The 56393-nt window shown below is 67.4% G+C and carries 53 protein-coding genes and 2 riboswitches (2 of these 55 running past the window's edge); of the genes, 34 read left to right on the forward strand and 19 right to left on the reverse strand.

What is annotated here, in order from left to right; translation table 11 throughout:
* Both RCH15_RS03465 and RCH15_RS03470 read right to left on the reverse strand, forming a co-directional pair.
* A protein-coding gene (locus tag RCH15_RS03465; RefSeq protein ID WP_326958063.1) for a TetR/AcrR family transcriptional regulator crosses the window boundary here: on the reverse strand, nt 1-169 show its start. It extends 569 nt beyond the left edge of the window; only the first 169 of its 738 coding nucleotides appear in the window; the start codon lies at nt 167-169; its stop codon lies beyond the left edge, outside the window.
* Nucleotides 170-196: 27 nt separating this feature from the next.
* On the reverse strand, nt 197-589 hold the full coding sequence (locus RCH15_RS03470) for a YbjQ family protein (RefSeq protein ID WP_326958066.1): 393 nt from the start codon (nt 587-589) through the stop codon (nt 197-199).
* Nucleotides 590-757: 168 nt separating this feature from the next.
* Between RCH15_RS03470 and RCH15_RS03475 the strand changes: the two genes are divergently transcribed.
* Complete coding sequence (locus tag RCH15_RS03475; protein ID WP_326958068.1) at nt 758-1330, forward strand: hypothetical protein; 573 nt, start codon at nt 758-760, stop codon at nt 1328-1330.
* Between the two features lie 107 nt (nt 1331-1437).
* On the opposite strand, the gene RCH15_RS03480 is transcribed toward RCH15_RS03475, so the two are convergent.
* From RCH15_RS03480 to RCH15_RS03495, 4 genes are all read right to left on the reverse strand, one after another.
* Complete coding sequence (locus RCH15_RS03480; protein WP_326958070.1) at nt 1438-2892, reverse strand: dicarboxylate/amino acid:cation symporter; 1455 nt, start codon at nt 2890-2892, stop codon at nt 1438-1440.
* Nucleotides 2893-3060: 168 nt separating this feature from the next.
* Nucleotides 3061-4764 carry a DUF885 domain-containing protein gene (locus tag RCH15_RS03485; protein WP_326958072.1) on the reverse strand — a complete coding sequence of 568 codons (1704 nt, stop codon included), beginning with the start codon at nt 4762-4764 and terminating at the stop codon, nt 3061-3063.
* An 89-nt stretch (nt 4765-4853) separates the two neighbouring features.
* A complete protein-coding gene (locus RCH15_RS03490) occupies nt 4854-5180 on the reverse strand; it encodes an acyl-CoA carboxylase subunit epsilon (protein ID WP_409017539.1) in 327 nt (108 codons plus the stop codon).
* A complete protein-coding gene (locus RCH15_RS03495) occupies nt 5177-6760 on the reverse strand; it encodes an acyl-CoA carboxylase subunit beta (RefSeq protein WP_326958074.1) in 1584 nt (527 codons plus the stop codon). The genes RCH15_RS03490 and RCH15_RS03495 overlap by 4 nt, the downstream gene beginning before the upstream one ends.
* 247 nt (nt 6761-7007) lie before the next feature.
* On the opposite strand from RCH15_RS03495, the gene RCH15_RS03500 reads away from it, so the two are divergent.
* The 9 genes from RCH15_RS03500 to RCH15_RS03540 all read left to right on the forward strand — a co-directional run bounded on the left by RCH15_RS03500 (nt 7008) and on the right by RCH15_RS03540 (nt 16343).
* A complete protein-coding gene (locus tag RCH15_RS03500) occupies nt 7008-7913 on the forward strand; it encodes an SDR family oxidoreductase (RefSeq protein ID WP_326958075.1) in 906 nt (301 codons plus the stop codon).
* A 185-nt stretch (nt 7914-8098) separates the two neighbouring features.
* Complete coding sequence (locus tag RCH15_RS03505; RefSeq protein ID WP_326958077.1) at nt 8099-9022, forward strand: biotin--[acetyl-CoA-carboxylase] ligase; 924 nt, start codon at nt 8099-8101, stop codon at nt 9020-9022.
* Complete coding sequence (locus tag RCH15_RS03510; RefSeq protein WP_326958079.1) at nt 9015-9620, forward strand: PH domain-containing protein; 606 nt, start codon at nt 9015-9017, stop codon at nt 9618-9620. The genes RCH15_RS03505 and RCH15_RS03510 overlap by 8 nt, the downstream gene beginning before the upstream one ends.
* Nucleotides 9610-10920, forward strand: coding sequence for an adenylate/guanylate cyclase domain-containing protein (locus RCH15_RS03515; protein WP_326958081.1), 1311 nt, complete (start codon nt 9610-9612; stop codon nt 10918-10920). Before RCH15_RS03510 ends, RCH15_RS03515 begins: the two co-directional genes overlap by 11 nt.
* A gap of 246 nt (nt 10921-11166) precedes the next feature.
* Complete coding sequence (locus tag RCH15_RS03520) at nt 11167-11979, forward strand: PP2C family protein-serine/threonine phosphatase (RefSeq protein ID WP_326958083.1); 813 nt, start codon at nt 11167-11169, stop codon at nt 11977-11979.
* A 19-nt stretch (nt 11980-11998) separates the two neighbouring features.
* Nucleotides 11999-14299, forward strand: a complete 2301-nt coding sequence (gene ligA / locus RCH15_RS03525) for an NAD-dependent DNA ligase LigA (RefSeq protein ID WP_326958085.1) — start codon at nt 11999-12001, stop codon at nt 14297-14299.
* Nucleotides 14296-15132 carry an inositol monophosphatase family protein gene (locus RCH15_RS03530; RefSeq protein ID WP_326958087.1) on the forward strand — a complete coding sequence of 279 codons (837 nt, stop codon included), beginning with the start codon at nt 14296-14298 and terminating at the stop codon, nt 15130-15132. Before ligA ends, RCH15_RS03530 begins: the two co-directional genes overlap by 4 nt.
* 90 nt (nt 15133-15222) lie before the next feature.
* Nucleotides 15223-15759, forward strand: coding sequence for a GNAT family N-acetyltransferase (locus RCH15_RS03535; protein ID WP_326958089.1), 537 nt, complete (start codon nt 15223-15225; stop codon nt 15757-15759).
* 62 nt (nt 15760-15821) lie between these two features.
* Nucleotides 15822-16343 carry a hypothetical protein gene (locus RCH15_RS03540; protein WP_326958091.1) on the forward strand — a complete coding sequence of 174 codons (522 nt, stop codon included), beginning with the start codon at nt 15822-15824 and terminating at the stop codon, nt 16341-16343.
* 18 nt (nt 16344-16361) lie between these two features.
* Here RCH15_RS03540 and RCH15_RS03545 read toward each other — a convergent pair whose 3' ends face one another.
* A complete protein-coding gene (locus tag RCH15_RS03545) occupies nt 16362-17033 on the reverse strand; it encodes a response regulator (RefSeq protein WP_326958486.1) in 672 nt (223 codons plus the stop codon).
* Entirely contained in the window at nt 17026-18765 is a 1740-nt protein-coding gene (locus RCH15_RS03550) for a sensor histidine kinase (protein ID WP_326958093.1), read from the reverse strand. Before RCH15_RS03550 ends, RCH15_RS03545 begins: the two co-directional genes overlap by 8 nt.
* 158 nt (nt 18766-18923) lie before the next feature.
* Between RCH15_RS03550 and RCH15_RS03555 the strand changes: the two genes are divergently transcribed.
* The 4 genes from RCH15_RS03555 to gatB all read left to right on the forward strand — a co-directional run bounded on the left by RCH15_RS03555 (nt 18924) and on the right by gatB (nt 23958).
* A complete protein-coding gene (locus RCH15_RS03555) occupies nt 18924-20384 on the forward strand; it encodes a CitMHS family transporter (protein WP_326958095.1) in 1461 nt (486 codons plus the stop codon).
* A gap of 163 nt (nt 20385-20547) precedes the next feature.
* A complete protein-coding gene (gene gatC, locus RCH15_RS03560; protein WP_326958097.1) occupies nt 20548-20844 on the forward strand; it encodes an Asp-tRNA(Asn)/Glu-tRNA(Gln) amidotransferase subunit GatC in 297 nt (98 codons plus the stop codon).
* Between the two features lie 4 nt (nt 20845-20848).
* The gene (gene gatA / locus RCH15_RS03565) at nt 20849-22453 is read left to right on the forward strand and encodes an Asp-tRNA(Asn)/Glu-tRNA(Gln) amidotransferase subunit GatA (protein ID WP_326958099.1); all 1605 of its coding nucleotides are present in this window, start codon (nt 20849-20851) and stop codon (nt 22451-22453) included.
* Nucleotides 22453-23958 (forward strand): Asp-tRNA(Asn)/Glu-tRNA(Gln) amidotransferase subunit GatB, encoded by a 1506-nt coding sequence (gene gatB, locus RCH15_RS03570; RefSeq protein WP_326958101.1) that lies wholly within the window; start codon nt 22453-22455, stop codon nt 23956-23958. Before gatA ends, gatB begins: the two co-directional genes overlap by 1 nt.
* A 16-nt stretch (nt 23959-23974) precedes the next feature.
* Here gatB and RCH15_RS03575 read toward each other — a convergent pair whose 3' ends face one another.
* Nucleotides 23975-24883: a LysR family transcriptional regulator gene (locus tag RCH15_RS03575; RefSeq protein WP_326958102.1), complete on the reverse strand. Its 909-nt coding sequence runs from the start codon at nt 24881-24883 to the stop codon at nt 23975-23977.
* A 157-nt stretch (nt 24884-25040) separates the two neighbouring features.
* On the opposite strand from RCH15_RS03575, the gene tdh reads away from it, so the two are divergent.
* The 4 genes from tdh (at nt 25041) to hutI (ending at nt 29788) form a co-directional block, all read left to right on the forward strand.
* Nucleotides 25041-26087, forward strand: coding sequence for an L-threonine 3-dehydrogenase (gene tdh / locus RCH15_RS03580; RefSeq protein ID WP_326958104.1), 1047 nt, complete (start codon nt 25041-25043; stop codon nt 26085-26087).
* Between the two features lie 51 nt (nt 26088-26138).
* Nucleotides 26139-27353 (forward strand): glycine C-acetyltransferase, encoded by a 1215-nt coding sequence (locus RCH15_RS03585; RefSeq protein ID WP_326958107.1) that lies wholly within the window; start codon nt 26139-26141, stop codon nt 27351-27353.
* A gap of 102 nt (nt 27354-27455) precedes the next feature.
* Complete coding sequence (locus tag RCH15_RS03590) at nt 27456-28568, forward strand: NAD(P)/FAD-dependent oxidoreductase (protein WP_326958109.1); 1113 nt, start codon at nt 27456-27458, stop codon at nt 28566-28568.
* A gap of 11 nt (nt 28569-28579) precedes the next feature.
* Entirely contained in the window at nt 28580-29788 is a 1209-nt protein-coding gene (gene hutI / locus RCH15_RS03595) for an imidazolonepropionase (protein WP_326958112.1), read from the forward strand.
* A 31-nt stretch (nt 29789-29819) separates the two neighbouring features.
* Here hutI and RCH15_RS03600 read toward each other — a convergent pair whose 3' ends face one another.
* Nucleotides 29820-30500, reverse strand: a complete 681-nt coding sequence (locus RCH15_RS03600) for a histidine phosphatase family protein (RefSeq protein ID WP_326958114.1) — start codon at nt 30498-30500, stop codon at nt 29820-29822.
* A gap of 88 nt (nt 30501-30588) precedes the next feature.
* On the opposite strand from RCH15_RS03600, the gene RCH15_RS03605 reads away from it, so the two are divergent.
* On the forward strand, nt 30589-31344 hold the full coding sequence (locus tag RCH15_RS03605) for a CPBP family intramembrane glutamic endopeptidase (RefSeq protein WP_326958116.1): 756 nt from the start codon (nt 30589-30591) through the stop codon (nt 31342-31344).
* Nucleotides 31345-31464: 120 nt separating this feature from the next.
* Here the strand turns inward: RCH15_RS03605 and RCH15_RS03610 are convergent, their stop codons facing one another.
* Nucleotides 31465-32103 (reverse strand): VOC family protein, encoded by a 639-nt coding sequence (locus RCH15_RS03610; RefSeq protein ID WP_326958118.1) that lies wholly within the window; start codon nt 32101-32103, stop codon nt 31465-31467.
* A 199-nt stretch (nt 32104-32302) separates the two neighbouring features.
* Nucleotides 32303-32418, forward strand: a riboswitch (SAM riboswitch).
* 62 nt (nt 32419-32480) lie between these two features.
* On the opposite strand from RCH15_RS03610, the gene RCH15_RS03615 reads away from it, so the two are divergent.
* The 3 genes from RCH15_RS03615 (at nt 32481) to RCH15_RS03625 (ending at nt 36723) form a co-directional block, all read left to right on the forward strand.
* Complete coding sequence (locus RCH15_RS03615) at nt 32481-33797, forward strand: bifunctional o-acetylhomoserine/o-acetylserine sulfhydrylase (RefSeq protein ID WP_326958120.1); 1317 nt, start codon at nt 32481-32483, stop codon at nt 33795-33797.
* Between the two features lie 84 nt (nt 33798-33881).
* Nucleotides 33882-33997: riboswitch (SAM riboswitch) on the forward strand.
* A gap of 11 nt (nt 33998-34008) precedes the next feature.
* Nucleotides 34009-35160: a homoserine O-acetyltransferase MetX gene (gene metX / locus RCH15_RS03620; RefSeq protein ID WP_326958122.1), complete on the forward strand. Its 1152-nt coding sequence runs from the start codon at nt 34009-34011 to the stop codon at nt 35158-35160.
* Between the two features lie 180 nt (nt 35161-35340).
* Entirely contained in the window at nt 35341-36723 is a 1383-nt protein-coding gene (locus RCH15_RS03625) for an MFS transporter (RefSeq protein WP_326958124.1), read from the forward strand.
* 121 nt (nt 36724-36844) lie between these two features.
* Here the strand turns inward: RCH15_RS03625 and RCH15_RS03630 are convergent, their stop codons facing one another.
* Nucleotides 36845-37744, reverse strand: coding sequence for a LysR family transcriptional regulator (locus RCH15_RS03630; protein ID WP_326958488.1), 900 nt, complete (start codon nt 37742-37744; stop codon nt 36845-36847).
* A gap of 130 nt (nt 37745-37874) precedes the next feature.
* On the opposite strand from RCH15_RS03630, the gene mmsB reads away from it, so the two are divergent.
* A complete protein-coding gene (mmsB, locus tag RCH15_RS03635; RefSeq protein WP_326958126.1) occupies nt 37875-38777 on the forward strand; it encodes a 3-hydroxyisobutyrate dehydrogenase in 903 nt (300 codons plus the stop codon).
* A gap of 32 nt (nt 38778-38809) precedes the next feature.
* Nucleotides 38810-40294 (forward strand): CoA-acylating methylmalonate-semialdehyde dehydrogenase, encoded by a 1485-nt coding sequence (locus RCH15_RS03640; RefSeq protein ID WP_326958128.1) that lies wholly within the window; start codon nt 38810-38812, stop codon nt 40292-40294.
* A 144-nt stretch (nt 40295-40438) separates the two neighbouring features.
* Here the strand turns inward: RCH15_RS03640 and RCH15_RS03645 are convergent, their stop codons facing one another.
* A complete protein-coding gene (locus RCH15_RS03645) occupies nt 40439-40936 on the reverse strand; it encodes a hypothetical protein (RefSeq protein WP_326958490.1) in 498 nt (165 codons plus the stop codon).
* Between the two features lie 228 nt (nt 40937-41164).
* On the opposite strand from RCH15_RS03645, the gene arsD reads away from it, so the two are divergent.
* Nucleotides 41165-41569 carry an arsenite efflux transporter metallochaperone ArsD gene (gene arsD / locus RCH15_RS03650; RefSeq protein WP_326958130.1) on the forward strand — a complete coding sequence of 135 codons (405 nt, stop codon included), beginning with the start codon at nt 41165-41167 and terminating at the stop codon, nt 41567-41569.
* Nucleotides 41566-43329 carry an arsenical pump-driving ATPase gene (gene arsA / locus RCH15_RS03655; RefSeq protein ID WP_326958132.1) on the forward strand — a complete coding sequence of 588 codons (1764 nt, stop codon included), beginning with the start codon at nt 41566-41568 and terminating at the stop codon, nt 43327-43329. The genes arsD and arsA overlap by 4 nt, the downstream gene beginning before the upstream one ends.
* A gap of 89 nt (nt 43330-43418) precedes the next feature.
* On the opposite strand, the gene RCH15_RS03660 is transcribed toward arsA, so the two are convergent.
* Nucleotides 43419-43769: an ArsR/SmtB family transcription factor gene (locus RCH15_RS03660; protein WP_326958134.1), complete on the reverse strand. Its 351-nt coding sequence runs from the start codon at nt 43767-43769 to the stop codon at nt 43419-43421.
* Between the two features lie 113 nt (nt 43770-43882).
* On the opposite strand from RCH15_RS03660, the gene arsB reads away from it, so the two are divergent.
* The 4 genes from arsB to RCH15_RS03680 are packed head-to-tail and all read left to right on the forward strand — an operon-like array spanning nt 43883 to nt 47884.
* On the forward strand, nt 43883-44980 hold the full coding sequence (gene arsB / locus RCH15_RS03665) for an ACR3 family arsenite efflux transporter (RefSeq protein WP_326958136.1): 1098 nt from the start codon (nt 43883-43885) through the stop codon (nt 44978-44980).
* 25 nt (nt 44981-45005) lie between these two features.
* Nucleotides 45006-45428 carry an arsenate reductase ArsC gene (locus tag RCH15_RS03670; RefSeq protein WP_326958138.1) on the forward strand — a complete coding sequence of 141 codons (423 nt, stop codon included), beginning with the start codon at nt 45006-45008 and terminating at the stop codon, nt 45426-45428.
* Nucleotides 45429-45455: 27 nt separating this feature from the next.
* Nucleotides 45456-46433: a thioredoxin-disulfide reductase gene (gene trxB, locus RCH15_RS03675; RefSeq protein ID WP_326958139.1), complete on the forward strand. Its 978-nt coding sequence runs from the start codon at nt 45456-45458 to the stop codon at nt 46431-46433.
* 29 nt (nt 46434-46462) lie between these two features.
* The gene (locus RCH15_RS03680; protein ID WP_326958141.1) at nt 46463-47884 is read left to right on the forward strand and encodes an FAD-dependent oxidoreductase; all 1422 of its coding nucleotides are present in this window, start codon (nt 46463-46465) and stop codon (nt 47882-47884) included.
* Here the strand turns inward: RCH15_RS03680 and RCH15_RS03685 are convergent.
* On the reverse strand, nt 47881-48678 hold the full coding sequence (locus tag RCH15_RS03685) for an SGNH/GDSL hydrolase family protein (protein WP_409017213.1): 798 nt from the start codon (nt 48676-48678) through the stop codon (nt 47881-47883). The two genes, RCH15_RS03680 and RCH15_RS03685, sit on opposite strands and share 4 nt — an antisense overlap.
* A gap of 148 nt (nt 48679-48826) precedes the next feature.
* On the opposite strand from RCH15_RS03685, the gene RCH15_RS03690 reads away from it, so the two are divergent.
* A complete protein-coding gene (locus tag RCH15_RS03690; RefSeq protein ID WP_326958145.1) occupies nt 48827-49477 on the forward strand; it encodes an alpha/beta hydrolase in 651 nt (216 codons plus the stop codon).
* Nucleotides 49478-49567: 90 nt separating this feature from the next.
* On the opposite strand, the gene RCH15_RS03695 is transcribed toward RCH15_RS03690, so the two are convergent.
* Nucleotides 49568-49804 (reverse strand): RNA-binding S4 domain-containing protein, encoded by a 237-nt coding sequence (locus RCH15_RS03695; protein WP_326958147.1) that lies wholly within the window; start codon nt 49802-49804, stop codon nt 49568-49570.
* 33 nt (nt 49805-49837) lie between these two features.
* Here RCH15_RS03695 and RCH15_RS03700 point away from each other — a divergent pair, with 33 nt between their 5' ends.
* The 3 genes from RCH15_RS03700 to RCH15_RS03710 all read left to right on the forward strand — a co-directional run bounded on the left by RCH15_RS03700 (nt 49838) and on the right by RCH15_RS03710 (nt 53341).
* Nucleotides 49838-50827 (forward strand): DMT family transporter, encoded by a 990-nt coding sequence (locus RCH15_RS03700; protein ID WP_326958148.1) that lies wholly within the window; start codon nt 49838-49840, stop codon nt 50825-50827.
* 121 nt (nt 50828-50948) lie between these two features.
* Nucleotides 50949-52334 (forward strand): glycine--tRNA ligase, encoded by a 1386-nt coding sequence (locus RCH15_RS03705; protein WP_326958150.1) that lies wholly within the window; start codon nt 50949-50951, stop codon nt 52332-52334.
* Nucleotides 52335-52336: 2 nt separating this feature from the next.
* Complete coding sequence (locus RCH15_RS03710; protein WP_326958152.1) at nt 52337-53341, forward strand: GNAT family N-acetyltransferase; 1005 nt, start codon at nt 52337-52339, stop codon at nt 53339-53341.
* A 69-nt stretch (nt 53342-53410) separates the two neighbouring features.
* On the opposite strand, the gene RCH15_RS03715 is transcribed toward RCH15_RS03710, so the two are convergent.
* From RCH15_RS03715 to RCH15_RS03725, 3 genes are all read right to left on the reverse strand, one after another.
* Nucleotides 53411-54859 (reverse strand): short-chain fatty acid transporter, encoded by a 1449-nt coding sequence (locus tag RCH15_RS03715; RefSeq protein WP_326958154.1) that lies wholly within the window; start codon nt 54857-54859, stop codon nt 53411-53413.
* A gap of 73 nt (nt 54860-54932) precedes the next feature.
* A complete protein-coding gene (locus tag RCH15_RS03720; protein WP_326958156.1) occupies nt 54933-55733 on the reverse strand; it encodes a lysophospholipid acyltransferase family protein in 801 nt (266 codons plus the stop codon).
* Between the two features lies 1 nt (nt 55734).
* Nucleotides 55735-56393: the 3' portion of a DUF1295 domain-containing protein gene (locus tag RCH15_RS03725; protein ID WP_326958158.1), read on the reverse strand. Its footprint extends 187 nt past the window's final position; only the last 659 of its 846 coding nucleotides appear in the window; the start codon falls outside the window, past its right edge; it ends in the stop codon at nt 55735-55737.

A 56393-nucleotide genomic window follows, 5' to 3' on the forward strand; every position in this document is an offset into this window, starting at 1 on the left:
CCTCGACCGTGAAGTTCCCGGGGCCGTTGGACCGGAGCAGCGCCAATGCGGCGTCGATGATTGCCTGGCGCGTGGCGGCTTTATTCAGTTCGCGGCGCGACGGGACCGGCGCCGGCCCGGAAGCCGTCGCCGAAGACGCTGTTAAACGGAGGGATGCAGAAGCGGGCACGCAATTACACTACGTGCATGTTTGCACTCAGGGCAACTTTTGGCCGGGCCCGGTCTTGGCCAGGTACGCGGATTGGCCGGTGGCGCCTGGTTCGCCCAGGGGGATGGGGATGGCGAAGACGGCCGTGCCGTAGGCGCAGACCTCGGTCCAGGTCGTTCCCAGCTGCGAGTTATCAAAGCGCATGGCGACTATGGCATTGGCTCCGCGCTGCTCTGCCTCGGCCACCATCCGGGCCATGACCTGCTGCCGGCTTTCGGTGAGCATGCGTGTCATTTCGGGCAGTTCCCCGCCGCCGATGGACCGGAATCCGGCCATTACCTGGTTGCCGATGTCGCGGGCACGGACCGTCAGCCCCATGACCTCGCCAAAAACGGCGTCGATCCGGTGTCCGGGAATGTCATTGGAGGTCACGATCAGCATGCCCTGAGCCTAGCGGTCCGAAAGCCCGCCCGCCGCCACCGGCCTTCACAGCAAGATGAAAGGTTCCGAACAGCTCCTGCTGAAGCGCCCGGCGGAGACTTGAACCACGTCTTGAAAGAGACAACCACTACTCGCAGCTCCACCATGCTGCAGACCAGGAGAGCGCACATGTCACGCACTAAGAGAATGACCCTCGCCATTTCGGCCGGGGCCCTGGCCCTGGGCGCTGGACTCGGCGTCACCGGGATGGCCTCAGCAGCCACGACTCCGGCCCCCACCCCCAGCTCCAGTGCCGCGGCGGACACGGCGCCCGGAACCGGCGACAGCCAGGGAATGCGCGGCGGCCACGGTCCCCGCGGCGGAGACCGCGCTGGAGAGCGCGGTGCCCAGGCGGCCGAACTTGCCGCCAAGCTCGGCGTCGATGAGGCGAAAGTGACGGAGGCCTTCCAGGCCTTCCGCCAAGCCAACAAGCCGGCCACCCCGCCGGCCGAAGGCAGCAGGCCTGACCGCTCCGCCATGCAGGCGGAGTTGGCCAAGTCCCTCGCCGCGTCGCTGGGAATCGACGAAGCCAAGGTCACGGCAGCCCTTGAGGAGCTCCGCACGGCCGAGCAGGCTGAGCACTCCGCAGCACTGAAGACCAGGCTGGACAAGGCTGTCACTGACGGCACGCTGACCCAGGCGGAGGCCGACGCGGTGGCCAAAGCGGTCGAAAAGGGCGTCATCGGCGGTGGCGGACACTAGGTCCGTCACGCACTAGGCCACCAAAACAGTAGTCCCCGGAAAAAGCTCCGGGGACTACTGTTCGGACCGGTGCGCGAGGCACCTGCGCCGGCTAAGCAGTGTGGCCTTTAGACCCTGGAGCCCGCCAGCCTGCCGCCTTCGAAGGCGTCCGATCCGGCGCCGCGGTCATCGACGGCGGCAGAGGGATCCCCGCCGCCGTCCACAACATCGTCACTGAACGGGTCACCGGTGCGGGGTGCGTTGTACAGGGATTCATCCAAAATGCCCTGGCGCTTGGCCACGATCGTCGGCACCAGGGCCTGGCCGGCCACGTTGACCGCGGTGCGGCCCATGTCCAGAATCGGGTCGATGGCGAGCAGGAGCCCGACGCCGGCCAGCGGCAGTCCCAGTGTGGAGAGGGTGAGGGTCAGCATCACGACGGCGCCTGTGGTGCCGGCAGTCGCGGCGGAGCCCAGCACGGACACCAGGGCGATGAGGAGGTACTGCGTGAAGTCCAGTTGGATGCCGAAGAACTGGGCCACGAAGATCGCCGAGATGGCCGGGTAGATCGCAGCGCAGCCATCCATCTTGGTCGTGGCGCCCAGCGGCACGGCGAAGGAGGCGTAGGCGCGGGGGACACCCAGACTGCGTTCGGTGACGCGCTGGGTCAGCGGCAGGGTGCCCACCGACGAGCGGGAGACGAAGGCGAGCTGCACGGCGGGCCAGACGCCGGTGTAGTACTGCTTGACGGACAGGCCGTGGGTGCGGATCAGGACCGGGTAAACGACGAACAGCACGAGTGCGAGGCCGGCGTAGATGGCCACGGTGAACTTGCCCAGGGAACCGATGGTGTCCCAGCCGTAGATCGCCACGGCGTTGCCAATCAAGCCGACGGTACCGAGCGGGGCGATCCGGATGATCCACCAAAGCACCTTCTGGATCACGGCGAGGGCGGAGGCGTTCAGGTTCAGGAACGGCTCGGCCGCCTTGCCCACCTTCAATGCCGCAATGCCGACGGCGATCGCGATCACCAGGATCTGCAGGACGTTGAAGCTCACCGCGGTGGTGGCGACGCCGTCGGTGACGGTGGTGCTGGCGCCCAGACCCAGGAAGTTCTTCGGAAAGAGTCCGGTCAGGAAGGCCCACCAGTCACCGGACTTGCCGGCGTACTTGGCTTCCTGGGTGATGCCGGTGTTGGCGCCCGGCTGCAGCAGCACACCGAGGCCCATGCCGATCAGAACCGCGATCAGCGAGGTGATGGCGAACCAGAGCAGCGTGTTCCAGGCCAGCCGGGCGGCGTTGGACACGGCCCGCAGGTTGGAGATGGAGCTGACGACGGCGGTGAAGATGAGGGGCACGACGGCGGTCTGCAGCAGCGAGACGTAGCTCGAGCCGATGGTCTGCAGGGTGGCGCCGAGGGCGTTGGGCTCTGCCTTCGTGCTGCCGGTGTATTTCGCGAGCAGGCCAAGGCCCAGGCCCACGATCAGGGCGGCGATGATCTGGAAACCGAAAGAGCCGGCCCACTTGGGCAGCTGGAGGCCGGTCTTTCCGGCGGGTGCGGGGGTGGTTGTTTGAGTGCTCACCCGACAACGCTAGGGCGCATGCCATTATCACGGCGAACGAATGTTGAGAAATGTTACGCATCCACATTTTGCCCACACCCGCCAACTTCCAGCAACCACGCCGAAGACCTGCCCGTTTGTGAAGTTATTCCAGCTCCCGGTGTGGCGATTGTCTCCCTCCGTGCCCGTCTAACCCAACAGCGCCCGCTTCAGGGTGTCCAGGCCCACGGAGCCCATAGTGAGCGCCTTCGTGTGGAAGGCCTTGAGTTCGAACCCGGGACGGGATTCGAGTTCGGCGCGGATCTGTTCCCAGAGCCGCTGGCCCACCTTGTACGAGGGTGCCTGGCCCGGCCAGCCCAGGTACCGGGTGAATTCAAACTTCAGCTGGCCCTCGCTGATCGCCAGGTGCTGGGTGAGGAAGTCGTACCCCTTGTCCGGAGTCCAGGTGCCCGACCCCCAACGTTCGGGCACCTCCAACTCCAGATGCACGCCGATGTCGAACACCACGCGGGCGGCCCGCATCCGCTGCATGTCCAGCATGCCCATGTGGTCCCCCGGGTCCCGGAGGTAGCCCAGTTCCTGCATGAGCTTCTCGGCGTAGAGCGCCCAGCCTTCGCCGTGCCCGGAGGTCCAGCAGACGTTCCGGCGCCATTTGTTCAGCACCTCGCGGTGGTAGGTGGTGGTGGCGATCTGCAGGTGGTGGCCTGGAACGCCCTCGTGGAAGACGGTGGTGGTCTCGGCCCAGGTGGTGAAGGTGTCCTCGCCCGGCGGTACGGACCACCACATGCGGCCCGGCCGGCTGAAGTCATCCGAGGGGCCGGTGTAATAGATGCCGCCCTCGTCGGTCGGGGCAATTTTGCACTCCAGCGTCTTCATGATGTCCGGGATGTCGAAGTGCACGCCCGCAAGGCCGGCCACGGCCCTGTCCGAGAGCTTCTGCATCCAGGCGCGGAGGGCGTCCGTGCCTTTCAACTGCCGGGCGGGGTCGTTGTTCAGGATTTCCTTGGCTTCCTCGATTGTGGCGCCGGGGCGGATCAGCCCGGCCACCCGCTCCTGCTCGGCGACCAGGCGGTCCAGCTCCTGCACACCCCAGGCGTACGTTTCCTCCAGGTCCACCGCGGCGCCCAGAAAGGAGCGGGAGGCCAACGCGTAGCGTTCCCGGCCCACGGCGTCCTTCTCCGGTGCGACGGGGAGCAGTTCGGATTCCAGGAAACCGGCCAGCCGGGAGTAGGCCACGCGTGCGGCGGCAGCACCGGCGTCGAGCCTGGACTGCACGTCGCCGGGCAGCGGACCGTCCGCGGTTGTCGCGTCGGCGGCGAGCTTTGCGAAGAATCCGTCGTCCGCGGCGTACTTGGTGGTCTGTTCGACGACGATCGCGACCTGGCGCGCGGCGGCAACCTTGCCGGCATCCTTAGCGGCACGCAGCGACACGATGTACCCGTCCAGGGCGGCGGGGACGTTATGCGCCCGGCCGGCGATGTGGTCCCACTGCGCGGCGGTGTCCGTGGGCATGAGGTCGAAGATCGCGCGGATGTCCTGTGCCGGGGAGGCGATGTTGTTCAGGTCGGCGAGATCCCAGCCGGAGTGGTGGATTTCCAGCTCCAGGCCCAGGCGCTCGCGCATGGCATCCAGGGTGACGGCGTCGACGTCGTCCGCCGGTTCCAGCCCGTCGAGCGCGGCGAGGGTTTCCCGGGCAGCCGCCGCGAATTCCTCGACCCCGGCGGGGGAGAAATCCTGGTATTCCCTCTCATGCCCGGGAAGGCCGAGTTCGGTGGCGAAGCCGGGGTTGAGCCGGATCAGGGTGTCCGTATAGTCATCGGCGATGGCGTCGATGGCTGTGTGCGGGCGCGCGGGTCCGGTGGCGGCTGTGGCGTCAGTGGGTTCAGTAGTCACCCGGGAAACACTAGCCGGGCGGGGCCTCTTATGAAAGGGTTGCTGCACTTTTTCGGCGGCCCGTCCGCGGCACCGTCACGGCAGAGCGGTCAGCCGCGGCTGCGCTTCCAGGAGCCGGGACCGGGCCTCGGAGCCAGCTGCAGTTGCTGCCGGCGGATCCAGTGCCGGGTGCTTGGCTTGTCCGGTGCAGCCGGGCCGCCGCTGGCCAGGGACAGCACGACGGCGGTCAGTGCCGCGAGCTCCTCCGGCGTCGGCTCGCCCCTGACCACGGCGAACAGCGGCTGCCCGTCCGCCGTCGCCCCGGTCTCAACCGTGGGTAGGGTGGATGGGCCCACGCCGGCGAGGGACCCGGCCTGAGGTGGCGAAGGCTGGGAGCCGGTGGGGACTGGCGAAGGCCGGGAGCCGGTGGGGATCACAGCGGAATGTTCCCGTGCTTCTTGGCAGGCAGGCTGGCCCGCTTGTCCCGCAGTGCGCGCAGCCCCTTGATGATCTGCAGCCGGGTCTCGGACGGGGCGATGACTGCGTCCACGTAGCCAAGCTGCGCGGCCTGGTAGGGGTTGAGCAGCTCTTCCTCGTACTGCCGGATGACCTCGGCGCGCTTGGCCTCGACGTCGCCGCCGTCCGCCGCGACGGCGGCAAGCTCGCGGCGGTAGAGGATGTTGACCGCGCCCTGGGCGCCCATGACGCCGATTTGCGCGGTCGGCCAGGCCAGGTTGAGGTCGGCGCCGAGTTTCTTGGAGCCCATCACGATGTACGCTCCGCCGTACGCCTTGCGGGTGATGACGGTCAGCTTCGGCACGGTGGCCTCGGCGTACGCGTACAGCAGTTTCGCGCCGCGGCGGATGATGCCCTGGAACTCCTGGTCCTTGCCCGGCAGGAAGCCCGGGACGTCCACAAGCGTGATGATGGGAACGTTGAAGGCGTCGCAGTTTCGGACAAAGCGTGCGGCCTTCTCGGAGGCGGCGATGTCCAGCGTCCCGGCGAACTGCATCGGCTGGTTGGCCACGATGCCCACGGTGTGGCCCTCCACCCGGCCATAGCCAATCATGACGTTGGGCGCATAAAGGGACTGCATCTCCAGGAAGTGCCCGTCGTCGACAATCTGCTCGACGACCTTGCGCATGTCGTACGGCTGGTTGGCCGAATCCGGAATCAGTGCGTCCAGGGCGAGGTCGTCGTCGTCGAGTTCCAGTCCCTGGGTGTGCTCCAGCACGGGGGCCTCGGCGAGGTTGTTGGAGGGCAGGAAGTCCAGGAGCTCGCGGACGAACTCGACGGCGTCGGTCTCGTCGGAGGCGAGGTAGGTGGAGGTTCCGGTGTTGGCGTTGTGCTGCCGGGCGCCGCCGAGTGTCTCCATGTCCACGTCTTCACCCGTGACGGTCTTGATGACGTCCGGGCCGGTGATGAACATGTGCGAGGTCTTGTCTACCATGACCACGTAGTCGGTCAGGGCGGGGGAGTAGGCCGCGCCGCCGGCGGAGGGGCCCATGATGAGGGAGATCTGCGGGACGACGCCGGAGGCGTGGACGTTGTTGCGGAAGATGTCCGCGAACATCGCCAGGGACGCGACGCCTTCCTGGATGCGGGCGCCGCCGCCGTCGAGGATGCCCACGACCGGGCAGCCGTTGCGCAGGGCGAACTCCTGGACCTTGACGATCTTCTCGCCGTTGACCTGGCTCAGCGACCCGCCGTACACGGAGAAGTCCTGGCTGTACACGGCCACGGGCCGGCCGTCCACCGTGCCGTAGCCGGAGACCAGGCCGTCGCCCAGCGGCTTCTTCTTCTCCATGCCGAAGGCGGAGGAGCGGTGCACGGCGAGGGCGTCGAACTCGACGAACGAACCGGCGTCCAGCAGCAGGTCGATGCGCTCGCGGGCGGTGTTCTTGCCGCGGGCATGCTGCTTCTCGATCGCTTCCGGGCCGGAGGGCTGCTCAGCACGGGCCTGGCGGTCGCGGAAATCGGCAATCTTTCCCGCGGTCGTGGTCAGATCGTGGCTCATCAATGTCTCCGGCTCTGTAGTTCATTACGGCTGTGTGCGGTGTCGCTGGCCTGTGCGGTGGCGCTTAAGTGGATTCCACACAAAAACATGGCCGTGCTGGCAAGTCTAGTGACGGTATTCGCCCGCACCGCTGTAGAAATCCTACAATTTTCGCCCCGACTCTCCCGGGCAGCCCACCCCGGAACGGCCCTGGACCGCGGCGTGTCGATGTTACTCGCCGGTAACATGCGTCGGCTAGAGTGTCCTCATGACTTTGAGCAATGATGCTTCCGGCACCGCCCCGCACTCCCCGCAGGCAGGGCCGTACCGGTCCGCCGGCACCCTCTCCGGCCGCACCATCCTTATGTCCGGGGGAAGCCGCGGCATTGGCCTCGCCATCGCCGTCCGCGCCGCGCGCGACGGCGCCAACATTGTCCTGATGGCCAAGACCGGCCAGCCGCACGCCAAGCTCGAAGGCACCGTCTACTCGGCCGCCGAACAGATCGAGGCTGCCGGCGGGCAGGCGCTGCCGCTGGTGGGCGATGTCCGCAACGACGCCGACGTCGCCGGCGCCGTGGATGCCGCCGTCGAACGGTTCGGCGGCATTGACATCATTATCAACAATGCCTCCGCCATCGATTTGTCCAAGACCGATGCTGTGGACATGAAGCGTTACGACCTGATGCAGGACATCAACGTCCGCGGCACCTTCATGCTCTCCAAGCTGGCCCTGCCCGCACTCCGCGCCTCCGAGGCCGGCCAGATCCTCACGCTGTCCCCGCCGCTGAACCTGGACCCCAAGTGGGCCGGGATGCACCTGGCCTACACCATGGCGAAATACGGCATGAGCCTGACCACCCTGGGCCTCGCCGAGGAGCTTAAGATTGACGGCATCAACGTAAACTCCCTGTGGCCGTGCACCCTGATCAACACGGCAGCCATCCGCAACATGCCCGGCGGCGACAAGATTGTCCAGGGCGCCCGCGGCCCCGGGATCATGGCCGACGCGGCGCACGCCGTCCTCACCAGCAGCAACGCGATCCCGGAATCCGGCAGCTGGAGCGGCAACTTCTACACCGACGAACAGGTGCTTGCCGCGGCCGGGGTCACGGACTTCACCGCGTACAGCCTGGGCGCTCCGGAAGACCGGCTGATCCCTGACATCTTCCTCTGAGTTCCCTGCGGCCTTCTTTGGCCCGGCCGGCAGCCGGGACCGCCGAAACTCCCGCTATTGCCGGTTCGGCGCCGGGAATCTGCGGCGTGTGCGGCCAACCCGCCGGTGGCGGCGTTCAGAAGCGGGGACCTTCCTTCGGGCCGGCGCCGAAGCCGGCCGCCCGGTAACTCGGTAGGATTCTAAGCATGGAAGCCGCGCAGGAAGCCCCGGACCGTCCGCCCCTGGATGTGAGCGCCCTCAGCGATGAGGCGTTCCTTTCCGCCAACGGCATTCCGCAGGTGACGGTGGTGGACACCACCGGATCCACCAACGCGGACCTGCTGCGGGGCGCCACAGAGGATCCCACGGCGTTTCCGGACCTCACCGTGCTGACCGCTGAACACCAGAGCGCCGCCCGCGGCCGCCTGGACCGCCGGTGGGAGGCGCCGGCCGGCAGCTCCATCTCCGTCTCGCTGGTGCTGCGCCCGGTCAACGCCGACGGACGCCCGTTGCCCACCCAGACCTACTCCTGGCTCTCGCTGCTGTCCGCGCTGGCCCTGCGCGAGGCCCTGCTGGACACGGCCGGGCTGCCGGCAGAGCTCAAATGGCCCAACGACGTCCTGGTCCGGGGCAAGAAGATCGCCGGCATCCTCGCCCAGCTTGGTCCCATGTCCGGCGGCGCCGTGCCGCCCGTGGTGCTCGGCACCGGTCTGAATGTCACCCTCACCGAAGCGGAACTTCCGGTGCCCACGGCCACCTCCGTCCTGCTGGAACACCCGGTCACGGTGGACCGCACCGAGCTGCTCAAGAGCTACCTGTCCCGGTTCGCCACGCTGTACCGCAGCTTCTGCAACGCCGACGGCGATCCCACGGCCGGGCTGGCCGGCGGCGCCTCACTGCACAACCGGGCCGAACACCTGATGACCACACTGGGCAAACAAGTCCGCGCCCAGCTCCCCGGCGATTCGGAAATCATCGGCCACGCCACCCGCCTGGATGATTACGGCTCCCTGCTGGTGGTGGACTCCGGGGGCCACGAGCACGTGGTGACCGCCGGCGACGTCGTGCACCTGCGGCCCTGGACACCGCCGGGCGAGGGAAGCGCCGGCGCCGAAAGCGGCTATGCGTAAGGAGCTCCTTCCGGGCGAACAAGTGATCGTGGTGACCCGGCCGCAGCCAAAAACCCTGATTTTTCCGGCACTGCTGTTCATCCTTGTTCCTGCCCTCGCCGCCTTTTGTTGCGCCTGGATCGTCAAAGGCGGAGCGGCCAGGCTCGCCCCGATGATCGTCAAGGAAACGAAGGAATCGACGCCGTGGCTGATCGGGGTGTGCGTGGCGTTCGCTGCCTGGGTGCTGCTGGGGTACTGCCTGCCGCGGGCCATGACCTGGCACGCCACCAGATACACGCTCACCAGCCGGCGGCTTGTCGCCCGCTACGGCATGCTTAGGCGACGGGACCAGCAGGTATTCCTGGCCACGGTTCGTAATGTGGTCATCCACCAGTCCTTGCTCCAACGCGTATTGCGTTCCGGGAATATATCCTTGGAAACCGGGTATCCCGCCAGCATGGTGGTTCCCGACGTCCCGGAGGTCGCGATGTTCCGGAGTTTTGTCCTCGACGCCATCAGCGATCTCCCGCAGGAGGTCCCGGGGCCCGTGGGCATGATGGACGATCCTGAAGCGGCGTGGCCGTGGGAGACGAGAGAAGGTGGAAGAGATGGGCGCTGAAAACGTCAACCGGGAAACGGGACTGCTGGCCGAAGAGCCGTCGCACATTTCCGATGCCCTGGTCGAGTCGGCGAGCCTTGAGGCCGCCGTCCTCGATTCCGTAACAGGGAGCCTCAGCGACGGCGCCGCCGAGTCCGCCGGGGACGCGGGCGCACCGCCGTCCCTGTCCGGACCCGGGGAACCCGGGGACCGCGGTGAACCCCGCGAACCCCGCGGCCCGGCAGCACCCGACGCCGTTTCGCCGCCCACCGGCACCATGTCGGCCGAACGCATCGCGCTGAAAGCCCTGGAACAACGGCTGCTCGGTGGCGAACGCAAACTGCGGCGCCGTGAAGTCGCCTCCGGCGCCGGGCTGTCCCTGCTCTCCGCCCGGAAACTCTGGCGCGCCCTCGGCTTTCCGAACATCGGGGACGAGGATGTTGCCTTCACCGAACGCGACCAGTCGGCGCTGAACACCATCGTGGACCTGGTCCGCGCCGGCAAACTCACCGAGGAAGCCGCCATTTCCGTCACCCGCGCGATCGGGCAGATGACCGACCGCATGGTGGTCTGGCAGGTCGAGGCCCTCGTGGAGGACATGGTCCACCAGCAGGGCGTCTCGGATGCGGTTGCCCGCAAGCGCCTGGTCAACGAGTTGCCCTCCCTCGTGGATGCGCTCGAGGACATGCTGGTCTACTCCTGGCGCCGCCAGCTTAACGCCGGAGTCCAGCGCCTGGCCGTCCGGGCCGAGGCCGGACTGGCGTCCAGCGAGGAGGGACGCGAGGGCGACGAGGACGATGCACCGCTGCCGCTGGCCCGCGCGGTGGGCTTCGCAGACCTGGTTTCCTACACCAGCCTGTCCCGCCGAATGAACGAAAAGACGCTCGCCCAACTGGTGCAGCGCTTCGAGAACAAATGCGCCGAAATCATCTCGGTGGGCGGGGGGCGCCTCGTCAAGACGGTGGGCGATGAAGTGCTCTACATCGCGGAAACCCCTGCGGCCGGGGCCGAAATTTCCCTTGCCCTCTGCCATGCCTTCACCGAGGATGAAATCCTGCCCGAGGCACGCGTCGCCATGGTCTGGGGCCGCATCCTCTCCCGGCTCGGCGACATCTACGGACCTACCGTCAACCTGGCCGCCCGGCTCACCGCCCTCGCGGATCCCGGGACCGTCCTGGTGGACTCCATGACCGCTGCCGCTTTGGAAGACGACGAACGGTTTGTCTTCCGGCCGCGGCCGGCCGAGGACGTCCGCGGGTTCGGCGAAATCCACCCGGTCCAACTCCTGCGCGGCAGCGGCCACGGCCTCGTCCTGGATTAGGGGGTCCGCTGGCCCGCGCATCCCGCGGACCGCCGTTAAGCAGCTGCGCAGGCGGGAACGAAAATACCGCCCGGTCCTTTCCCCTGCCGCGCCGATCCCCGGTAGTATCCCGGTAATGACGAGCCCGGCCCGGGCAGCGTACAAGGGGGAGATTCCAATGCCGGACACGCTTGACCTGGCGCCCGCCCACGTCCGACCAGATTCCACCGTCCACTTCGGTGAACATCCCTTCTACCTAGGACAGGCATGAACTCCCAGCCGGCCGCCGTTCCGCCCCCCGCCTCCTCCACCCCTTCCCCCGGCGTTCGGCTCAACGTCGGCTACGGCACCGACCGTGGCCTGCGCCGGGAAACAAACGAGGATTCCTTCATAGCCTCCGACCCTGTCTTTGCCGTCGCTGACGGCATGGGCGGCCACGAGGCCGGCGAGGTCGCCAGCGGTATCTGCGTCCGCACTCTTGCCCGGATCCCGCAGCTGGCGGCCGGTGCGCGGAACACCACCGCCGCCGACGTGCAGGAACTCCTGCAAATGGCCGATGAGAGCATCCGGGAGGCCACCGGGGCCAGGGCCGGCACCACACTCTCCGGCGTCGTGGTGGCGGAGCAGGCGGGTTCCCCCTGCTGGCTGGTCCTGAACCTGGGCGATTCCCGGACGTACCGCCTCAGGCACGGGGAGCTTCGGCAGGTCAGCGTCGACCACTCCGAGGTCCAGGAACTCGTGGACGCGGGCCAGATCACTGCGGCCCAGGCGGCTGTGCACCCCCGCCGTCACGTCGTCACGCGCGCACTGGGCACCGGGGATGCGGTCGAGGCCGACTACTGGCTGTTGCCCATGGCCGAAGGCGACAGGATCTTGGTGTGCTCCGACGGGCTCAACGGCGAACTCGACGACGAACACATCGCCGGGATCCTCCGCTCCCGCCCCGACCCCCAGGCGGCCGTGGATGAACTCATCCAGGCGGCCCTGCGCAGCGGCGCCCGGGACAACGTCACCTGCATTGTCCTTGACGCGACCGGCGTCGGCGATACGGCGGCGCCGGTCACCGGACAATGTCAGTGATCTAGGGCAGGATAGGTCTGTGAGCACAGGGAACACTGCAGCAGAAGCCCAGACCCAACCCCCCTCGGACGCCGTGCGCGACGAATACCAGGTCCTCGTCGAGGAGGTGCGCAAGCACCGCACCGCGTACTACCAGGAGGACGCGCCCGTCATTTCGGACGCCGAATTCGACGACCTCTACCGCCGGCTGGAAATCATCGAGGCCATGCACCCGGAACTCGTGGCCAACGATTCCCCCACCCAGGAGGTGGGCGGCGAAGTGTCCGCCGCCTTCGCCGCCGTCGAACACCTGCAACGCATGTACAGCCTCGAGGACGTCTTTTCCCTGGCGGAGCTGGAGGCCTGGATCGCCAAGGCCGAGGCCAACATCGCCAAGCAGGGCAACGGGGCGCCGGCCTGGCTCACCGAGCTCAAAATTGACGGCCTCGCCGTGAACCTGCTGTACCGCGACGGCGTGCTGGTCCGGGCCGCCACCCGCGGCGACGGCACCACGGGTGAGGACATCACCCACAACGTCCTCACCATCAAGGAAATCCCGCAGCAGCTCCATGGCACCGTCTTTCCGGCCGAGCTGGAGGTCCGGGGCGAGGTCTTTATTCCGTCCAGGGCCTTTGCCGATTTCAACGAGGCCTTGATCGAAGCCGGGAAGGCACCCCTGGCCAACCCCCGCAACGCCGCCGCCGGTTCGTTGCGCCAAAAGGACCCGGCCGAGACCGCCAAGCGTCCGCTGCGGATGTACGTGCACGGCATCGGCGCCCGCGACGGCCTCGAAACGGCCAGCCAGTCGGACACGTACCGGCAGCTCGCCGAATGGGGACTGCCCACCAGCCCGTACACCGAGGTCCTGCCAGGGCTGCGGGAGGTGCTGGAATTCATCACCCGCTACGGCGACAAACGCCACAGCCTGGCCCACGAGATCGACGGCATCGTGGTCAAGGTCGATGACTTCGCCACCCAGCGTGCCCTCGGCTATACCTCCCGGGTTCCACGCTGGGCCGTCGCCTACAAATATCCGCCCGAGGAAGTCCACACCAAACTGTTGGACATTGCGGTCAACGTGGGCCGCACCGGCCGGGTTACCCCGTTTGGCCTGATGGAACCGGTCAAGGTGGCCGGTTCCACCGTGGAGATGGCCACCCTGCACAACCAGGAGGTGGTCAAGGCCAAGGGCGTCATGATCGGTGACATCGTGGTGCTGCGCAAAGCCGGGGACGTCATTCCGGAGATCGTGGGCCCCGTCCTGGCCCTGCGCGGGGAGCAGGATCCGCCGGTCCGCGAATTTGTCATGCCGACCGAATGCCCCGCCTGCGGCACGCCGCTGGCGCCGGCCAAAGAAGGGGACGTGGACATCCGCTGCCCCAACGCCCGGTCCTGCCCGTCGCAGTTGCGCGAACGGGTGTTCCACCTCGCCGGCCGCGGTGCCTTCGACATCGAAGCCCTCGGCTGGGAAGCTGCCATCGCCCTGACCCAGCCCGCCGAGCCGGAATCAGCACCGCTCACCACCGAGGCGAACCTGTTCCGACTCAAGCCCGAAGACCTCGCGGACGTGCGCATCCGGCGCGAAAAACGGTCCAAGGGCGTCGCCACCGGCGAGTTTGAGCTGGTGCTGTACTTCTACAGCCGAGGCAGCGCGAAGACGCCGTCCAAGCCCACGGCCAGCACCGAGAAGCTGTTCCGCGAGCTGGCGAAGGCCAAGGCCCAGCCGCTCTGGCGGGTTCTGGTCGCGCTGTCCATCCGGCACGTCGGACCCCGCGCTTCCCGCGCCCTCGCCACGGCGTTCGGCAGCATGGACGCCATCCGGCAGGCCTCCGAGGAGGAGCTCGCGCACGTCGACGGCGTCGGGCCGGTGATCGCGGCCGCTCTGACCGAATGGTTCACCGAGGACTGGCACCGCGAAATCGTGGACGGCTGGGCGGCCGACGGCGTCCGGATGCAGGACGAACGCGACGAGTCCATGCCGCGGACGCTGGAGGGCCTGACAATCGTGGTGACCGGAAGCCTTGAGGGTTTCAGCCGGGACGAGGCGAAGGAAGCCATCCTCATCCGCGGCGGCAAGGCTGCCGGTTCCGTGTCGAAAAAAACTGATTTTCTGGTGGCCGGCGACAACGCAGGCACCAAACTGGACAAGGCCGAACAGCTCGGAGTGCCGGTCCTGGACGAGGACGGCTTCCGCGCCCTCCTCGCCGACGGCCCGGCGGCCCCTGCCGGGGACCCTGTGGCCGCCGCCGGCGCAGCTGACGAGGCCCCCGCCGGGAACGGCGGAGGCGACGGCGCCCGCGAGGACGCCGAAGAAAACCATCAGGAAGTAGTCCCCGAGTGAGTGCCGCAAACCCGGCCGGGTCCGGCGACCGTCCGGCCGCGTTGCTGGACCTCGCGCAGCGGGCAGCAGCCGCCGGGGCCCACGTCCTGGCCGGCCGGAACGCTGCCGACCTGGACGTCAGCAACAAGGGCGACTCCGGGGACTGGGTGACCGCCTTCGACCTCGCCGCGGAAAGCGCCGTCCGGGACGTCATTACCGCGGCGCGGCCGTTCGACACCATCACCGGGGAAGAAGGCGGCACCTTCCTGCCCACCTCGCCCAGCGGCTACCGCTGGTCCATTGACCCTCTCGATGGCACCACCAACTTCATCCGCAACATCGTGTACTACGGCACCTCGGTGGCCGTCGCGGACCCGGACGGCGTCTGGCTGGCCGGCGTCGTGAATGCTCCGGCCCTGGGCCGGACGTACTATGCCCTCCGTGGCCAGGGCGCGTGGCTGAAGGAGGCCGGCAGGCTGACGCAGCTGTCCGGTCCGGTTGCCGGGCGCACCGGACAGATCCTGGCTACCGGATTCAGTTACCACCCCGGCGTCCGGGCCGAACAGGCGGCCGGTCTGGGCAGCATCATGGACGGCTTCGCCGACGTCCGCCGCCTCGGCTCAGCCGCCCTGGACCTCTGCCTCGTCGCGGACGGCACCCATGACGCTTACGGTGAACGGGGCCTGAACGAACACGACTTCGCCGCGGGAGCCTTGATCGCCGAGGAGGCCGGGTGCTGGGTCCGCCGTCCCCGGCTGACCAGCCCGCTCGCCGGCGGACCCTCCGACGACGAACGCCTCGCCGCCTGGACCTGCGCCGGGACGTTGGAGCTCGCCGGGAAATTCCCGCTGTAACCGGCTGCGGCAGACGCTGTTCTGATAGTTCGGTCACAGAAGACCGGTGTCCGGGGACCGGAGAGGCGCGCCCGCCCGTAGCATGGACACGTGCATTCCCAGATCCTCATCCGTTCCGCGGTTCCCGCCGACTACGACGCCATCGCGCGTATCACCACAGATGCGTACCTGGCCGCAGGCTATTTCGAGAGCGCAGACCACCCGTACATGCGCCAAATCCAGGACGTGCCCCGGCGGGCCGCTCACGCCACCATCTGGGTAGCCGAACGCGCCGGGCGCGTTGTGGGCTCCGTGACGCTGGCTGTCGCCGGCGAACCCTACGCGGACATTGCCCTGAGCGATGAGCTGGAATTCCGGATGCTCGTGGTGGATCCCGCCGTCCAGCGCAGCGGTGCGGGCAAGGCCATGGTCCACGCCATCCTCGACCACGCCCGGGTATTGCCCGGAATCAACGCCGTGGCCCTGACCACCGGCCTGACCTGGGAAAGCGCCCATGGGCTGTACCTCAAGACCGGTTTCCAACGGGCACCGGATCGCGACTGGATCGTGCCGGACACGGACATCAAGTTGCTCGTCTACCGCCAGGAGCTCTCAGGCGGAACGGCTATTGCCGGGGAGGGCTGCTGATGCGTTGGGGTAGGGTTTGGGTTCATCGAAACATGTTGGCACGCACGCAATCTGGAGGAACCATGGCAGCGCACATCCCCGATTCAATCGACGGGAAGCTCCTCGGCCTCTACCTCTCGGACCACCTGACCGGCTCCACCGCCGGCGTGTCCCGGATCCAGCGCATGGCGGAGGCCTTTGCCGACACCCCGGTGTCGGCCGACATTTCCCGCGTCAGTGAGGAGATCACCCGGGAGCGGGCTGAGCTTCGCGCCCTGATCCACCAGTTGGGCTTGCGGCAGCGGCCGCACCGCCAGGCGGCTGCGTGGGTGGCCGAGCACGTCGGCCGGCTCAAGCTCAACGGGCGCATCGTGCGCCGGTCCCCGCTGACCATGGTGCTGGAGGCGGAGTTGATGCGCGCAGCGGTGCTGGGCAAGCTCGGCGGCTGGCAGACCCTAACGGAACTGGCACCCGAGCTGGGGCTGGACCCCGCCCGGTTCACCGCGCTAGCGGACGACGCCCGGTCCCAGATTGAGGCCCTCAGCCGCGTTCACGAGCACGCCCGCAGCAACGCCTTCCGCAAGAGCGGGGATATCAGCAACTGACGGCGTTGCCGGGCGGCATCAGGTACCGGCGCCCGGCGGGAGTCCGTAACGGTGCTCCGGCCGCCCGGTGCTGCCGTACCGCAGCTGGATGTCGACGGCGCCGTCGTCCGCGAGCGCTGACAGGTACCGCTGGGCGGTGGCCCGGGACACCCCGACCCGGGTGGCGACCTCGGCCGCCGAATACTGCTCATCCGGTTCGAGCGATTCCAAAACGGCCGCTTCCGTGGCGGACCGCGGCTTGGCGGTGACCGTGACGTCCCCCGGAATGAGCGCGCGCTTGGCCCGCTCCACCGAGTCCTGGGTGGCGTTCCCCGGCTGGGCCAGAATCCGCCGGTATCGCGCGTAGGAGCGCAGCTGCTGGGAGAGGGATTCGGCCGTGAACGGCTTCAGCAAGTAGCCCAGTGCGCCGCGCCGGAACGCGACCCGGAGCGAGGCGGTATCCGAGGCGGCACTGAGGATCATGGTGTCCACGTCCAGCTGGTGCAGCAAATCCAGGCCGGAAGCGTCCGGCAGGTAGACATCCAGCAGCACCAGGTCCGGGCGCAGGCTGTGGATGGCCTGCAGTGCCTGTGACGCCGAACCGGCAGGCGCCAGCGCCAGGAACCCCGCCACGGAATCCACATAGGCTGCATGCAGCTTGGCGACATGGAAGTCGTCGTCCACGATCAACACCCGGAAATCCTCAGACATCATTGTCCCTTTCGTTGAATTGGGTGGTCCCCGGCAGCGTTGCCATGAACACCGCTCCGGGTCCTCCCGCTGAACCACGGTCCAGGACCCGCACGTCCCCGCCGCGGCGGCGCGCCAGCTGGCGGGCGAGGGCGAGGCCGAGCCCCTGCCCGGCACCCGCCCGGGCCGGGCGTTTTGCGGTGGTGAATCCCTCGGTAAACACCGCGTCGTCGCCCACTGCATGGTCGCCCTCTGCATAGTCGCCGGGTGCGGCGGGCAGCCCGTCGCCGGAATCGCCGACGACGATCAGCAGCGTGCCGCCGTCGGCGCCGGGCTCGTCGAGTACCTCCACCTCCACCCAGCGCTCCGGCGCCGAGCCGCCGACGGCGGCGTTCACGGCGTTGTCGATCAGGTTCCCCAGGACCGTGGTGACTTCCTGCGGCTCGGTGACCTGGCCCCGGACCAGCGTTTCGGGGCCGAGACGCAGGCTCACGCCGCGTTCATCCGCTTCCACGCCCTTGGCGCCCAGGAAGGCCTGCAGGTAAGGGTCCTGGAGCAGCTCGGCCTGGTCCACCGGGAATTTCAGCGGTCCGGTGGCGGCCAGCCGGGCCAGATAGTCGCGGGCCTGCTGGGGCTGTCCAAGGCTGAGAAAGCCGGCGATGGTGTGCACCTGGTTGGCGAACTCGTGCCGCTGGGCCCGGAGGGCGGCAGACAGGGTGCCCACGGCGTCGAGCTGGCGGGTCAGCTGCTGGAGCTCGGTCCGGTCCCGCAGCATGAGGACCCAGCCCAGGTCCTCGCGGCCGTGCAGGGCCTTCCGGGCGCTCGCCACCAGCACCCGGCCTCCGGCGACGAACTCCACCGCGTCGCCTTCCGCAGCGTCCGCCCGGGTGAGCCGCAGCAGCGGGGCGGGCACGTCTGCCTCTGCCCACGGCGTTCCGGTGAGATCGGGCCGGCCCAGCAGGCGCCGGGCGGCGGAGTTGAAAACGCTGATCCGGCCGTCCGCTGCGACGCCAATTACGCCGTCGTCGACGCCCTGCAGGACCGCCACCTGGTCGTGGACCAGGGTGCTGATTTCCTCCGGTTCCAGGCCCAGTGTCAGCCGCTGGAGGCGCCGGCGCAGCAGGAAGGAGGCGAGGATGCCCACCAGCAACGCACCGGCGGCGGTCAGGGCGATCGGAACGATGTCCCGGGCCAGGCTTTGGCCGATGGTCTCGGTGGAGTAGCCCACGCTGACCTCGCCCACCACGGCGTCCGTGTCCGGGGCGTACACCGGTACCTTGGCGCCGGCCGAGGGACCGAGGGTTCCGGTGTTCCGGGTGGTGACTTCCTTGCCGGACAGGGCTTCGGAAGGGTCGGTGCTGACCCGTTCGCCCAGCCGCTCGGCGTCCGGGTGCGCCAGCCGCAAGCCGGTCTCGTCGGTGATCACCACAAACAGCGCGCCGGTGCGGGTGCGGGCGCCCTCCGCGGCGGCCATCAGGGGCCCGGCCAGGAGCTCAGCGGCCGGGGGAGTGCCGGTCCGGGCGCTGATGTCCTGGACATTCATCCGCACCTGCGGGTCCGAGGCTACGGTCCGGGCCAGCGTCAGGGCCTGGTTCTCCGCCTCGCGTCCCAACCGGTCATAGGTGAGCCAGCCGTGGACGGCGCTGGTCAGGAGCACCACCAGCACCACCACCGCCAGCTGGAGCAACACGGTCTGGGTGGAAAACCGCAGGGGGGCGCGGCCGATCGAACTCCGGACGGTGGAACGGAGCACAGCGGACCTCCTTGGGTGTGAGCACAATGCGCAAAATGCGTCCAACAAGCAGTATGCCAATCAAAGGAGGCAAAGGCCCAGCCGTGACGTGCGCCACTCTAACGTCTGTTGTACGCATCACACCGGGGTGGTGCGATTCAACAACGAAGGAGCCGGCCGTGCTGGTATTACTAGGATTCACCATGATCGCGGTATTCATGGTGCTGATCATGACGAAGAAGCTGACGCCGGTCCTGGCGCTCATTCTCGTCCCCACCGTCTTTGGCCTTTTCGCCGGCGCCGGGCTGGGCATCGGCCCCATGGTGATGGACTCCATGAAGTCGATGACGTCCACGGCAGCCCTGCTCATGTTCGCCATCATCTACTTCGGCCTGATGATCGACGTCGGGCTCTTCGACCCCCTGGTGCGGTTCATCCTGCGCAAACTCGGCAACGACCCCGCCAAGGTGGTCCTCGGCACCGCCGTCCTCGCCGCCGCGGTGTCGCTCGACGGCGACGGCTCCACCACCTTTATTTTGACCACCGCGGCCATGCTGCCGGTCTACCTCCGCCTCAAGATGAGCCCCGTGGTCCTGACCTGCGTCGCCGGTCTGGCCAACGGCACCATGAACATCCTGCCGTGGGGCGGCCCCACCGCCCGTGCAGCCACCGCGTTGAAGCTTGACGTCAACGACGTCTTTGTTCCCATGATTCCTTCGCTGATCGCCGGACTCATCGTCGTGTTCGTCTTCGCCTGGCTCCTGGGCCTGCAGGAACGCAACCGCCTGCGGAGCGTCGCGCCGGAAATTTGGGGTGGCGACGCCGTTGCAGCTGGTCTGTCCGACGCCGGAAACGGGACCGGCGGCTCGGGCACCGGCGGCACGGGCCCGACGCCCGGCGCACGCATCCCTCGCACCGGCAACGGTACCGGCGTTGCAGTCCTGGAGCGCACGGACGTCCTTGTCGATGACCACGACACCGCCATGGCGGACACTGCACTGGACCCCAACCGCAAGACCCTGCGTCCCAAGCTGTTCTGGTTCAACCTCGGCCTGACAGTTGCCGTCATGGTGACGCTCGTTGCCAACATCATCCCGCTCCCGTTCGTCTTCATGGTCGGTTCCGCCGTCGCCCTGCTGGTCAACTTCCCGAAGGTCAAGGACCAGGGTGCCCAGCTGATCGCCCACGCCCCGTCGATCGTCGCAGTGGTCAGCATGGTGATGGCCGCCGCCGTCCTCACCGGTGTCCTCAACGGCACGGGCATGGTCAAGGCAATGTCCGAATGGCTCGTCGCCATCATCCCCGCCGACATGGGTCCGTTCATGGCCATCATCACCGGCGTGCTGAGCATCCCCATGACGTTCTTCATGAGCAACGACGCCTTCTACTTCGGCGCACTGCCGGTGCTCAGCGAGACCGCGGCCCACTACGGCGTCAGCGCCGCGGACATGGCCCGCGCGTCCATCACCGGCCAGCCGTTCCACCTGCAGAGCCCCCTGGTCCCCGCGATCCTGCTGCTGGTTTCCCTCGCCAAGGTGGACCTGGGCGACCACCACAAGAAGGTCCTCTGGCGCACCGCGGTCATCTCCCTGGTCATGTTGGGAGTCGGAGTCCTCACCGGAGCCATCGGCATCGGCTGACGAACCCCACGAGCACCAAAAAACAACGAGACTGTCGAGTTCGGGGATTTTCCGGACTCGACAGTCTCGTTCGGTGCGGGTAGCACGGCGGTGACGGACGGCGGCCACACCGAACCCACGTAGACTGGGACGGAAAATAATCCTTTACCTGCAGGGGAGATCCATGGCTGCGATCAACCGCGACGACGTCGCGCATCTCGCGCGACTCGCGCACATCGAGATGAGCGCTGAAGAGCTGGACCGGATGGCCGGCGAACTCGCCGTCATCGTCGATTCAGTGAAATCTGTAAGTGTTGCCGCCGGTGATGACGTCCCGGCCACGTCCCACCCCATCCCGCTGACGAACGTGTTCCGTGAGGACATCGTGGGCCACACTTTCACCGCCGAGCAGGCACTCTCCGGCGCCCCCGACGCATACGAAGGCCGCTTCAAGGTCCCGGCAATCCTGGATGAGGGCTAAGAACATGACTGAGAACAACGAACTGATCCGCTCCTCCGCCGCCACGCTGGCCAGCAAGCTCGCCGCCCGGGAGGTCTCCGCCGTCGAGGTCACCCAGGCCCATCTGGACCGCATCGCCGCCGTCGACGGCAAGGTCCACGCCTTCCTCCACGTCAACACGGACGAGGCGCTCGCCGTCGCCGCCGAGGTGGACGCAATCCGCGCCGCCGGGGGCGCCGCCGCCAACGAGCTGCACGCCCTCGCCGGTGTGCCGATCGCCGTCAAGGACCTGATCGTCACCGTCGGCCAGCCCACCACCGCCGGCTCGAAGATCCTCGAAGGCTGGCACAGCCCCTACGACGCCACCGTGGTCAAGCGCCTGCGGGCCGCCAAAATGCCCATCCTGGGCAAAACCAACCTGGACGAATTCGCGATGGGCTCCTCCACCGAGCACTCCGCCTACGGCCCCACCCACAACCCCTGGGACCTGGACCGGATTCCTGGCGGCTCCGGCGGCGGTTCCGCTGCCGCCGTCGCGGCCTTCGAGGCTCCGCTGGCCCTCGGCACCGACACCGGCGGCTCCATCCGCCAGCCCGGTGCCGTTACCGGCACCGTCGGAGTGAAGCCCACCTACGGCGGCGTGTCCCGCTACGGTGCCATCGCCATGGCCTCCTCACTGGACCAGATCGGCCCGGTCTCGCGCACCGTGCTCGACTCCGCCCTGCTGCACCAGGTCATCGGCGGGCATGACCCGCATGACTCCACCTCGTTGCCGGACCCGCTCGAGGACCTCGTGGCCGCCGCGTCGATGGGCAACGTGCAGGGCATGAAGATCGGCATTATCAAGGAGCTGCACGGCGAGGGCTACCAGGCCGGCGTCGAGAAGCGTTTCAACGAATCCCTCGAGCTGCTCAAGGCCGCCGGCGCGGAAATCGTTGAGGTCTCCTGCCCCAACTTCAAATACGCGCTGGGCGCCTACTACCTGATCATGCCCTCGGAGGCCTCCTCCAACCTCGCCAAGTTCGACGGCGTCCGGTACGGCCTGCGGGCCCTGCCCGAGGACGGCCCGATGACGATCGAACGCGTCATGGGTGCCACCCGCGCCGCGGGCTTCGGCGACGAAGTCAAGCGCCGCATCATCCTGGGCACCTACGCGCTGAGCGCCGGCTACTACGACGCCTACTACGGCTCGGCCCAGAAGATGCGCACCCTGATCCAGCGAGACTTCGACGCCGCGTTCGCCCGGGCCGATGTGCTGATTTCCCCGACGGCGCCCACCACGGCCTTCAAGCTCGGCGAGAAGCTCAACGATCCGCTGGCGATGTACCTCAACGACGTCGCCACCATTCCCGCCAACCTGGCCGGCGTGCCCGGGCTCTCCCTGCCCGGCGGCCTGGCCGAGGAGGATGGCCTGCCGGTCGGCATCCAGCTGCTCGCCCCGGCCCGCCGGGACGCCCGGCTGTACCGCGTCGGCGCAGTCCTCGAATCCCTGCTGGAGGCGCAGTGGGGCGGCCCGCTGCTGGACCGTGCTCCTGAACTGACGGCTCCTGAACTGACGGCTCCATCGCAGACGGACGCCTCCGGCACTTCCCCCAACAACGCCGTCGCGAGCCACGGAGGTTCCCGCTAATGCCTGATGCAACACTCAGCTTCGAAGAGGCGATGGAGAAGTACGATCCCGTCCTGGGCTTCGAGGTCCACGTCGAGCTCAACACCAAGACCAAGATGTTCTCCTCGGCTCCCAACGTCTTCGGCGACGAGCCCAACACGAACGTCAACGAGGTGGATTTGGGCATGCCCGGCGTGCTGCCCGTGGTGAACAAGACCGCGATCGAATCCTCCATCAAGATCGGCCTGGCGCTGAACTGCAAGATCGCTGAATCCTGCCGCTTCGCCCGGAAGAACTACTTCTATCCGGACACCCCGAAGAACTTCCAGACCTCCCAGTACGACGAGCCCATCGCGTACGACGGCTATCTGGACATTGAGCTCTCCGACGGCACCATGTTCCGCGTCGAAATCGAACGCGCCCACATGGAGGAGGATGCCGGCAAGCTCACCCACATGGGCGGCGCCACCGGCCGCATCCAGGGCGCGGATTACTCCCTCGTGGATTACAACCGCTCCGGTGTGCCGCTGGTCGAGATTGTCACCAAGCCGATCGAGGGTGCCGGCAGCCGGGCACCCGAGCTCGCCAAGGCCTACGTGGCAGCGGTCCGCGAGATCGTCAAGAACCTCGGTGTTTCGGATGCGAAGATGGAGCGCGGCAACGTCCGCTGCGACGCCAACGTCTCGCTGCGCCCGCACGGCCGCGAACGCTTCGGCATCCGCTCCGAAACGAAGAACGTCAACTCGCTGCGCGCCGTCGAGCACGCCGTCCGGTACGAGATCCAGCGGCACGCCGCCGTGCTGGACTCCGGGGAACCGGTTATCCAGGAAACCCGCCACTGGCACGAAGACACCCGCTCCACCACCTCGGGCCGGCCCAAGTCCGACGCCGACGACTACCGTTACTTCCCGGAACCGGACCTCGTGCCGATTCTCGCCTCGCGGGAATGGGTCGAGGAGCTCCGGGCCACCCTGCCCGAGCCGCCGGCCGCGCGCCGCAAGCGCCTGCAGGCCGACTGGGGTTACTCGGACCTGGAGTTCCGTGACGTCGTCAACGCCGGCGTAATGGATGAAATCGAGGAAACCATTGCCGCCGGTGCCACCGCGACCGTGGCCCGCAAGTGGTGGATGGGCGAGATCGTGGGACGTGCCAAGAACGCCGACGTCGACCCCGGCCAGCTCGGCGTCGCGCCGGCGACCATCGTGGAACTGAACACCATGGTCGAGGACGGCAAGATCAACAACAAGATGGCCACCGAGGTCCTCGACGGCGTACTGGCCGGCGAGGGCACCCCGGCGGAAATCGTGGCCAAACGCGGCCTGGCAGTGGTCTCCGACGACGGCCCCCTGCTCCAGGCCATCGATGCGGCCCTCGCTGCCCAGCCCGGCGTCGCGGACAAGATCCGCGGGGGCAAGATCCAGGCGGTCGGCGCAATCGTGGGCGGCGTCATGAAGGCCACGCGCGGCCAGGCCGACGCCGGCCGGGTCCGTGAACTGATCCTGCAGCGCCTCGGCGTCGAAGGTTAGCGTCGAGGGTTAGGCCCTAGCCGCCCACCAAATCGGTCATGATGGTCTGCAACGCTTCGCAGACCATCATGACCGATCTGCGTTTAAGGTTCTCCGGACGGGCGAGGATGTCGATCCGCCGCCGGGTGCTGATGCCCTCCAGGGGCCGGAGCACAATGTCCGGATTCAGTACCGGCCGGGCCGTGTACCGCGGCAGCAACCCGATCACGCTCCCGGTCACCACGAGCGCCGCCACGGTGGAGTAGTCGTTGATCCGGTGGACGATGTTCAGCTCCCGGCTGGAGACGGCAGCGACGGCGGAGAGCACGTCCGCAGGGGAGTAGCCCGCACGGCTGGTCACCCAGGGTTCGCCGACGACGTCGTCCGCCGTCACCGCCCGCTGCCCGGCCAGCCGGTGCCGGGCCGGCAAGGCCACGTCCAGCGGCTCATGGGCGAGCGGGATCACCGCCACCCGCTCCTCGGGCCAGCGCGGGCTGTGGTCCATCCGGTGGGCCAGCACCAGGTCATACCGGGCCGTCAGCGCCGGAAAATCCTGCTGCGCCACGTCCTCGTCCGTGAGCAGGATCCGCGGCTGCCCCGGCCCGGCGAGCAGCCGGGCGAGCGGGGCGAACAGGGCCTGGCCGGCACTGTGGAACCCGCTCAGCGTCACGGGCGCCACCGGCGAGCCGTGGTACGCGCCGAGCGCCGTCCTCGCATCGGCCATGGCGCTGACGACGGCGGCCCCGGCGTCCGCCAGCACCTGCCCTGCCTCGGTCAGGACCAGGTTCCTGCCTTCCTTGCGGGTGAGCGGCACCTCGACGGATCTCTGCAGGGCAGCCAGCTGCTGGGACACCGCCGACGGGGTGACGAGCAGGGTTTCGGCGACGGCCTTGACGCTCCCCAGCGCGCCGAGCTCGCGGAGCATTTCCAGCTGGTGGATTTCCATGCACCCAGTCTATGCACAAGGCTGGGCTTAACCGTCGATTGAGAAGATCCCGGTTGTACTAATGCGTCCCAGCGGCTCTAATGGGGGAAGTTGACCCCACGTGCTGCCCCGGCAGCGGACCGAAGGTGCCTGGCCAAGGGCGCAGTTAGGAAGGCCCATGAAGGCTCTTTACAAGGCAGGCGCCCAGGCCGGCTTCGAACTGGTGGACCGGCCGGAACCGGAAACCGGCCCGGGCGAGGTCAAAATCCGCGTGCTGACCACCGGGATCTGCGGTACCGACCTGCACATCCAGTCCTGGGACGCGTGGGCGCAGGGCATCATCAACGCCCCCCTGATCGCGGGGCACGAGTTCTACGGCGAAGTCGTGGAGGCCGGCGGCGACGTCCTGGACGTCAAGGTCGGTGACCGGGTCTCCGGCGAAGGCCATATCGTCTGCGGCATCTGCCGCAACTGCCGGGCCGGCCGCAAGCAGATGTGCATCAACACCGTCAGCGTCGGCGTCCAGCGCGACGGCGCGTTCGCAGAGTTCGTCGTGATTCCCGAAACCAACGTCTGGGTGCACCAGGACCGCTCCGTCACGCCGGAACTGGGCGCCATTTTTGACCCCTTCGGCAACGCCGTCCACACCGCGCTGAGCTTCCCCCTGGTCGGCGAGGATGTGCTCATCACCGGCGCCGGGCCCATCGGGCTGATGGCCATCGCCGTGGCCCGCCACGCGGGCGCCCGCAAGATTGCCATCACCGACGTCTCGGCCCCGCGGCTGGAACTGGCCCGCAGTCTCGGCGTCGACCTCGCGATCGATGTCTCCACGACGCGGGTCAAGGACGCCCAGCGCGAGCTGGGCATGCGCGAGGGATTCGACATCGGCATGGAAATGTCCGGGCACCCCACGGCGCTGCCTGAGATGATCGAGAACATGAACCACGGCGGCCGGATCGCGATGCTGGGACTGCCCAGCCAGTCCATCGACATCGATTGGGGCAAAGTGGTCACGCATATGCTGACCATGAAGGGCATCTATGGCCGGGAAATGTTCGAGACCTGGTACGCGATGAGCGCCATGCTGTCCTCCAACCCGGTCCTGCGCGCCAACATTTCTGCCGTTGTCACGGACACCCTGCCCGCCACCGACTGGGAGAGGGGCTTCGACGTCGCCCGCGCCGGAGTGGGCGGCAAAGTGGTCCTCGACTGGACCTGCTTCTAACCCGCCGATCGCCAGGCCACACCCGACCCACCAGCTGAGGAGCCCGCCGAAATGTATTCAGCCATCAAGGACCAGTTGCAGCACGAGCTGGACGAGATCCGCAGTGCCGGCCTGTTCAAGACCGAGCGTCATATTGACTCACCCCAGGCCAACCACATCAAAGCCGGCCAAATCGGCGGCTCCAGCGCGGACGTGCTGAATTTCTGCGCCAACAATTATCTGGGCCTCGCGGACCACCCGGACATCATCGCCGCCGCCAAATCCGCGATGGACGAGCGCGGCTTCGGCATGGCCAGCGTCCGGTTCATCTGCGGCACCCAGGACCTGCATCTGGCCCTCGAGGAGCGTGTCTCGACGTTCCTCGGCACCGAGGACACCATCCTGTTCTCCAGCTGCTTCGACGCCAACGGCGGTGTGTTTGAATCCCTGTTCGGGCCGGAGGACGCTGTCATCTCCGACGCGCTGAACCACGCCTCGATCATCGACGGCATCCGGCTCTGCAAGGCCCAGCGCTTCCGCTACGCCAACCAGGACATGGCGGACCTGGAGGCCAAGCTGGTCGAGGCCAGCACCCAGGAGAACCCGGCCCGCCGCAAGATCATCGTCACGGACGGCGTCTTTTCCATGGACGGCTTCCTTGCCCCGCTCGAAGCCATCTGCGACCTCGCCGAAAAATATGACGCCATGGTCATGGTGGATGATTCCCACGCCGTCGGCTTCATGGGCGCCAGCGGCGCCGGCACCCCGGAGCACGCCGGCGTCTCGGACCGGGTGGACATCTACACCGGCACCTTCGGCAAGGCCCTGGGCGGCGCCTCCGGCGGGTACGTCTCCGGCCGCCGTGAAGTCGTCGCCATGCTCCGCCAGAAGGCCCGACCGTACCTGTTCTCCAACTCCCTGGCCCCGGCCATCGTCGCGGCGACGCTGAAAGCCCTGGACCTCGTGGAGAACTCCGCGGAACTGCGCAGCAAACTCTTCGCCAACGCCGCCCTGTTCCGGCGCCGCATGGGCGAGGAAGGCTTCGGGCTGCTCCCGGGCGAGCATGCGATTGTGCCGGTGATGTTCGGAGATGCCGTGATGGCCGCCAAGGTGGCGGACGCCATGTTGCACAACGGTGTCTTCGTCACGGCTTTCAGCTACCCGGTGGTGCCCAAGGGGGCGGCCCGGATCCGCGTCCAGCTCTCAGCCGCGCACAGCACCGAGGACGTCGAGGAGTGCGTGCGGGCGTTCGTGCGCAGCCGGGCCGCGGTGGACGCCGCCGCGTAGCCGGATCCGCACCGCAGCCGGATCCGCACCGCAGCCGGGCCGGATCCGGGCGGCCGCGCGAAACTACTGACGGGACCTCCTGCGGGGTGCAAGGATGGAGGCATGTCAGCGAAATACGATGTTGTGATCGTCGGCGGCGGCATTGCCGGCCTGTCCCTTGCCTCCGCCCTTGCCGGGAAATGCAGCGTGGCCCTGCTCGAAGCCGAGCAGTCACTGGGCTACCACACCTCCGCGCGCTCGGCCCGGCAGCTGATTCCCAGCTATGGCCCGCCCGTGGTCCGGGAGCTGACCATGCGCACGCTGGAGCTTATCGGCATCCACGAGGGCACCCGGCCCGAACCCGTGCTCTCGCCGCGCCGGTTCATGCTGATCGGAGACGAGGACGCCGTCCAAAAGCAGTCCAGCGGGTTCATGCAGCAGATCAGCCACGCCGAGGCGCTGGAGATCTGTCCCGCGCTGAAGCCGGACTCGTTTACCGCTGCCGGCCTGGATTCGGGATCCTTCGCCTGCAACGCCTCCCTGCTGCTCGAAGACCACCGGGAGCGGGCCGTCGAAGGCGGCGTGGACATTATCACCGGCGCCAAGGTCCATTCGGCACAGCGCCTCGGGTCCGGCTGGGAGCTCGGTGCCGGGCAGGAAGCCCTGCAGAGCGCCGTCGTGGTCAATGCCGCCGGGGCCTGGGCGGACGAGCTGGCGGTGCTTAGCGGCGTCGAAAAGCTCGGCCTGCAGCCCTACCGGCGCACGGCCGCGATTGTCGACGTCGAACATCCCCTGCCGCAAGGCTGCCCGATGGTGGCATCGACCGACAGCTTCTACTTCCGGCCCGACGGGCGGCGGCAGGTGCTGATTTCGCCGTCCGAAACGGTGCCGAGCGGCCCCGAAGACGCCCGGCCGAACCCCGGCGACATTGAGGCGCTGATTACTCAGCTCAACACCGTTACGACGATGGGGATCGGCACCGTCAGCCGGGCCTGGACCGGGCTGCGCACCGAAGCGGCCGACGGCATCCCGGTCGTTGGGTTCGACGCCGAAGCCGCCGGGTTCTTCTGGCTCGCCGGACAGGGCGGCTACGGCTTCCAGACCTCCTCCGGCATCGCCGAGCTGGCCGCAAGGTTGATCCTCGCAGGCCAGGGCGCCGGCCACGCAGCACCCCCCGGTCCGGCATCCCGGACAGCGGAGGCGCTGGCGGCCACGCGCTGGTCCATCCGGCGCTGAAGAATGGACCCATGAGCACCCTGATCACCAACCTTGCCGAGCTGATGACCCAGGACCTCGAACACCGGGTCCTCAAGGACGCGGCCGTGGTGATTGAGGGCGAACGCATCGCCTGGCTGGGCCGGGCCGCTGACGCGCCCGCCGCCGACGAAGCCGTCAACGCGGGCGGCCGAGCCATGCTGCCGGGCTGGGTCGACTCGCACACCCACCTGATCTTCGCCGGCGACCGGACGGCCGAATTCGAGGCCCGGATGGCGGGGGAGAACTACAGCGCCGGCGGCATAGCCGTGACCACGGGGGCCACCCGGGCCACCAGCGACTTCGACCTCACCCGCCTGGCCATGGGGCGGGTCGCCGAGGCCGTCTCCCAGGGCACCACCTACCTCGAAACCAAGACCGGCTACGGCCTGGACGTGGAGCACGAGGCCCGCAGCGCCCGGATTGCCTCCACGGTGGCTGACGAAGTCACTTACCTTGGCGCGCACCTGGTGCCGGCAGGAATGGACGCGGAGGATTACACCGAGCTGGTATGCGGCCCCATGCTATCGGCCGTCCGGCCGTTTGTGCGCTGGGCCGATGTCTTCTGCGAGCAGGGGGCCTTCACCGAGGACCAGTCGCGGCGGGTGCTCCAGGCCTGCAAGGACGCGGGGCTGGGCTTGAGGGTGCACGGCAACCAGCTGGGTGAGGGCCCCGGGGTGCGGCTCGCAGTGGAATTCGGCGCCGCCAGCGTGGACCACGTGAACTACCTTTCCGGCGCCGACATCGGCGCCCTTGCCGCCAGCTGGTCCGGCTGGGACGCCGGCGGAGGCTCCGGCCGCGGGACGGTGGCCACGTGCCTGCCGGCCTGCGACCTGTCCACCCGGCAACCGCTGGCACCTGGCCGGGAGCTGCTCGACGCCGGTGTGCAGCTCGCGCTGGCGTCCAACTGCAACCCGGGCACGTCCTACACGAGTTCGATGGCGTTCGGCGTCACCACGGCCGTGCTGCAGATGCGGCTCAGTGTCCACGAGGCCGTGCGCGCGGCCACGTACGGCGGGGCGCTGGCCCTCGGCCGGGAATGCGGGAAGGACGCCGCCGGCGAACGCGCGGTCGGGTCGATCGCCGTCGGGCACCGCGCGGACCTCCACCTTCTCAACGCCCCGTCCGCCACCCACCTGGCCTACCGGCCCGGCATGCCGTTGACGCACGCCGTCTGGCGGGCCGGGGAACGCGCCCGCTGACCACGAACTGTCCGGGAAGAGCCCGTGGCGGCTAGAAGAACATCGGCGGGGCATCCAGGACGGTCTCATCGACCCGTCTGGGTTCCCACTGGCTGAACGGCTTATCCAGCTCGTACTTGCCGTCCGTGCTGCGGTGCAGGGTGCGGACCTCGGCGTTGTCGGGGTTGTTGAGGGATTCGAAGTACTCCACCGACCAATGGAACCAGCGCATGCAGAACAGCCGCATCGTCAGCCCGTGGGTAACGAACAAAGCGTTGGGTGCGTAGTCCGGCCGGGACCAGTGGCGGTACAACGTTTCCATGAAGGAGGAGATCCGGTCATAGACATCGGAGCCGGACTCGCCCTCCCGGAACCGGTAAAAAAAGTGGCCGTAGGCGTTGCGGAGTTCCTTTTGGTCCTCAATCTCGCCGGTGATCTGGAAATTGGCCCAGTCTTGCTCGCGAAGCCGCGGCTCTTCGATCACCCGCTCCACCAGCGGGCCGAGATTGAGCGCCTCCAGGGTCTGGTAGGCCCGCAGGTAGGGCGAGACGTAGACGCAGACCGGCGTGCCGTCCAGCAGCCGCCGGACCTCTTCGCCGGCCGCCCGGGCCTGCCCGATGCCGAGCTCCGTCAGCGGGATCCGGTAATCCGGGACCCTGTTGTAGATCGAGGTATCGGCGTTGGCCGCGGACTGGCCGTGCCGGATCATAATGATTTTCCCGGGCGCACTCATAACCACCAAGCATAGGCCCGGCCGGGGCGCATCCTTTAGCAACGGGCGGTTTCAGGAAACTACCGGTAACTGCGGGCAAGATAGGAACATGTTGGTTCCCTCGCGCCGTCGGCTGCGGATAGAAGTGTGGATAGTTTTGGGCCTGTCGCTGGGGCAGTCAGCCGTGTATTCGGTGGTGCAGCTGCTGGACAAAATGACCCGGGCGCCCCTGGCGGAAGCGACCTCCACGCTGAACCGCTCGCAAAGCACCCGGGAGTACTTTGACCTCACCTACCAGCTGCTGGACATCATCTTTGCCCTGGTGCCCGTGGCACTGGTGATCTATTTCCTCGCCGAACACCGCACGGCCGCCGCAGCCTGCGGCAAGCTTGGGTTCACTTTCGCGCGCCCCGGCAAGGACCTGCTCCAGGGCCTGGGCCTGGCCGCGCTCATCGGAATCCCGTCGCTGGGTCTCTACGCCGCAGGCCGGGCGCTTGGGATGACGACGGCGATTATCCCCAGTGCGCTGGACTCCTACTGGTGGACGGTGCCGGTGCTCATCCTCTCCGCGGTCCGGCACGGCATCGTGGAGGAAGTGATCGTGGTGGGCTACCTGGTGGACCGGCTGGGCAAGCTCGGCTGGAGCGTCCCCCTGATAATCTTTGCAAGCTCCATGCTGCGAGGCAGCTACCACCTGTACCAGGGCTTCGGTCCCTTCGTCGGCAACGCCATCATGGGCGTCATCTTCGCATTCATCTACACGCGCACCCGCCGGGTGATGCCGCTGGTGATCGCCCACGCCATGCTGGACATCGTGGCGTTCGTCGGCTTTAGTCTTTTCGGTAAGGCGATCGGCCTGGGCTGAGGTTCGTTGGCTCCAGACCCCGGCGGTTCCCGGGATTGGCGTTTAACGAATTCGGCCGCCATCGGGGGTGGCGTCATTGGCACCCGCTGATGGCGGCCGAAGTGGTGGGGCGGAAAAGCGTCAGATGGTGACTGCTCCGGAGACCGTCTCGAAGGTGACAGAGAGGATGCCCGGTGTACCGCGCGGAGCGAGCCAGTTCACGGCCACGTCCTCGAGCGGTTTCTCCACCGGAACGCCGAGCCACTCGGTGACGCGCTCTGCGGAGCCGGCGATGGTGAGGGCGGACATCTTGACGTTGCTCTCGTAGGCCTTGGACGGGTGGAGTTCCGGATCGCCTTCCCACCTAAGCATGTAGGGGACCTGGGGATCGGCGATGAGGCCGAGAATGCCGATCTGTTTCCAGACCAGTTCGCGGCCGTCCGGGAACTTGCGGTTGCCGTTTACGGCGGCGCGTCCCAGCCGCTCCTCGAACGGGGCGAGATCGTCCACTTCCACGCACCAGCCCATCCATCCGCCGCCCGCCGCCGACCGGGCGCGGACAGCCTGGCCGAAGGGCGCTTTGTCCGAGGCGGGATGGTTCAGCACCTCCACCACCTCGACGTACTTGTGTCCCGCGAGCGGAATGATCATGTTGCGGGTCCCGAATCGGGGGTGGACTCCGCCCTTCACGGCTTCCACGCCGAGGGCAGACGCAATTCGTTTGGTGGTGGCAGCGAGGCCATCTTGTTCACAGGCGTAAGAGACGTGATCCATGCGCATGCCCTCATCTTGGCACTTTGTGATGCGCCTCTCAGCTTAGGGTGCCCTAACCGGATGGAATGACCCGCGGGACGGCTTTCAGAGCGCCCGCGGGGGCCCGCCACGATGACAGGAAGCGCCGCCCGGGGGCCCATCCCCGGCCACGACTTGTTCGTCACAAAGCTATCCACCGCCTGAACCGGTTCCTAGACTGGGGTCAGGTCATGAGTGCCAGCGCACGGCCCCGGCTTGCTGGCCGGCAACCCTCGTCTCGCGGTGGGGTGCCCCGGGTGAAGACCTGGCCGTCCGGCGCCCGCCGGGGGGCAAGCGCGGCGCCAGTGCCGCCCGGGCCGGAAGGTTGCCGGGCAGACTGTGCCCGGCCCTTTAGGAGTTGTTCCATGTCAAGTGCCTGGTCCTTTGAAACCCGCCAGATCCACGCCGGCCAGGAGCCGGACAGCGCCACCGGCGCCCGGTCGCTGCCCATCTACCAGACGACGTCGTTTGTCTTCCCCAGCGCCGAGAGCGCCGCCAACCGGTTCGCGCTGGCCGAACTGGCGCCGATCTACACCAGGATCGGCAACCCCACCCAGGACGCCGTGGAGCAGCGCGTGGCAAGCCTGGAAGGCGGACTCGCAGCCCTGCTGCTCAGCTCCGGACAGGCCGCGGAAACGCTCGCGATCCTGAACGTCGCCGAGGCCGGGGACCATGTGGTGGCCAGCCCCAGTCTCTATGGCGGCACCTATAACCTGCTGGCACACACCCTGAAGAAGTTCGGTATCTCCACAACGTTCGTGGCGGACCCGGACAACCTGGCGCAATGGCGGAATGCGGTGCAGCCCAACACCAAGCTGTTCTTCGGCGAAGCGGTCTCCAACCCGCGCCAGGACGTGCTGGACATTGAGGGCATCTCCCAGGTGGCCCATGAAGCCGGAGTGCCGCTGATTGTGGACAACACCCTGTCCACGCCGTTCCTCATCAGGCCCATTGAGTGGGGCGCGGACATCGTGGTGCATTCCGCCACCAAGTACCTTGGCGGTCACGGAACGGCGATTGCCGGCGTCATCGTGGACTCCGGCAACTTCGACTTCAGCAAGGACCCGGAGCGGTTCCCCGGCTTCAACACCCCGGACCCCACCTACAACGGCCTGGTCTATGCCCGCGATCTCGGTGCCGACGGTGCCCTCGGCGCCAACCTCTCCTTTATCCTCAAAGCCCGTGTCCAGCTGCTGCGGGACCTCGGCTCCGCCGTTTCGCCGTTCAATGCCTTCCTCATCGCCCAGGGCATCGAGACCCTCAGCCTGCGGATGGAACGGCACGTCGCCAACGCCGTCAAAGTGGCCGGATGGCTGGAAGCGCGCGACGACGTCGAATCCGTCGCCTATGCCGGGTTGCCGTCCAGCCCCTGGTACGAGCGCGGCCGCAAGTACGGGCCCAAGGGGACAGGCGCCGTCGTTTCCTTCAACCTCGCCGGGGGAGCGGACGCCGGAAAACGCTTTGTCGACGCCCTGGAACTGCACTCCCACGTGGCAAACATCGGCGACGTGCGCTCCCTGGTCATCCACCCGGCGTCGACCACGCACAGCCAGCTCTCCCCGGAGCAGCAGGCCGTCGCCGGCGTCCACCCCGGCCTGGTCCGGCTCTCGGTGGGGCTTGAGCACATCGATGACATCATCGCGGACCTCGATGCCGGCTTCCGGGCAGCGAAGACCGCCTGATCCATTCGGCACTGAGTGGCCCGGCTGTCACATGGAAGTCACAATCTTCGCCATTCCGGCAATGGGTTTCGTAGACTCAGGGGAGGTCATGAGTGCCAGTGACAGCCCCGGCTTGCTGGCCGGCAACCCTCCTTTTGCGGCGGGGTGCCCCGGGTGAAGACCTGGCCCGCCGGTCAGCTGACGGCGGGCAAGCGCGAAGTTAGGTCCTCACATGACGATTGCCGTCACCCGCACCGGTGCCCCCGCAAGCAAGCCCTCCTCCGCCCCGGACGGTTCCGTTCCCGACGGGACCGTCCAGTACTTACCCATCGGATCCCTCGCGCTCGAATGCGGCTCCTCGCTGCCCGAGGTCGTCCTCGGTTTCGAAACCTGGGGCACCCTCAATGCGGAGGCCTCGAACGCGGTCCTGATCGAACATGCCCTCACGGGGGACACCCACGTCACCCGGGGCGACAGCGACGAACCCGGCTGGTGGGAGCAACTGGCGGGACCGGGCGCCCCGGTGGACACAGACAGATACTTCGTGGTCTCCATCAACATCCTCGGCGGCTGCTACGGCTCCACCGGGCCCTCATCGACGGCGCCCGACGGAAACCCGTGGGGCTCACGTTTCCCGCTCGTGACGTTGCGGGACACCACAGAAGCTGAGGCCCGGCTCGCGGACGCCCTGGGCATCCGGAGCTGGTTCGCCGTGCTGGGCGGCTCCCTGGGCGGCGCCCGTGCCCTGGAGTGGGCCGTCAGCCACCCGGACCGGGTCCAGCGCTGCGGCGTGTTCTCCGTCGGCCCCAGCAGCACCGCAGAACAAATCGCGTTCGCCCAGGCGCAAACGCTCGCCATCCGGCAGGACCCCAACTTCAAGGGCGGGGACTACTACGGCGGGCCGGAGCCGGTAGCGGGCCTGGCCCTGGCCCGGCGGATCGCGCACATCACCTACCGCTCGGCCGCCGAACTGGACGGCCGTTTCGGCCGGAACGCCCAGGACTCGGAGGCTCCGCTGGAAGCCGGATCCCTCGCCGGACGCGGGCGCTACCAGGTGGAAAGCTACCTTGACCATCAAGGCAACAAGCTGGTCCGACGCTTCGACGCCAACAGCTACATCGCCATCACCGAGGCGCTGATGAGCCATGACATCAGCCGGGGCCGCGGTACCCTCGCGGAGGCCCTGGCCCCGGCCACCGCCGAATTTTTGCTGGCAGCAGTCGACTCGGACCGCCTGTACTTCCCGACCCAGACCCGGGCGCTAGCCGAGGCCCTGCCAGGCAAAGTTCCGGTGCACACCATCGAGGCCCCGATCGGCCATGATGGCTTCCTGACCGAGATCGGCCAGCTTGATGCCCAGCTTAAGCAGTACTTCTTCGGGTAGTCCGGGAGCAGAAAAGTACGACCAATGTGCGTTTTTGCAGATGCGCTCTGCACTAATGGCCGTTGAGGCTCAGGACTGAAAGGCTCATACTCGTGGGAATGGCGCAGCGTGTTCAATGTCACAAGCGCCCTCCTCCCAATGGTCCCACAGGGTGTCGAAGGCGACACCGAAGGAGTCGACATGAGTACGCAAAAAGCCGCCGCCAGGCGCCCGGAAGAGGAAGACGTCAAGTCGTCCGGACTGAAGAAGGTAGTAACGGCCTCCATGGCCGGCACGGTTGTCGAATGGTATGAGTTCTTCCTCTACGCCTCGGCCGCCACCCTCGTGTTCGGCAAGGCCTTCTTCCCCAACTCCGGCACGGAACTGGACGGCATCATTGCTGCCTTCCTCACCTACGCCGTCGGTTTTGTCGCCCGCCCGATCGGCGGCATCGTTTTTGGCCACTTCGGCGACAAGTTCGGCCGCAAGCAACTGCTCCAGCTCAGCATCGTCCTGGTCGGCGTCTCCACCTTCCTGATGGGTTGCCTCCCGACCTTCCAGCAGATCGGCTACTGGGCCCCGGCCCTCCTGGTCTTCCTGCGCTTCGCCCAGGGCTTCGCCGTTGGCGGTGAATGGGGCGGCGCCGTCCTCCTCGTCGCCGAGCACAGCCCCAGCAAGTCCCGCGGCTTCTGGTCCGCGTGGCCGCAGTCCGCCGTTCCGCTGGGCAACCTGCTGGCCACGGCCGTCCTGTTCGTTCTCTCTTCCACGCTGTCCTCCGCCGACTTCCTCAGCTGGGGCTGGCGCGTGGCCTTCTGGCTCTCCGCCGTGATCGTGCTGGTGGGCTACTACATCCGGACCAAGGTCACGGACGCCCCCATCTTCCTGGAGGCCCAAAAGGAAGTCACCGTCGAGAAGAAGGGCTACGGCGTGGGCGAAGTGTTCCGCCGCTACCCGCGCGGCGTCTTCACCGCCATGGGGCTGCGCTTCGCGGAGAACATCCTCTACTACCTCGTGGTCACGTTCTCCATCACCTACCTGAAGGTCATTGTGCAGACGGACACCGCCCGCATCCTTCTCCTGCTGCTGGTGGCGCACCTCATCCACTTCGCAGTGATCCCGATGGTCGGCCGCATGTCCGACCGCTTGGGCCGCAAGCCGGTCTACATGGCGGGCGCCATCCTGGGCGGCACCTGGGGTTTCTTCGCCTTCCCGATGATGGACACCAAGAACGACCTCATCATCCTCGCGGCGATCACCATCGGTCTGCTGTTCCACTCGCTCATGTACGCCGGCCAGCCGGCCATCATGGCCGAAATGTTCCCGACCCGGATGCGCTACTCCGGCGTTTCCCTGGGCTACCAGGTCACCTCGATCGTGGCAGGTTCGATGGCCCCGATCATCGCTGTCGCCCTCTTGAGCCAGTTCAAGTCATCCACTCCGGTCGCCGTCTACCTGCTCGGGGCCTGCATGGTCACCATGGTGGCGGTGTTCTTCCTCAAGGAAACCCGCGGAATCTCCCTGCACGACGTCGACGCCGCCGACGCCCAGGGCACCGCCGACCTTCTTGCAGCCAGCAAAAAATAGCAGGCAGTAAACAGCAGCTCACCACAACAGCCCGGCCCCGGATTACGGGCCGGGCTGTTGTCGTACCCGGCCCAGCAGGCGAAAAGGGCCCAGCGGGCAAAGGCAGGTCGGCGGAGGCGGCTCAGCCTGCCAGGATCTCCTGGCGTTTGGAGATCTCGGTCCGAAGCGCTTCAAGGACGGCCTGCACCGGGGCTGAGCGCAGTGATTCCGGGCGGGCCGCCGCCCAGATCGGCAGTTGCCGCTGGAAGTCGTCCGGCAGTACCGGTAGGAACGCGGGGTCCCCGACCGCCAGGAAGTTGGGCAGCAGGCCGATCCCGCCGCCCCGCCGGACGGCCTCAAGCTGGGCGAAGATGCTGGTGGCCTGGAAGCTGGAGCGGGGCATGGGCAGCTGGGTCGATCGGTGGCCGAGTTCGGCGACCTGCAGCGCGGACTCGACGTAGGAGACGAACCCGTGCTGCCGGACGTCGTCGAGCGTTTCCGGAAGGCCGTGTTCGCGGGCATACTGCGGACTGGCATAAAGCCGGAGGAAGTAGTTGGCCAGGAAAATGGTCTGCGCATTGCTGACGTCCAGATTGCCCACGACCACCTCGAGATCCACGCCGGACCGGTTCTGGCTGACCTTGCGTGTGGCGCTGAGAATTTCCACGTTCAGCAGCGGATGCTGGCGCTGGAGCCGGACCAGCGCCGGGGCGACGAACTCCGCACCAAAGCCATCCGGGGTGCTGATCCGCACCAGACCCGATAGCACGTCCTCGGACCGGGCGATGCGGTTCGTGAGCGCACCGAGGGTTCCCTCGATCGCCTCGGCGGCCGCGACCGCCTCATTGCCCAGGTCCGTCAACTCCCAACCCTGGGGGCTTCGTTCCAGAGTTCGCCCGCCAAGCTGTTTGTCCAGCGCGAGAATCCGACGGGAGATAGTGGTGTGGGTGGTGCCCAGCGTTTCCGCCACCGCATTGAACCGGCCCAGGCGGGCCACGGTCAGCAGGATGAGCAGGTCGTCCGGACTTGGAAGCCGCCTCAGGTCCACCGGAACTCCTCAAATCGAGTCATGTGCATTGATGCACATGCCCTCTGTAATTTTTTGCCTTGATTGCACTCTAGCAGGATGTGATGCTGGACGGACAGCAAACGCAAAGCAAAGGAGCTTAGCCATGGCAGTAATCGCTTGGATCGGACTGGGAAACATGGGCGGGTCCATGTCGGTGAACCTCGCCGACGCCGGAAACGAGGTGCGCGGCTTTGACCTCAACGCCGAGGCCTTAGCCGCCGCCGAGGCCGGGGGAGTCAAGCCCGCGGGCAGCATCGCCGAGGCGGTGCAGGGCGCCGACGTCGTCTTCACCATGCTCCCCAAGGGTGAGCATGCCCGTGCCGTCTACCTTGGCACTGACGGCGTGCTGGCCCACGCGGACACGAAAACCCTGCTGGTGGATTCCTCCACGATCGATATCGCCTCGGCGCAGGCTTTGCACGACGCCGCAGCGGAGGCAGGCTTCCGCTTCGTCGATGCGCCGGTCTCCGGCGGGATGAGCGGCGCCAAGGCTGCCACGTTGACGTTCATGATCGGCGGCGAAGCCGGCGCAGTCGCGGATGCCACCGAATACATCCGTCCGATGGCGGCCAACATCATTCCCACCGGCGGTGCCACCACCGGGCAGGCTGCCAAAATCTGCAACAACCTGATGCTCTTCATCAACCTCGCCTCCACCGCCGAGGGCGCCGTGCTTGCTGACCGGCTCGGCCTGGACAAGCAGGTTTTCTGGGACATCGCCTCTGTCTCCTCCGGCGACAGCTGGGCGTTGCGCACCTGGTACCCGGTGGCTGGTGTGGTCCCCACCGCCGCCTCCAACAACGACTTTGCACCGACGTTCACCGCTGAGCTGGCCAACAAGGACATCGGCCTTGCCATCAGCGCCGCGGCGGACACGGGCACGCCGCTGGAAATCGGTGCGCACGTCCAGCAGCTTTTCCAGCGGCTTATCGACGCCGGCCAGTCCGGCACGGACTGCTCGGCAATCGTCAAGTTGGTGGACGGCTCGCTCGAGTCCGCCAGCTAGACCTCCAAACCCTTTAGAAAGCGATGCACCCCATGGAACGTATCCCGCACTTCATCAACGGCGCCCTGGTGTCCGACGCCGAGCGCTACGGCCCCGTCTTCAACCCCGCTACCGGCGAACAGGAAAAGGAAGTAGCCCTGGCCTCCGCCGCCCGGGTCGAGGAAGCCGTCGCCGCCGCCCGTGCCGCCCTGCCGGGCTGGCGCGCCACGAGCCTGGCCAAACGCACCGCCATCTTCTTCCGGGTCCGCGAACTGCTGATGCAGCGCCGGCCCGAACTGGCTGCCCTGCTGACCAGCGAGCACGGCAAGGTCCTCTCCGACGCGGAGGGCGAGATCACCCGCGGGCTGGAGAACATCGAATTCGCCACGGGCCTCTCCCACGCGCTCAAGGGGGAACGCTCCGAGCAGGTGTCCAGCGGGGTGGATGTCCACTCCGTCCGCCAGCCGGTCGGCGTCGTCGCCTGCATCACGCCGTTCAACTTCCCCGCCATGGTGCCGCTATGGATGATTGGCAGCGCCCTTGCCTGCGGCAACACGGTGCTGCTCAAGCCGAGCGAAAAGGATCCGTCCTCGGCCCTCTTCATTGCGCAGGCTTTCGCCGAAGCCGGCCTGCCCGACGGTGTCCTCAACGTGGTGCACGGCGACAAGGAAGCCGTCGACGTCCTGCTGGAGCACCCGGATGTGAAGGCCGTCAGTTTTGTCGGCTCAACGCCGATCGCCCAGTCGATCTACAAGCGCGCCGCCGAGAACGGCAAGCGGGTCCAGGCCCTGGGCGGCGCCAAAAACCACATGGTGGTGCTCCCGGACGCGGACCTGGACATGGCCGCAGACGCCGCCGTTTCCGCCGCTTACGGGTCCGCGGGCGAGCGCTGCATGGCTGTCAGCGTCCTTGTCGCCGTGGGGAACATCGCCGACGAACTCGTCGAGGGGATCAAAACCCGGATGGCCACGCTCAAGATCGGTCCCGGCACGGACCCGGCCTCGCAGATGGGACCGCTCATCACCGCCGAGCACCGGAACAAGGTGGCCTCCTACGTGGCCGGCGCCGCGGACGAGGGCGCCTCTGTCGTGGTGGACGGACGGGACCAGACGTTCGACTCCCGCGGCTTCTTCATCGGCGTCAGCCTGGTGGACCACGTCAAGCCCGGCATGAAGGTTTACGACGACGAAATCTTCGGACCAGTCCTGTCCGTGGTCCGCGTTGAGACCTACGCCGACGCCGTCACGTTGGTCAACGACAACGAGTTCGGCAACGGCGTGGCGATTTTCACCCGTGACGGCGGCGCCGCCCGGCAGTTCGAATTCGACGTCGAGGCGGGCATGGTGGGTGTCAACGTGCCGATCCCAGTGCCGGTGGGGACGTTCTCCTTCGGCGGTTGGAAGAACTCGCTCTTCGGCGACACCCATATGTACGGCCCGGAAAGCATCCGCTTTTACACCCGGGGCAAGGTCGTGACCACCCGCTGGCCGGACCCGTCCACGTCCGTGATCGACCTCGGGTTCCCGCAGGTCGACTGACAGTTCTTTGCCTCCAGAACAACGAGGGGTCACGTCGCGCCCATCCGGGCTGCGGGTGGCCCCTCGTTGCTTGCAGGCTCCGGGATTAGAGTAGGCGGGCAAGGACATTTCCAGCCCAGCGGCGCGGATCGGCCGCCGGTTTCGCTAGCCCTTCATGATCTCCGCTCGCTGGGCCATGTAGTCCTCCATGGAGAGCTCGCCCTCGCTGTAGCGCTGATCAAGCTCGGCAAGTTTTCGGGCCCGGAACCCCTGCGGAGCCGACGGCGGGGCCGGCGCCTCTGGAGCCGGGGCCGGGGGCTGCTGCTGCGCCGCCGGCGGCCGCCAAGCCTGCGGCGGGTTGTTCAGATACTCAGGGCTGTCCTCATAGGGGACCGGGGGCTGCGGGGTGGCCGGCGGCTGCGGTGCGCCGAGCTGGCCGAAGCCGCCGTAGTAATCACGTTGGGTGAACCCGTCGCGTGGCTGGTTGCTATGTTGCCCGGGGTAGCGGCCGGCACCGCCCCCGGACGGATCGCCGGGAAACTGCCCGAATTGGTCCGGTCCGCCGGGCATGCCCTGGTTCTGGTTCCGGCCGCGCACCGACTTCTTGTAGTAGCGCATCGCCATCGGGATCAGGAATGACAAAACGATGATCCAAAAGAACATACTGCTCACGGTACCGGGCCTTTCGAGAGAGGTGCTTCCAGCCTAACGCGCGGCCCCTCTGCGACGTGCCCGCCAGGACATGCCGCACCTGCTTTCATCTATCGACGATTATCGATATACTCATCGTGGGCACTTATTCTGCTGAGGACTACCCTGCGGGGAAGACCTTGACGAGGGCCCAGTGTTTCGGTATCGCATCGAAACGCCAGGAAATCCGAGGAGAACCACATGCCCGCCATCCGCATCTATGAATCCGCGCTTTGCTGTGACACCGGTGTTTGCGGCCCCGACGTGGACCAGTTACTGGTGGATATCACCGCGGACGTCCGGCATCTGAAAGGCCTCGGTGCTGACATTGCGCGCTACAACCTGGCCAGCGAGCCGACTGCCTTCGTGTCGGACGAAACGGTCCGTGGATTCATGCACCTGGTTGGATCCAAGGGCCTTCCGCTCACCACCGTCGACGGCGTCACGGTGGCCACCGGGAACTACCCGAGCCGGGGCGCGCTGCTCGCATTTGCCGGACTGGGCGAAGCGAAGGTGGAACCGCAGTCGCGCCCGGACCTCGGCCCGGGGGGAAAGTCCGGCGGCTGCTGCGGCGGCACGTCGAGCTGCAGTCAGGTCCGGGCGTGAAGTTTCTGGACAACGCACCCCGGTTCCTGTTCTTCACCGGCAAAGGCGGTGTGGGCAAGACCTCCGTCGCCTGCGCCACAGCGCTCACCCTGGCCAAAGCCGGTCAAAACGTCCTTCTTGTCAGTACCGACCCTGCGTCCAACCTCGGGCAGGTTTTCGGCGTCACGATCGGAAACGCCGTCACCGCCATCAAGGAGGCGCCGGGTCTCTCCGCGCTGGAAATTGACCCGGAGCAGGCTGCCGACGCCTACCGCGAACGGATCATCGGACCCGTCCGCGGTCTCTTGCCCGAGGCGGAGCTGGGCGGCATTGCCGAAGGGCTCTCGGGTTCCTGCACGACGGAGATCGCATCTTTCGATGAGTTTACGAACCTGCTCGCCGACGATACGTCCTACGGCGAGTATGACCACATCGTCTTCGATACCGCCCCGACCGGCCACACCATCCGGCTCTTGCAGCTGCCCGGGTCGTGGACAAATTTTCTCGAGGCGGGCAAGGGCGATCCGTCCTGCCTGGGCCCCTTGTCGGGGCTGGAGAAGCATAAGCAGGTGTACGCCAAGGCGGTCCAGACCCTCACGGACCCCGCGAAGACCCGGCTTGTCCTCGTCGCCCGCGCGCAGACCTCGTCCCTGACCGAGATTGAGCGGACGTACCTCGAACTCAACCAGATCGGAATCGGCGGCGGCTACGTCGTTGTCAACGGCGTCCTGCCCGAAGCCGCCGGCGACGAGGACCTGGCGCAGGCCCTGCGCGCCCGGGAAGCTGCAGCCATCGCAGCCATACCCAAGGCCGTCGCCGCCCTGCCCCGGGACGTCCTGGACCTGTTGCCGGGCAACATGGTCGGCATCCCGGCGCTTGAGTCCCTGTTCGCGGCCACTTCCAGCGCCAATATCACCGGTGACGCCGCGCTGGCGCCCGACGTTGAAGACGCGCCGCTGGCTGCCCTGGTGAACGAAATGGAGCTCGACGGCCACGGCCTCGTACTGTGCATGGGCAAAGGCGGGGTGGGGAAGACCACCGTGGCTGCCGCCATTGCAGTCGCCCTCGCCCAGCGCGGGCATGCGGTGCACCTCACCACCACTGATCCCGCGGCCCACCTCACCGAAACCCTCCATGGTTCCATCCCGGGCCTGACGGTTTCGCGCATCGATCCGGAAGCGGCCATTGCGGAATATCGACGCCATGTGATGGAAACCAAGGGCCGAAGCCTGGACGACGACGGGCGCGCGGCCCTCGCTGAGGACCTGATGTCCCCGTGCACGGACGAAGTCGCGGTATTCCGGCAGTTCTCAAGGGTGGTGCAGGAATCCCGCCGGCACTTCGTGGTCATCGACACGGCACCGACCGGCCACACGCTGCTTCTCCTGGACGCCACCGGTTCCTACCACCGGGAGATCGCCCGCCAGGTCGGTGACACCATGGGATTCGTGACACCGCTCATGCGGCTGCAGGATCCGGCACAGACCAAGGTCGTTCTCGTGACCCTGGCCGAAACGACGCCCGTGCTGGAAGCCGGGGAACTCAAAGACGATTTGGAACGGGCCGGGATTTATCCGTGGTCCTGGGTGATCAACAACTCGATCGCCGCCGCACATCCGCAGACGCCGTTTCTGCGGGCCCGCGCAACGAGCGAAATCGAACAAATCACGAAGGTGCACAAACTGACGGACCGTTTCGCGCTCATTCCGCTGCTGGCCGAAGAACCGATTGGTGAAGAGAAGTTGGCGGCCCTGACCGCTCTCAGCTCCCTGCCGGCCTGACGTGGTTCCAGGCCCGCCCGGGCACGTCAGAGTCGCGCATCGGCCGGACGGTGACCTCCGGCGCCGGACTGCAGCTCCCGGACTGCAGCTCACAGGGAAGCCAGGAGGCCGGCCGTCCGCTCCATAGCGCCGGGTACGAGGGAGTAGTACGCCCAGGTACCGCGCTTTTCGCGGTGCAGCAGGCCGGCGTCGACCAGAATTTTCAGGTGATGGGACACGGTGGGCTGACCCAGGTCCAGCGGCTCGGTGAGGTCGCACACACACGATTCACCGGAGGCCTCGCCCTTGACGATGGAGAGCAGACGCAGCCGGTTGGGATCGGCCAGGGCCTTGAACACGAGGGCCGTGCGCCGGGCGTCTTCTGCGCTGAGGCCGGACCGGCCGGACGGTACGCAGCGGGCGCCGTCGACATCGGGACCCAGAGTTTGCAGGGAATTCATGTGTCAATTATGCACATGGATTGACATTCATCGATATGGCCGGACATACTTCATATCGATAAGCATCAATCTATGGCTTGAACCCATGAACGGCCAAGAACCACAGGAGCCCCGTGAGCATCCAGACTGACCTGTCGCCCACCCGGGGAGGGGAGGCCGCAGCTGTCGGCAGGCTCTCCACCCTGGACCGTTTCCTGCCGGTGTGGATCATGGCCGCCATGGTCCTGGGGCTGTTGTTGGGCAGCTTCGTCCCGGGACTGAACACCGCGCTTGAGTCGGTCAAGGTCGGCGACGTGTCGCTGCCGATTGCCATCGGGTTGCTGGTGATGATGTACCCGGTGCTCGCCAAAGTCCGCTACGACCAGGCGCACCGCGTGGTCGGGGACCGCAAACTCATGATCACCTCCCTGGTGCTGAACTGGGTCCTGGCGCCCGCGTTCATGTTCGCGCTGGCCTGGATCTTCATCCCGGACCTGCCCGAGTACCGCACAGGCCTGATCATCGTGGGACTGGCCCGCTGCATCGCCATGGTGCTGATCTGGAACGACCTCGCCTGCGGCGATCGCGAAGCCGCCGCCGTGCTGGTGGCTATCAACTCCGTCTTCCAGGTCATCGCGTTCGGCGCCCTGGGCTGGTTCTACCTCCAGGCGCTGCCCGCCCTGCTGGGCTTGCCGACCACCAGCGCGGACTTCTCCTTCTGGGCCATCACCGCCTCCGTCCTGGTGTTCCTGGGGATCCCGCTGCTGGCCGGATTCCTGACCCGGACCCTCGGGGAAAAGGCTAAAGGCCGCGACTGGTACGAGGGGACGTTCCTGCCGAAGCTGGGGCCGTGGGCACTCTATGGCCTGCTGTTCACCATCACGCTGCTCTTCGCGTTGCAGGGCGGCACCATCACCTCCCGCCCGCTGGACGTCGCCCGGATCGCCGTGCCGCTTCTGGTCTATTTCCTGGTGGTCTTTGCCGCCGGCATGCTGATCGGTAAGGGGCTGGGTCTTGGCTACGCCAAAACCACCACGCTCGCCTTCACCGCCGCCGGCAACAACTTCGAGCTCGCCATCGCCGTCGCGATCGGCACTTTTGGCGTCACCTCCGGCCAGGCGCTCGCCGGCGTCGTGGGGCCCTTGATCGAAGTCCCCGTCCTTGTTGCACTGGTATACGGGGCACTCTGGGCCCGCGAACGCTACTTCACCTCCAGCGCCCTTTCCCGCTGAATTCCCTCACATTTCAGGAGACTCCATGAGCACCGAAACCACCAGAAAGCCCTCCGTCCTCTTCGTCTGCGTCCACAACGCCGGCCGCTCCCAGATGGCCGCCGCCTTCCTCACCACCCTGTCCAAGGGAACCATCGAGGTCCGATCCGCCGGCTCCCAGCCTGCCGACAAGGTCAACCCGGCCGCCGTGGAGGCCATGGCCGAGCTCGGCATCGACATGTCTGCCGAAATCCCCAAAGTCCTCACCGCCGAGGCCGTGCAGGAGTCCGACGTCGTCATCACCATGGGGTGCGGTGATACCTGCCCGATCTTCCCGGGCAAACGCTACGAGGACTGGGAACTCGAAGACCCGGCCGGCCAGGGCGTCGCGTCCGTCAGGCCTATCCGCGACGAGATCAAGGGCCGCATCGAGGACCTCATCGCTTCCCTTACGCCCGCCGCCAAGTAACCCGTTCCCAGCACCAGGAGACATATCGTGAGCACACAACAACTGATCATCATCGGGTCCGGCCCCGCCGGATACACCGCCGCGATCTACGCCGCCCGCGCCGGTTTGGCACCCCTGGTCATCGCCGGTGCCGTCACCGCGGGAGGCGCCCTGATGAACACCACCGAGGTTGAGAACTTCCCCGGCTTCCCGGGCGGCGTCCAGGGCCCCGAGCTCATGGACGGACTGCAGCAGCAGGCCGAGAAGTTCGGCGCCCAGGTCGTGTTCGACGACGTCACCGACGTGACGCTCACCGGGCACCTCAAACGGGTCGTCACCGGCGCCGGGGAAATTTATGAGGCACCCGCCGTCATTCTCGCCACCGGCTCCGCCTACAAGGAACTCGGCCTGCCCGAGGAGAAGAAGTTCAGCGGCCACGGTGTTTCCTGGTGTGCCACCTGCGACGGGTTCTTCTTCCGTGACCAGGACATCATCGTCGTTGGCGGCGGTGACTCTGCCATGGAGGAAGCCACCTTCCTCACCCGCTTCGGAAAATCCGTGACCGTCGTCGTGCGCAAGAATGAGCTGCGCGCTTCCCGGATCATGGCCCAGCGGGCCAAGGACAACCCCAAGATCACCTTCGCCTGGAACTCCGCCATCACCGCCATCCACGGTGAGGGCAAGGTCACCGGCGTCACCCTCACCGATACGGTCACCGGCGACACCCGCGAGCACGCCGCCACCGGCATCTTCGTCGCCATCGGACACGTCCCGCGCACCGAGCTTCTGCACGGCCAGGTGGATCTCGACGCCGAGGGCTACATCAGGGTCGATTCGCCCACCACGGTCACCAACCTCTCCGGCGTCTTCGCGTGCGGGGATGCCGTGGACCATCGCTACCGCCAGGCGATCACCGCCGCGGGCACCGGTTGCGCGGCCGCACTCGACGCCGAACGCTACCTCGCAGCCCTGGACGACGCGGACAGCATCGCCACTGCCCTCGTCGAGGCACCCACGCACGGCTGAGCGGCACTATCGATAAACGAAAGGACATCATGGCCGAGGACACCCTTCCGGTAGCTGTCATCGGAGCCGGGCCGGTCGGCCTCGCTGCGGCGGCACACCTGCTCGAACGCGGGATCGAACCATCCATTTTCGAGACCGGTCCGACGGCGGCCGCGGCGGTGGCGCAGTGGCGCCACATCCGGCTGTTCTCCCCGTGGCAGTACAACACCGATGCCGCTGCCGTCCGGCTGCTTAAGCCCACCGGCTGGGAATTACCGGAGGCCACGGCACTGCCCACGGGCGGTGAACTCATCGACGGCTACCTCAGCCCGCTTGCCGCGCAACCCGCGATCGCGTCCCGTCTGCACACCGGCGCCCGCGTCGTCGCAGTAACCCGCCTCGGAATGGACAAGACACACTCACGGAACCGGAACACCACACCGTTCGTGGTCCGGGTCGAACACGCCAGCGGAGAGGTCCTCGATCACCGGGCCGCAGCCGTCATCGATGCCTCCGGTACATGGTCCATGCGCAACCCGCTCGGAACCTCAGGCCTGACCGCCCCCGGCGAAGCCGCCGCAGCTGACAGGATTTCCCCGCCGCTGCCGGACGTCCTGGGCCGCGACCGCGGGACGTTCGCGGGCCGCACGGCGGTCGTGGTCGGCGCGGGCCATTCCGCCGCCCACACCCTGATCAGTCTCTCCGAGCTCGCGGCCCAGGTGCCCGGAACGAAGATCGTGTGGGCCATCCGCGGCGCCTCCCCGGCCAAGGTCTACGGTGGCGGTGACGCCGACGGGCTGGCGGCCCGTGGCCGGCTCGGCAGCCGGCTTCGCAGCCTCGTCGATTCGGGCGCCGTGGAACTGCATACCGGGTTCGGCATCGCCGCCCTTGCAGTGGCCGGCGGTAGCGACGGCGCCGTCACCGTGACTTCCACCGACGGCCGCACGCTCGAGGCCGACGTCGTGGTTCCGGCCACCGGCTTCCGCCCGGATCTGGACATCCTCCGGGAACTCCGGCTCGAACTGGACCCGGCTGTGGAAGCCCCGCGCGGGCTCGGCCCGCTGATCGACCCGGAATTCCACTCCTGCGGAACCGTCCAACCGCACGGCGCCAGGCTGCTTGCCCACCCGGAGCAGGACTTCTACATCGTCGGCATGAAGTCCTACGGCCGCGCGCCGACCTTCCTGCTTGCCACCGGCTACGAACAGGTCCGGTCCGTAGCCGCCGCCCTGGCCGGCGACCAGCAGTCCGCCGACGCCGTCCGGCTGGAACTCCCGGAGACCGGCGTTTGCTCGTCCGACGCCAGCACAAGCTGCGACGTCCCAGCCGCCGCGCCGATCGGTGTGATGGCGGAAACGGCAGGCGGCTGCTGTGCAGCGCCAGAACCGGTCCTCGTCGGCTTCCCTACCGGGCTGGCCCACGGCCGCTCCGGGCTGGCCGCCGGGCTGAGGAACCACCCCGGCGTTCCTTAGGAACGCACGGGATCTTCGGTACCGGGCGGGCCCTCGCCCGAGCCAAGCGGTATTCCGGGGCCGAAGACCGGCCCCGGAAGGGGACGCTTGGCCGTGATGCCGTCCCCGGAGGAGCGGTGCCGGATCCGGCGGACCACCCACGGCATGAAGTGTTCGCGGGCCCACACCAGGTCCCCGGACCGGGCCTGCCGCCAGCTGCGCGGCGGCAGGGGCTTGGGGGAGAGCGGCTCCAAGGTGTGCTCGACGTTGAGGGAATCCAGCACCATCGCCGCGATCGTGTGGTGGCCCAGCGGTGAGAAGTGCAGGCGGTCCGCGTCCCACATTTGCGGATCGTGGAGCTGCCGCAGCGACCACATGTCGGCAATGATGGCGTCGTGGCGGGCCGCGATGGTCCGGAGGTTCTCGTTGTAGATGGCCACCTTGCTGCGTACCCGCCCCAGCACCGAGGACCCGGTGTCGGGACCGTTGAAGAGCACCACGGTGGCACCGGCCAAACTGAGGATCTGCACCACGGAGTCCAGCTTCTCGGCCAGGGCGTCCGGATCCCCGCCGGGGCGGATCAGATCGTTGCCGCCGGCGGACAGGGTCACCAGATCCGGACGGAGCGAAAGGCAATGCGCCAGCTGCTGGTCCACGATCTGCTGCAGAAGCCGGCCGCGGACAGCCAGGTTGGCGTAGGCGAAGCCCTCATGGCCGCGGCTCAGTTCCTCGGCCACCCGGTCAGCCCAGCCGCGGTGTCCGCCCGGGCTCGCCGGCTCGGGATCGCCAATGCCCTCCGTGAAGGAGTCACCCATGGCCACGTAGCGGGTCCAGGGGTGGGTGATGGCGTTCTCGGGGACGTTCTCAAGGGCTTCAGTTTCGTTCACCTTTCCATGGTGCCCCTTTCCTGCAGAGCTACGCCACCGGGGGTTGTTACCTCCGGGTAACTGTAAGAATGGTGCCATGACTTCCGCTGCAACCTTCCCCGAACCCGTCATCCTCTGGTCCAAGCCCGGGCAGGAGCGCGCCGGCAAGCCGCTCCTGGTCCTGCTCCACGGCTACGGTGCCAACGAACAAGACCTCCTGAGCCTGGCCGACATGCTGCCGGCGGAGTTCGCGGTGGCCTCGTTGCGGGCCCCGCTGGTCTCCGGCGCGGGCTTCACCTGGTTCCCCCTGACGGCGTCCATCGAATACTCGCTCGAGGCGGTCAAAGACGCCGCCGTTTACGTGGAAGACTGGCTCGACGCCGTGCGGCCGAACCACCCGTCCGTGACGTTGCTGGGTTTCTCCATGGGAATGGCGCTCGCCACCGCGCTGCTGCGGCGAAGGCCTTCGGACTATGCCGCCGTCGTCGGGCTGTCCGGGTTCGCCGTCGACGCCGCCGGTGACCCCAGCTTCCGCGACGACGAACTGGACGGGACGGTGCCGCTGTTCTGGGGCCGCGACCAGCAGGATCCGGTCATCACACCGGACAAGATCGACTTCACCATGGGCTGGGTGCGCAAACACGTTAAACTCACCAAGGTGCTTTACGCCGGGATGTGGCATGGCATCAACCAGCAGGAGATCGGCCATGTCGGCGAATTCCTCACCCATGAGGTGCTCCGCAAATAGCCCGGACGGCGCCGCCGTGGGGGCTCCGTTTGGGCGGTTCAGGGTTGGCGGCGCCGCCGTGGGGGCTCCGTTTGGGCGGTTCCGGGTTTGCTAGGCTCCGTGGGGCGTGGTGATCCGGACGGTCTGGCTGTTCACGGTGACGGTGTCGCCGTGGTGCAGTTGGCGGCCGCGCCGGTCATCGATCTCGCCGTTGACCTTGACGAGCCCGTTCCTGATCAGTTCCGCAGCTTCCACCCCGTCCTCGACCAAACTGGCCAGCTTCAGCAGCTGCCCCAGCCGGATCATGTCGTCGCGGATAGGAATGTCTTCAATTTCCGGGTTGCTCATACAAGCAATAATGCCTGACCGAAGGTGGCACCAATGACCCACGCACCGCGGCTTCCGCTGCCAGCAGGATTGCTCATCGCCGTTTCGGCCGGGCTCCTCGTCCCCGTCCAAGGCCGGATCAACGGTGCCCTCGGAACGGTCCTGGCCGACGGCCTGGCCGCTGCGGTGGTGAGTTTCAGCACCGGACTGGTGCTGATGCTGGTGATCTCGATGGTCCTCCCCAAGGGCCGCGCGGGGCTCGCGGAAGTCCTGCCGGCCCTGCGCGAACGCCGTTTTCCGCGCTACTACGTCTTGGCGGGCGCCATCGGCGCGCTCTTCGTGTTTGCCCAGTCCTTCACCGTCGGGCTGCTCGGTGTGGCACTCTTTACCGTCGCCGCCGTCACCGGCCAGACCCTCAGCGGACTGCTCGTGGACCGGATGGGCATCGGCCCCGCGGGCAAGCGGCCACTCACCGGAATCCGGGTCATCGGCAGCGTGCTGACCGTCGCCGCCGTCGCCTGGGCCGTGTCGCCGCGCTTCGCCGCCGGGACCGGCAGTGCCGGGCCTCCGGGGACGGACCCGTTGCAACTGCTGGTGCCGGTACTGCTGCCGGTGCTCGCCGGTTTCCTGATGAGCTTCCAGCAGGCCATGAACGGCACCGCCACCGTGCACTACCGCACGCCGATCACCGCGACGCTGGTGAACTTCATCGCCGGCAGCATCGTGCTGTGGATTGCTTGGCTGATCAAGCTGGCCGCTGCCGGGCCCGGCAACGGCCTTCCCGGCGAATGGTGGTATTACCTGGGTGGGCCCATGGGCTGCGTGTTCATCGCCGTCGCTGCCTTCCTGGTCCGCGGTCTGGGTGTACTGATTACCGGGCTCGGCATGATCGCCGGGCAGTTGCTGGGATCGCTGGGCCTGGACCTGGCGCTGCCGGCTCCCGGCACGGTCGTGGCGCTGCCCACCGTGCTGGGCACGCTCCTGACCCTGGCCGCGATCGTCCTGGCCAGCCTGCCGTGGTCCCGCGGGTCCCTGCGACGGTAGCGGCCCGGGTAGGCTAGGAGCTTGCATTACACCGTACGTAGCACCCCGCCCGGCGACCAGCCGGGGTCCGGGGCTGAGACCGCGGACCGCACCCAGCGGCCCTGTAGAAAGTGGAGTTCCCATGGCAGCAAAATCCGTCCTCGACCAGATCATTTCCCTCGCCAAGCGCAGGGGTTTCGTATTCCAGGCCGGTGAAATCTATGGTGGCTCGCGTTCTGCCTGGGACTACGGCCCCCTGGGCGCTGAGCTGAAGGAAAACATCAAGCGCCAGTGGTGGCAGTCCGTGGTCCGCGGCCGCGACGACGTCGTGGGCCTGGACTCCTCGGTCATCCTGCCCCGCCAGGTCTGGGAAGCGTCCGGCCACGTCGATGTCTTCTCCGACCCGCTGGTCGAGTGCCTCTCCTGCCACAAGCGTTACCGCGCGGACCACCTCGAGGAAGAATACGAGGAAAAGAAGGGCCGTCCCGCCGAAAACGGCCTCAAGGACATCGCCTGCGCCAACTGCGGCACACGCGGTGAATGGACCGAACCCCAGGAGTTTTCCGGCCTCCTCAAGACCTACCTGGGCCCGGTCGCCAGCGAGGAGGGCCTGCACTATCTGCGTCCCGAAACCGCCCAGGGCATCTTCGTCAACTTCTCCAACGTGCTCACCACCTCCCGGAAGAAGCCCCCGTTCGGCATTGGCCAGATCGGCAAGTCCTTCCGCAACGAAATCACGCCCGGAAACTTCATCTTCCGCACCCGTGAATTCGAGCAGATGGAGATGGAATTCTTCGTTGAGCCCGGCACCGACGAGCAGTGGCACCAGTACTGGATGAAGGAGCGCATGTCCTGGTACACCGGCCTCGGCATCCGGGAAGAGAACCTGCGCTTCTTCGAGCACCCGCTGGAAAAGCTCAGCCACTACTCCAAGGGCACCACGGACATCGAATACCGCTTCGGTTTCTCTGGTTCCGAGTGGGGTGAGCTCGAAGGTATCGCCAACCGCACGGATTACGACCTCTCCACGCACTCCAAGGCATCCGGTGCGGACCTGAGCTACTTCAACCAGGCCACCAACGAGCGCTACACCCCGTACGTGATTGAACCGGCGGCCGGCCTGACCCGTTCCTTCATGGCGTTCATGATCGATGCGTACACCGAGGACGAGGCGCCCAACGCCAAGGGCGGCGTCGACGTCCGCACCGTGCTCAAGCTCGATCCGCGGCTGGCCCCGGTCAAGGCAGCGGTGCTGCCGCTGAGCCGCAACGAGGACCTCTCCCCGAAGGCCAAAGATCTCGCCGCCCAGTTGCGCAAGAACTGGAACATCGACTTCGACGACGCCGGTGCCATCGGCCGCCGTTACCGGCGCCAGGACGAGATCGGCACGCCGTTCTGCATCACGGTGGACTTCGAGACCCTGGAGGACCAGGCCGTCACCATCCGTGAACGCGACACCATGAGCCAGGAACGCGTGTCCCTGGACAAGGTGGAGGGCTACCTGGCCGCACGGCTGATCGGCGCCTGACCGTGGCGATCACCTACCGCGAATGGCGCGACGGCGACGATCTGGCGCTGCTGGAAATCTGGGGCGGGCCGGAAACCGAGCAGGCCCGGCAGTTCCGCGGCACCCTCGCGCCTTCGGGCAACGCCCCGTGGCGGCGTTGCATCGTGGCCGAGGATGTCGTTGACGGTGTGGCCATCCCGGTCGCTGCCGGAGTGGTCCACGAAGCCTCGCTGCACCCCCAGCGGCTGTGGGCCTATGTCGAGGTTGACCGCCAGCACCGCCGTGCAGGCGTGGGCTCCACGCTGCTGACCATGCTGCGGCACGAAGCGGCGCAGTCGCCGTCGGGTGTCACCCGGCTCAGGACCAAGGTTGAGCCGGGCACCCCCGGCGCGGCCTTCGTTGAAGCTGCCGGCCTCGTTCCGGTCCAGCGGTCCCGGCTTGTCGTCGTCGAGCCGGGCGCACTGAAGCTGCCCGTCTTCGGCGACGGCTCCGAGGCCGCCGCGTCCGAGCAGGTCGAGGACCTCGCCACCGGCTCGGTGGAGCTCAGCGATGTTGTGGGCCGGTACTACTCCTCGGTGCATGGCTGGGACAGCCCGGGCGAGCTCAGCATCGCCACGGTCCAGCGGTTGTTCCTGGACGAGCTCAGCGGGGCGCACGGCGCGATCGTGTTGCGGGCGCCGAAGGCCAGTGCCTTCGGCCAGGGCGTACCCGTGAGCCGGAAGGGCCGGCTTGAGGCCTTCGCCATCAGCTACGCGGAGCTCGCGGCCGCAGGGGGGAACCCTGGCGGTGCTGACGCGCCCTCCGGCCAGCCCACGGACGTGTTCCTGGGCCACGAACCGAAACTCTCCGAGGACGAAGCCCGGGCCGCTGTCCGGGACCTGCTGGCGCTGATTGCGTTCCAGCACCCGGTGCTGCTGGAACTGGACGACTCGATGGCTGCATTGAGTGCCGTCGTCGGGCCCCTGCTGGCAGGCGGCCAGGCACGCCTCCAGGGCGCCGAGACCCTGGTGGTCTCCGACCCGGCGTAACCGGCGTTAAACGCAGCTGACCCGCAGGAGAAGAGTTCCGGCGGGTCAGCTGCGTTTAAAGCAGGTGCATTACTTACCGGGCGGCATGACCGGCGGAACGAAGTCGAACGTCATTCCCAGCAGCCAGACGAGCAGCAGCACCACGGGCAGGTGGAACACAAACTGCAGGAACGTGAACCCCACCAGGTCCCGGGCCCGCAGCCTGAGCACCGCAAGCAGCGGCAGCATGAAGAACGGGTTGACCAGGTTCGGCAGGGCCTCGGCGATGTTGTAGATCTGCACCGTCCAGCCCAGGTTCATCTGCACATCAGTGGCGGACTGCATCACGTAGGGCGCCTCGACCAGCCATTTTCCGCCACCGGAGGGAACCAGCAGTCCCAGCAGGGCCGTGTACAGCGCGATGACGACGGCGAACCCGCCGCCGCTGCCAATGTCGGAGAAGAACTCGGCCAGATGAGCGGAGATCGTCATGCCTCCGTGGCCGGTGGCCTTGGTCAGGATCGCGGCCATCGCGGCGTAGAGCGGGAACTGGACCAGGATGCCCGCCGTCGCCGGGACGGCCTTGGTGACGGCCTGGAGGAAATTCCGGGGGGTGCCGTGCAGCACCAGGCCCAGGATCAGGAAGACCAGCAGGTAGCCGTTGAGGCTGCTCACCACAGTCAGGAAAGGTTTCGTCAGGAACTGCGAGATCAGCCAGCCGAGCGTCAGGATGCCGGCCAGGATGGGCAGGATCATGCTGTATTCGAGCCATTCGCCCGGTCGGGAGCGCGGCTCCGATGCTGCCGGTTCGTCGTCGAGGTCGACGCCGAGATCCTCCGCGGTGCGGATGGATCTGCCCTCAGGCGCTGAAAAGTGCGCTATCACCGTGGTGAGCGCCATCAGGATGGCCAGGGTGAGCAGGGACTGCCAGGTGAAGATTGTGGTCCCGAAGTCCAGGATGCCGGTGATCTTCAGCAGGGCCGGCGGCAGCGAGGCCGCTGTGGCCTGCAGCTGCGCCGCCGAAGAGGACAGGCCCAGCGCCCAGACGGCGCCAAGGCCCATAAAGGCTGCGGCGCCGAGCGCGCGGTAGTCCACGGTCAGGTCCTTGCGGCGGGCGATCGCGCGGGCCAGCAGGCCGCCGAAGATGAGGCTGAGGCCCCAGTTCAGGAAGGACACCGACATCGACATCAGCGCCACAAAGCTCACTGCGGTGCGTGCGGTGGCGGGGATGAGGGCAAGCCGGTTGATCAGCTTGGCCACGGGCGGGGAGGTGGCCACAACGTAGCCGGTCAGCACCACCATGGCCATCTGCAGGGTGAATGCGGTCAGGTCCCAGAACCCGTTGCCGAAGGAGTCGGCGATCGACTGCGGTGAAGCACCGATGGCCAGGGCCGCCACGGCGATGATCATGACACCGGCCAGGGCGAAGACGTAGGCGTCCGGGAACCATTTCTCGGTCCACGCCGCCATCCGTTGGGCTATTCGGGCGAGGCCGCGTTCTTCGCCGATGCCGCTTTTCGTCAGGGCTGTGTTTGCCACAGTGGGGGACCTCTCCATTGAGTGCGATTTTGTACCCGATGGAGTTTAGTCAGGAGAGCCCGGGTATGCGGGCTTATCGGCGCCGGCCGCCCGCGCGCCGCGGCCCTTCGGCCTCGTCCAGCCGCTGGCGCTCCTCCTCGGAGGGTGCTCCGCCGCCGAGGACGGCCGGCATCCACCATGCGCCCGGTGCGGCAGTCAGGGGAAAGTCCGCGATGCAGGCGTCAATACCGGACTGGAGGGCTGCGCGCAGCACGTCAGTGGCGGGTTGCGCGTCCCGGGCCGGGTCAGGGTGCATTGGTTCGCCGACGTGGATCCGGACCGGGGCGCGCCAGGCGCGGGCAGGGGAGAACCCGTGGCGGCGGGTCATCAGCCGGTGGGCGCCCCACACGGATACGGCAATGATGGGCACCCCGGCCTCTGCCGCCATCCGCACCGCGCCGGTTTTGCACTCGCGTACCCTAAAGCTGCGGCTGACACCGGCCTCCGGAAGGATCGCAACGTATTCGCCCTCGCGGAGTTTCTGCACGGCGGCATCATAGGCGTCGGAGCCTGAACCGTACCCGACGACGATGTGTCCCGCGGCACTGATCGCGGGCCCGGCAAACCAGTGGTCGGCCGCTCCCTGCGTGACCAGGAACCGCATCCGGATCTGACTGTGGCTCCACAACAGGAGCTCGGCGAATGCGAAGTCGAGGTACCCGAAGTGGGTGATGGCGACTACGGCGCCGGAGCTGGGGCGGTCGCGGAGTGTTGGCTCCGGGAGGTGCTGCTGTCCGGTGACGATCATCCGGATCCGGAACAGGCGGCGCAGCGCCTGCCCGGTGCGCACAATGACTGCGTAGAAGCGGTCGTTGGGCGGGGGGCGCCAGGGCATGTCAGCGCCCGCCGGGCCGGTGGGCGCCCGGCCGCTGCCCGCTGCGGTGCGCACGGCGGGGCGGCAGCGGCACAAAGCCCGACGTCGATTCCACGTAGTCCCCGTACCCGGGACGGGCCGCCATGGCCTTCTCGGTGAGCGGCTTGCCGGACTTGCCGGCGAGCAGCCAGATCATCAGGGCGGGGGAGAGGACCGTCAGCAACCCCGGCCAGGAATCGGCAGTGACGAGGAAAATCCCGGCCCAGACAGCGGCGTCGCCGAAGTAGTTTGGGTGGCGGGTGTACCGCCAGAGCCCGGTGTTGAGCACCGTGCCGCGCCGGGCGGAATCGGCTTTGAACGCCGAGAGCTGCCAGTCGCCGACCGTCTCGAAAACAAAGCCAACCGCCCACAACACCACCCCCAGCCACGCCAGCCAACCGAGGGGTCCGGTGCTGAACATCCCCACCTGAACAGTGAGGGAGACAAAGAACAGAATGACGCCCTGCGGCAGGTACACCTTGCGCAGGGCGTAGACGTTGCGGGACCCGGGAGCGGCCGAGAGCATGTCCACATAACGGGGGTCTTCGTGGCCGCCGCGGGCACGGACGCCGATGTGGACCGCCAGCCGGATGCCCCAGACTGCCACGAGTGCCAGCAGCAGCATGCGGCGGCCGCCGTTGC

Origin of the sequence: Arthrobacter sp. MP_M4 (assembly GCF_035984855.1) — a bacterium.
Taxonomy (GTDB): domain Bacteria; phylum Actinomycetota; class Actinomycetes; order Actinomycetales; family Micrococcaceae; genus Arthrobacter.

Excerpts from the sequence above, each read along its gene's own strand:
- RCH15_RS03540 (WP_326958091.1), top strand. The coding sequence starts at position 15,822 with ATGGCAGCGCACATCCCCGATTCAATCGACGGGAAGCTCCTCGGCCTC.
- RCH15_RS03695 (WP_326958147.1), bottom strand. The coding sequence starts at position 49,804 with ATGAGCAACCCGGAAATTGAAGACATTCCTATCCGCGACGACATGATC.
- RCH15_RS03660 (WP_326958134.1), bottom strand. The coding sequence starts at position 43,769 with ATGAATTCCCTGCAAACTCTGGGTCCCGATGTCGACGGCGCCCGCTGC.
- RCH15_RS03700 (WP_326958148.1), top strand. The coding sequence starts at position 49,838 with ATGACCCACGCACCGCGGCTTCCGCTGCCAGCAGGATTGCTCATCGCC.
- RCH15_RS03680 (WP_326958141.1), top strand. The coding sequence starts at position 46,463 with ATGGCCGAGGACACCCTTCCGGTAGCTGTCATCGGAGCCGGGCCGGTC.
- RCH15_RS03585 (WP_326958107.1), top strand. The coding sequence starts at position 26,139 with ATGTATTCAGCCATCAAGGACCAGTTGCAGCACGAGCTGGACGAGATC.
- RCH15_RS03515 (WP_326958081.1), top strand. The coding sequence starts at position 9,610 with ATGGGCGCTGAAAACGTCAACCGGGAAACGGGACTGCTGGCCGAAGAG.
- RCH15_RS03520 (WP_326958083.1), top strand. The coding sequence starts at position 11,167 with ATGAACTCCCAGCCGGCCGCCGTTCCGCCCCCCGCCTCCTCCACCCCT.
- RCH15_RS03475 (WP_326958068.1), top strand. The coding sequence starts at position 758 with ATGTCACGCACTAAGAGAATGACCCTCGCCATTTCGGCCGGGGCCCTG.
- RCH15_RS03610 (WP_326958118.1), bottom strand. The coding sequence starts at position 32,103 with ATGCGCATGGATCACGTCTCTTACGCCTGTGAACAAGATGGCCTCGCT.
- RCH15_RS03615 (WP_326958120.1), top strand. The coding sequence starts at position 32,481 with ATGTCAAGTGCCTGGTCCTTTGAAACCCGCCAGATCCACGCCGGCCAG.
- RCH15_RS03510 (WP_326958079.1), top strand. The coding sequence starts at position 9,015 with ATGCGTAAGGAGCTCCTTCCGGGCGAACAAGTGATCGTGGTGACCCGG.
- RCH15_RS03720 (WP_326958156.1), bottom strand. The coding sequence starts at position 55,733 with ATGCCCTGGCGCCCCCCGCCCAACGACCGCTTCTACGCAGTCATTGTG.
- hutI (WP_326958112.1), top strand. The coding sequence starts at position 28,580 with ATGAGCACCCTGATCACCAACCTTGCCGAGCTGATGACCCAGGACCTC.
- RCH15_RS03500 (WP_326958075.1), top strand. The coding sequence starts at position 7,008 with ATGACTTTGAGCAATGATGCTTCCGGCACCGCCCCGCACTCCCCGCAG.
- RCH15_RS03590 (WP_326958109.1), top strand. The coding sequence starts at position 27,456 with ATGTCAGCGAAATACGATGTTGTGATCGTCGGCGGCGGCATTGCCGGC.
- RCH15_RS03685 (WP_409017213.1), bottom strand. The coding sequence starts at position 48,678 with ATGGGTGACTCCTTCACGGAGGGCATTGGCGATCCCGAGCCGGCGAGC.
- tdh (WP_326958104.1), top strand. The coding sequence starts at position 25,041 with ATGAAGGCTCTTTACAAGGCAGGCGCCCAGGCCGGCTTCGAACTGGTG.
- RCH15_RS03670 (WP_326958138.1), top strand. The coding sequence starts at position 45,006 with ATGAGCACCGAAACCACCAGAAAGCCCTCCGTCCTCTTCGTCTGCGTC.
- RCH15_RS03605 (WP_326958116.1), top strand. The coding sequence starts at position 30,589 with ATGTTGGTTCCCTCGCGCCGTCGGCTGCGGATAGAAGTGTGGATAGTT.
- RCH15_RS03505 (WP_326958077.1), top strand. The coding sequence starts at position 8,099 with ATGGAAGCCGCGCAGGAAGCCCCGGACCGTCCGCCCCTGGATGTGAGC.
- RCH15_RS03690 (WP_326958145.1), top strand. The coding sequence starts at position 48,827 with ATGACTTCCGCTGCAACCTTCCCCGAACCCGTCATCCTCTGGTCCAAG.
- gatA (WP_326958099.1), top strand. The coding sequence starts at position 20,849 with ATGACTGAGAACAACGAACTGATCCGCTCCTCCGCCGCCACGCTGGCC.
- arsD (WP_326958130.1), top strand. The coding sequence starts at position 41,165 with ATGCCCGCCATCCGCATCTATGAATCCGCGCTTTGCTGTGACACCGGT.
- RCH15_RS03640 (WP_326958128.1), top strand. The coding sequence starts at position 38,810 with ATGGAACGTATCCCGCACTTCATCAACGGCGCCCTGGTGTCCGACGCC.
- RCH15_RS03705 (WP_326958150.1), top strand. The coding sequence starts at position 50,949 with ATGGCAGCAAAATCCGTCCTCGACCAGATCATTTCCCTCGCCAAGCGC.
- metX (WP_326958122.1), top strand. The coding sequence starts at position 34,009 with ATGACGATTGCCGTCACCCGCACCGGTGCCCCCGCAAGCAAGCCCTCC.
- mmsB (WP_326958126.1), top strand. The coding sequence starts at position 37,875 with ATGGCAGTAATCGCTTGGATCGGACTGGGAAACATGGGCGGGTCCATG.
- RCH15_RS03625 (WP_326958124.1), top strand. The coding sequence starts at position 35,341 with ATGAGTACGCAAAAAGCCGCCGCCAGGCGCCCGGAAGAGGAAGACGTC.
- gatC (WP_326958097.1), top strand. The coding sequence starts at position 20,548 with ATGGCTGCGATCAACCGCGACGACGTCGCGCATCTCGCGCGACTCGCG.
- RCH15_RS03575 (WP_326958102.1), bottom strand. The coding sequence starts at position 24,883 with ATGGAAATCCACCAGCTGGAAATGCTCCGCGAGCTCGGCGCGCTGGGG.
- gatB (WP_326958101.1), top strand. The coding sequence starts at position 22,453 with ATGCCTGATGCAACACTCAGCTTCGAAGAGGCGATGGAGAAGTACGAT.
- RCH15_RS03600 (WP_326958114.1), bottom strand. The coding sequence starts at position 30,500 with ATGAGTGCGCCCGGGAAAATCATTATGATCCGGCACGGCCAGTCCGCG.
- RCH15_RS03495 (WP_326958074.1), bottom strand. The coding sequence starts at position 6,760 with ATGAGCCACGATCTGACCACGACCGCGGGAAAGATTGCCGATTTCCGC.
- RCH15_RS03470 (WP_326958066.1), bottom strand. The coding sequence starts at position 589 with ATGCTGATCGTGACCTCCAATGACATTCCCGGACACCGGATCGACGCC.
- RCH15_RS03545 (WP_326958486.1), bottom strand. The coding sequence starts at position 17,033 with ATGTCTGAGGATTTCCGGGTGTTGATCGTGGACGACGACTTCCATGTC.
- RCH15_RS03645 (WP_326958490.1), bottom strand. The coding sequence starts at position 40,936 with ATGTTCTTTTGGATCATCGTTTTGTCATTCCTGATCCCGATGGCGATG.